This is a genomic window from Brevibacterium sp. HMSC063G07 (assembly GCF_001810665.1).
Taxonomy (GTDB): domain Bacteria; phylum Actinomycetota; class Actinomycetes; order Actinomycetales; family Brevibacteriaceae; genus Brevibacterium.
The window spans coordinates 190,607-248,277 of sequence record NZ_KV802333.1; the positions used below are offsets into that span (position 1 = coordinate 190,607).

Here is a 57,671-nt window from a genome sequence, read left to right on the forward strand (position 1 = left end):
TTCTTCCTCACAGTCAGCCAGCATACTCACCCGCGTGCGCGCACGCGGGAAAACAGCGCAAGCAGCCTGGGAGCGAATATTGGGGTGAGCCTCTGTGAGTGAATCGGATCACGTTTGGCTACAGTACGGGTATGAGCAGAGAAGAAGTTTTGGTGATGTGGGATGAATCCCTCACCGAATACAATTTCGGTCCGCACCACCCCATGCACCCGCTGCGGCTTGACTTGACGGCGAAGCTGTCGCAGGACTTCGGCCTGTTCGACGCCTCCAATATCCACATCCAGTCCGTGCCGCAGGTCGACGAGGAAGCGCTCGCCCGCCTGCACACTCAGGAATTCATCGACGCCGTCAAAGCGGCCGGGGCTTCCGCCTCGATCTCGGAAGAAGACCAGCAGACCTACGGGGTCGGCACGGAAGACGTCCCCCGCTTCGACCAGATTCACGAAGCCTCCGGCAGGCTCTTTCAGGCCAGTGTCGAAGCGGCCAGGGCAATTGCCTCCGGCCGGTACAACCGCGCGGTCAACTTCTGTGGTGGAATGCACCACGCAATGCCCGGCAAAGCTGCCGGGTTCTGCGTCTACAACGACTGCGCGGCGGCAATTCAAGAGCTTCTGGACGCCGGGTACGAGCGCGTGGTCTACCTCGACCTCGACGCCCACCACGGTGACGGCACCGAGCACTTCTTCTGGGACGACCCTCGTGTGCTCACCATCAGCCTGCACGAAAACGGCCGCTTCCTGTTCCCCGGCACCGGCTACGCATCCGAGATCGGCGGGATGAAAGCCGCAGCCAGCGCGGTCAACATCGCCCTGCCGCCGCGCACTGTGGACGCCGACTGGCTGCGTGCGCTCGACGGTGTTGTTCCCCAGGTGATCCGCGAATTCAAACCGCAGGCGATCGTCTCTCAACACGGCTGCGACGGGCACAATCTGGACCCGCTGACGCACCTGCGGCTCTCGGTTGACGCTATGCGTCGAGCCTCCGAATGGGTGCGTGACCTCGCCGAAGAGCACGCGGACGGCAAATGGCTGGCCGTCGGCGGCGGAGGCTACGCCATCATCGACGTGGTCCCGCGCGCATGGACCAATCTCGTGGCGATCGCAGGCGGCATCGAACTGAAGCCGGCAACGGAAATGCCGGACCGCTGGCGCGACTACGTCTACAGCCTCACCGGCCGCGATGCGCCCAAGCGGATGACCGACGGCACAGATGCTGAATTCCCCGCCTGGGAGCGCGGCTACGATCCCGAATCCGACCTCGACCGCACTGTCATGAGCACGCGCAAGAACATCTTCCCGTTCTACGGTTTGGACGCCTACTACGATTGAGCGCGCGGTCCACGGCGCGGGCCCTTATACCAGACCGCTGGCACCGAGTTCATATGGCCGGTTGTTGAAGTTTGGGTTTCTGCAGGGTTGCCCGTTAGGATTGAGCGGTTAAGTCAGCCCGCTGTAAGCGGGGGAATCGTCGGAATCGCGAGGGTAGAACGTGGGTTCGGTAGTCAAGAAGCGTCGTAAGCGTATGTCCAAGAAGAAGCACCGCAAGCTGCTTCGCAAGACCCGCCACCAGCGCCGCAACAAGAAGTAATCAACTCCGCACGCCCCCGTCGAAGCGATCCGGCGGGGTTTCGTGCTGAATGAACCGGTGCGGAATTCTTTCTGCACCGATGACGCGCTGTGCTCCGGGCTGGCGCCCGGGGCAGTGCGGGAAGGCTCATATGGGCGTCCAAGTTCAGTTCCTCACCCGTAGCGACTGCGGTCTGTGCGACACTGCGCGGGCAGTCGTCGACAGTGTGCTCGCTGACCTGCCAGAACAGATCGATGTGCAGCTGAGCGTGGTGGACATCGATTCCGATGCGCAGCTGCAGGCCAAATACGACTGGGATGTTCCAGTCGTTCTCATCAACGGCCGCCAGCACAGCTTCCACCGCGTGGACCCACACCGGTTCGCGCAGGCTCTGCGTGCGGCACACGAACGCGGCTGAGTGGCCGCGGCACTGTCGGTTCGGGCCGATGATCAGGGCGGTGCGGCTGACAGCCGTGGCGCCAAACGGGAATGAAACAGCGCTGGGGCGCCGTTGTGCTCACGGGAGTCCGGTGAGCTTGAAAGCAGCGATCGACGGGAGTCGTTCGCAATGAGGGAGCAAGACCATTGACACTGCTGGTTCTGGGAATATCCCATCACTCAGCACCTCTTGACGTGCTTGACGCGCTCGCTCTGGACGCTGAGCGGGCAGACCTGCTGCGCCGATCAGCGGCAGAGCGTGATTTCGTCAACAGCGCTGTTGTGCTGTCCACGTGCAACAGGCTCGAAATCATCGCCGATGTCACATCTTTCCACGGCGGACTGGCCGACCTCGGCACCGCCTTGGTCGATGTCAGCGGGATCCCGTGGTCAGAGCTCTTCTCACATATCTACGTTCACTTCGATGACAAAGTCCAGGAACACCTCTTCCTGCTGGCTTCCGGCCTTGACTCCATGGCCCTGGGGGAGACCCAGATCCTCGGCCAGCTGCGTAAGTCCCTGCACGATGGCGAACGCGGCGGTTCGGTCGGCGGCGGTCTGAGCGAAGCCCTCCAATCCGCACTGGAAGTGGGCAAGCGGGTGCATTCCGAAACCAAGCTGTCATCGGTTTCGCTTTCGCTGCTGGACACCGCCCTGGCCGAAGCCGAAGGCCACGTGGGTGACCTCACCGGAGCCAACGCGCTTGTCGTCGGCGCTGGCGCAATGTCAGGCCTCACCGTCAAAGCCCTCAAAGCCCACGGGGCTGCGCGCATACGCGTCATCAACCGCACCCTCGACAAGGCTCTGCGCCTTGCCCAGTCCGCAGGCGGGGAGGCTGTTGAACTCACGCACACCAACCTGGTGAGGGAAATCGCGCAGGCGGACCTCATTGTGTCGGTGACCGGCGCCAGGGGCATTGTGCTGGATGAGGACACCGTCATCGCCTCACTGCAGCAGGACCTCGACCAGAACCTCAACAAGTTCTTCATCGACCTGGCGCTGCCCTATGACATTGCAGTAGAAGTGGGCGAACTTCCCCACATTCGGGTGCTCAACCTCGACGGCATCAGCCGGCTCATTGCCGCCAATGAACACGCGCAGTCCGAATCCGTGCTCACCGTCATCGCCGAAGCCCGCGCTCTTATCGAGAAGGCCATGGTCGACGATGCCGCACGGCGTGCCGCTCGCAGGGTATCGCCGACAGTCACCGCCCTGCGCGAACAGGCCATTATGATCGTCGATGCCGAATTCGACCGCCTGAAGAACAAACTCGGGGCGTCTGTCAGCGACGCCGCAATAGCCGAGATCAGCAAGACACTGCACCGCACGGCAGATAAGATCATCCACACCCCGACGGTCAAGGTGAAAGAACTCGCCTCGGCCGATTCCGGAGTCGACTACGCTGCCGCGCTGAACATGCTGTTCGACCTCAGCGCCCGCACGCGGGAACCGGAAGCCGACCGCCGAGCCAGCAAAGTCGGCTCTGTCGCGCAGACAGCCGACGGCAGCAGCGGCCACATCGAAGCCGACGGCACAACACCGGTCGCCGACCACACCCTCGACGTGGTCGAGCCCGAACACTTCACGGGCCAGACCGTCCGCCTGGGCACCCGCCGCAGCCAGCTGGCACGCAGCCAGTCCACCGCGATCGCCCAGCAGCTTGCCGCGCGCACCGGCTGGCGGGTTGAGATTGTCGAAGTGGTCACGGAAGGCGACGTCAATATGACGCCGCTGGCCCGCCTGGGCGGGTCCGGCGTTTTCGTGTCCTCCGTGCGCACCGCACTGCTGACAGGCAAAGTGGATATTGCGGTGCACTCGCTCAAAGACCTGCCCACAGCCCCCGCCGCGGGAATCGAGATGGCGGCGGTTCCGCCTCGCGTGGATCCCTCTGACGTGCTGATCGCCCGCAACGGACTCAGCCTGGTCGAACTGCCGGCAGGTTCCGTCGTCGGCACCGGTTCGCCCCGCCGCGCATCCCAGCTGCGGGCAGCCCGCCCCGACATCACGGTCACGGGTGTGCGCGGGAATGTGGGAACCCGCATCGACCACGTGACAGAGGGCCGTCTTGACGGCGTCGTTCTGGCAGCCGCGGGCGTGCGCCGTCTGGGGCGTCTGGGCGAAGTCACCGACGTGCTCGATCCTTCCGTCATGCTCCCGGCCCCGGGGCAGGGAGCGCTGGCAGTGGAGTGCCGCGCACCCGATGCCGCGCACGGCGATTTCGACCAGGAGATCCGCGAAGCCCTCGAAGCTCTGCACGACCCGGCCACGAGCCTCGCCGTCTACGCCGAACGCGCAATTCTCGAACGTTCGCAGGCCGGCTGTTCAGCCCCCATCGGCGCTTTGGCCTCGATTGACGGCGCGGCGCTGACACTGGCTGCCGTCATGGCAGACGACGAAGGCAAGCTCAGCCGCCTGTCCACGATTGCCACACTGCCGGACGAAGTCACCGACAACATGGTCGAACTGTCCCGCGGAATCCAGTCGGAGTCGCGCCGGATCGCCAGAGAGCTCGGCTATCGAACAGCAGACGAACTGCTCAAAACACTCGGCGCTGTGCCCGGAACCGCCAGCGGTGCCAACGCCCCAGAAACGAATCTTGTAATGACCCCCGGAGGTGACCGTGACCAGCGGTGATTCTGTACAGAACCGCCCGCAGCGGGCCGTGCCCAAAGTGTTCTTTCTGGGTGCCGGTCCCGGCGATCCCTCCCTGTTGACCATCCGAGGTGCGGAGCTTCTGGCTTCGGCAGCCGTCGTCGTCCACGAAGATGACCTCCACCGGGATCTCCTCGACGCCTACGTGCCGGAAGACACCCTGCTGCGTCCGGTATCGGAAATGGGAGTGCAGCCGCACACCCGCGGCCGCAGGCTGGGCGAACTCGCCCAGGAGCACGGCATGGTCGTGCGCCTGGCCGCCGATGACGGGCTGCTGTTCACCTCGACCACTGCCGAGGCGCAGGTGCTGGCCGGCGGTGACGTCGGCTTTGAGATCGTCCCGGGTGTCGGGGCGGCGTCGTCTGCCGCGGCGTTCACGGGAACACCGCTGACGAACGCCAACGTCCGCTCGGTGCGCTACGTGTCCGCCACCGATATGACCCGCAGCGATGTTTCGCGCTTTGCCAACACCGGCCACGTCATCAGCGGCTCCGTGACCGACACCATCACGGCTGTCGAGGGGATGCTCGGCGACGAATGGGAGCCCGAGACCCCCGTGCTCGTCGTATCCGGTGTGTCGACCGTTCACCAGCACTCAATCGAAACCACGCTGGGTCAGCTGGTTGACCGGCTGCGCGACGACTTCGAGCCGGACACGGTGGTGCAGACGATCTTCGGAGCTGTTGTCGAGCAGCGCCGCGAGCTTTCGTGGTTCGAATCCAAGCCGCTGTTCGGCTGGCAGGTGCTCGTGCCGCGCACACGCGAACAGGGTGCCGAAACTGTCGAGGCGCTCGCGGAGTACGGTGCCGAGGGCACCGTGGTGCCCACTATTGCCATCCAACCGCCGCGCTCGCCCCGCCAGATGGAGCGGGCTATTCACGCTCTTGTCGACGGCGACTATCAGTGGCTGGGCCTGACATCGGTCAACGCGGTCAGAGCGGTCAAGATGTGGCTTGCCGATCTCGGTCTGGACGTGCGCAGCCTCGCGGGCGTCAAAGTCGCCGCCGTCGGCGACAAAACCGCTGAGGCTCTGCGCGAATGGGGCATTGAGCCAGAGCTTCTGCCCAGCGGCGAACAGTCCGCCCGAGGCATGCTCGAAGACTGGCCGGCGTTTGACGACGAAGAGGGCTTCAACCGTGTGCTCCTGCCGCGGGCAGACATCGCCACCGACGTGCTGGTGGAGGGTCTGACCGAGCGCGGCTGGAAGGTCGACGACGTCACCGCCTATCGCACTGTGCGCGCCGCTCCGCCGCCGAAGCCCATTCGCGAGTCCATCAAGGGAGGCGACTTCGACGCCGTGCTGTTCACGTCGTCGTCGACGGTTCGCAACCTGGTGGGCATTGCCGGAAAACCCCACACCTCCACCGTTATTGCAGCCATCGGGCCGGCAACGGCTCAGACGGCACAGGATCACGGCCTGCACGTCGACGTCCTGGCGGACGAAGCCAGCCTTCCGGCCCTCATCGCCGGACTGTCCGATTTCGCCCGCAAACGCCGCGACGACGCGCTGGCCGAAGGAATAGTTCCGGTCCGCCCCTCGCAGGACCGGAGGACTTCGCGAAGGAGCAGAGGCTGATGACCGACACGTCCCTCCCGTTCGGCGCGGTTCGCCCGCGTCGCCTGCGCCAGTCGGCGGCAATGCGCCGCCTGACCTCGGAGACGAAGCTGCAGCCGGAAGACCTCATCGAGGTGCTGTTCGTCAAGGAGGGGCTGGACGCTCCCGTCGAACTGACCTCGATGCCGGGCGTGCGCCAGCACACCCTGGACTCGCTGGTTGAGGCCGCACAGAAAGCGGTCGAGGCGTCGGTAGGGGGAATCATGCTCTTCGGCATCCCGCTGGAGTATGACGAGCGCGGCTCCCAGGCCGATGACCCCGACGGCATTCTCAACGTGGCCGTGCGTCGGGTGAAAGACGCTGTTGGCGATCGCACCGTCGTCATGACCGATTTGTGCCTGGACGAATTCACCAGCCACGGCCACTGCGGTGTGCTCGACGAACACGGGGATGTCGACAATGACGCAACGCTTGAGCGCTACGCCTCAATGGCCGTTGCGCAGGCGCGTGCGGGATCGGACGTTCTGGGTCTGTCGGGCATGATGGACGGCCAGGTGGGTGTTGTGCGCGAAGCCCTCGACGAAGCTGGGTTCACGAATACCGTCATCATGGCCTACACCGCCAAGTACGCCTCGGCGTTCTACGGCCCGTTCCGCGAAGCCGTGGATTCGCAGCTTTCCGGTGACCGTCGCGCCTACCAGCAGGACCCTGCCAATGCGCGCGAAGCACTGCACGAACTCCAGCTGGATCTGGCAGAAGGTGCAGACATCGTCATGGTCAAACCCGGCCTGCCCTACCTGGATGTCCTGAAAGATGTCGCAGAAGCCTCTCCGGTGCCGGTGTGGAGCTACCAGATCTCCGGTGAGTACGCCATGCTGGAATTCGCCGCGGCTGCCGGCGCGATTGACCGCAGACCCGCGGTTTTGGAATCACTTCTGGCATTCAAACGCGCAGGAGCTGACGCCGTTATGACCTATTACGCGACTCAGGCCGCTGAATGGCTCGCTGAACAATGAGCGCCGCACCCTGGCTGGATGAAACACAGCAGCGGTTCTGGAGGGCCATGCTGCAGGGCCAAACGCTTCTGCAGACAGTGCTTGACCGCGAACTGCGCGAAGTTGCAGGCATTGCGCTGGCGGACTACGAAGTTCTCGTCATCGTTTCAGAATCGCCCGGCCGCTGCAGGCGCATGGCTGAAATCGCCGAAGACATCGGCGTTTCCCGATCCCGCCTGTCGCACACCGTGGCGCGTTTGGAAAAGCGCGGCATCCTCAAGCGCAGCTCCACGGAAGGTGACGGCCGAGGTGTCAACTGCAGCATGACCGACGAAGGGTGGGGGCTGATGCAGAAGATCGCCCCCGTGCACGTCGAAGGTGTGCGCAGGCACCTGATCGACCTCATGTCTCCCGAAGAGACCCAGGTATTGGCAGACGTCTTCACCCGAGCAGCAGAACATCTGAGAAAGGCAGTGTGATGACCCAGCCCACGCAGAACTCCCAGGAACTCTTTGAGCGCGCTCTGAAGGCCATTCCCGGCGGTGTGAACTCACCGGTGCGTGCTTTCGGCGCTGTTGGCGGAACGCCGCGATTCATGCACTCCGCTGAGGGTGCGCTGCTGACCGATGTCGATGGCAACGAGTACGTTGACCTCATCGGATCCTGGGGTCCCATGATCGTCGGCCACGCACACCCGGAAGTTCTCGGCGTGGTCCAGGAGACCGCCGCCCGCGGCTTTTCGTTTGGAACGCCGTCGGTTCCGGAAGTCGAACTTGCTCAGGAGATCGCCAGCAGGGTCGCGCCGGTTGACGAGGTGAGGCTGGTCAACTCGGGCACGGAAGCCACAATGTCGGCCATTCGCCTGGCACGCGGGTACACCGGTCGGGACAAGATTGTGAAATTCGCAGGCTGCTATCACGGTCACGTTGACTCGCTGCTCGTGGCCGCAGGGTCCGGTCTTGCCACCTTCGGTCTGCCGGACACTCCCGGCGTGACGAAGGGAACCGCAGAAGACACTCTCATACTCGATTACAACGACCAGGACGGTCTGCGCCGCGCCTTTGCCGAACACGGCAGCGAAATCGCCGCGGTCATCACGGAAGCCTCCCCGGGCAATATGGGCGTCGTCCCGCCCCGTGACGGCTTCACCAACCTCATCCGCTCGCTGACCAAAGAACACGGTGGGCTCATGATCTCCGATGAGGTCATGACGGGCTTCCGCGTTTCCGAAGCAGGCTGGTACGGCTACGAAAGCCAAGCCCTGGGCTACCCGGACGGACCGGCGGACCTGTTCACATTCGGCAAAGTCATGGGCGGCGGCTTCCCGATCGCGGCCTTCGGCGGACGCCAGGAAGTCATGGACGCTCTGGCACCCAAGGGCGGGGTCTACCAGGCAGGCACCCTCTCCGGAAACCCGGTGGCCTCGGCCGCGGGTCTGCGCACCCTGCAGCTGACCCGCGAACTCGACGTCTACCCGACGATCGAGGCCGCCGCAGACGTCCTGCGCCCGGCCATCACGGAGGCTCTCAGCGCCGAAGGCGTGCCGCACACCATCCAGTCGGCGAACTCCATGTTCTCGGTGTTCTTCACCGACCGCGAAGTCCGCACTTTCGCCGATGCGCAGGCACAGAACACCGCCGCTTACTCGGCATTCTTCACCGCAATGCTCGAACAGGGCGTGCACCTGCCGCCCAGTGCCTTTGAAGTGTGGTTCCTCTCGGCAGCTCACACCGCGCAGATCCTCGACCGCGTGGTGTCCGCACTGCCTGCCGCAGCCAAGGCGGCAGCCCGGGCGACAGACGGGGAGTCGGCATGACCACCTCGCGCATCCACCTGGTCCGCCACGGTGAAGTCGACAACCCCGACGGCATTCTCTACGGGCGCCTGCCCGGATTCGGGCTGACGGCCCGGGGCCGCCAGATGGGTGAAAGGATCAGCGACTACTTCGCCGATGACCGCTTCCACGTGCGCGGCCTGGTGCGCTCGCCGCTTCTGCGCACAGCCCAGACAATTGCGCCTCTGGCACAGTCGACCGGGCTCGAACCGGTGGTTGACGAGCGTGTCATCGAAGCCGGCAATCGCTTTGAAGGACAGCAGGTCAACCGTTCGTCGGTCTTCGCACCGGCGAACCTGCCGCTGGTATGGAATCCTCTGCGCCCATCGTGGGGAGAGCCGTACATCAGCCAGGTGCGCCGCATGCAGGCTGCGATGTTCACTCTGCGCAACAGGGTTGAGGCTGTGGCGAAGGCCGAAGGGCTCAATGCGGTTGACGGCGTCATCGTCAGCCACCAGCTGCCCATCTGGATGTCCCGCATGGCAGCCGAGGGCAAGCCGCTTGCACACGATCCGCGCAATCGCGAATGCAGCCTGGGATCCGTGACCACGCTGAGCTTTGAAGGCGCCAAACTCGTCGGGGTTGACTACACCGATGTCAACGCCGACCTCCAGCCGACAAAGGCGGTGGCAGGAGCATGAGGAACGCAGCGCTTGCCGTGGCGGACAAGCGAGGCCGCGGGCGCACCCGCCGAACAGTCGGAGCTGTTCTCGCCTGCGCCCTTGGATTCGGGCTGGCCGCCTGCGGTGGAACAGAAACCGGGGGAGTGGCCGAACAGGCCGGATCCCAGCAGGGCTATGTCTCCGGTACCGGGGTGGTCACTCAGATCCCGAAGAATGAGCGCACTGAGCCGATCGACCTCGACATCACCCTTCTGGACGGGAAGAAGACCTCACTGGCGGACATCCGCAAGGACGGGACCATCACGGTCATCAACTTGTGGTACGCAGCGTGCCCGCCATGCCGCAAGGAAGCTCCCGAACTCGAAGAAGTCGCAGAGAAATACGAGGGCAAAGCTCAGCTGATCGGCGCAAACGTGCGTGATCAGGAGGCCGCGGCTCAGGCTTTTGTCGACAACTTCAATGTGTCCTATCCCGTCATGCTCGACACGGACGGCGAAATGGTCGGACTGCTGTCTGATGTTCTGCCGCCCAGGGCAACCCCGTCGACCGTCGTCCTCGACTCCGAGGGCCGGCCGGCCGCACGCGTCGTCGGTGCCGTCGAAGCTTCCACGCTCAGCGGTCTGATCGACGACGCCATGAAAGAAGACTGACGGTGTTCCCCGCCGGGACCGTGCAGGCCGCAGGGGCAGTGCAGGCCGCTGACCTCGGTTCGGCATTCGCGCAGACGGTCCTCAACGGTCCGCTGCTGCTGGCCATGGCGGTCGCGGCGATCGCCGGGCTCGTGTCGTTCCTGTCACCCTGTGTGCTGCCCCTGGTTCCCGGCTACATCGGCTATGTCACGGGGATGACCGGCACAACGGTCGAACAGGAGCGCACCTCTGCGGTACTCGGCGGGGTTGGCCTTTTCGTGTTGGGCTTTGCAGCCGTCTACGTCGCCCTGGGAGCGGCCTTCGGGGCACTCGGCAGCCTGCTCAGTGACTGGATTGGCATTGTCACCCGCGTCATGGGCATTGCAGTCATCCTTGCCGGGATCGTGTTCCTGGGCGGTATTCGGGCTTTTCAGACCAACAAGCCCATTGCAAAGAAGCCCAAAGCCGGGCTGTGGGGTGCCCCGCTGCTCGGTGCCGCTTTCGCACTGAGCTGGGCACCCTGCATCGGCCCCACCCTGGCGGCGGTGCTCGCCCTGTCAACAGGTTTCGGTGCTGACGGCGGCACCGGCCGCGGCATGCTGCTGACCTTCACCTACTGCGTGGGGCTCGGCCTGCCCTTCCTGCTTGTGGCCTATCTGCTGCACAAGGGCATGGGACGCCTGGCCTTCCTCCGCAGGCACCAGCGCGGCATTGTGATCTTCGGCGGTGTCATGCTCATCCTGCTGGGGCTGCTCATGGTCACCGGCGTATGGACGATCATCATGAACAACATGCAGAACCTCATCGGCGGATTCGAAACGGTGGTGTGATGACAGACAAACCGACGACACCAGACACGGCCGCGGCAAGCACCGCGGATCGCAAGTCGTCCCAGAAAGCGCCGGACATCGGGTTCATCGGCATGCTCCGGTGGGCCTGGCGTCAGCTGACCACCATGAAGTTCGCACTCATCCTGCTGCTGGTGTTGGCACTGGCGGCTATCCCCGGATCGCTCCTGCCGCAGCGCATTCAGGACCCGGCGAAGGTTCAGAACTTCATCATCGACAACGGTCGGACCGGTGAACTCCTCGACAAGTTCCAGATGTTCGACGTCTATTCGTCATTCTGGTTCTCCGCCGTGTACATCCTGCTGATGATTTCGCTGGTCGGCTGTGTTCTGCCGCGCACCAAACAGCACTGGAAGGCAATGCGCTCGCAGCCGCCGAAAGCCCCGCGCAGGCTCACCCGAATGCCCGGCTACCAGAGCTTCACCCACACCGCCCCGGCCGAGCAGATCCTCGAAACCGCACAGGAATACCTGAAGAAGAACGGCTACCGTACGGTGGGCCGCGGTGACCACATCGCCGCCGAACGCGGCTACCTGAGAGAAACGGGGAACCTGCTCTTCCACCTCGCCATGTTGGGCGCGACAATCGTCATGGCCATCGGCGCGATCTTCGGCTACGGTGGCCAGCGCGTGCTCGTCGAAGGGGACACGTTCACAAACTCGCTCGTGTCCTATGACTCATTTGAGCCAGGCCGCTACTTCGACGCCGACAACCTGGCAAACTTCCGCCTGCGCTTGGAGAGCTTCGACGCGAAATTCGACTCGACCAGCGAAGGCGCCCAGTTCGGCCAGCCGCGGGCATTTGACGCCGTCATCACGGAAACCACGGACGGCGTTTCGACTGAACACAACCTCAAAGTCAACGAGCCCATCCGCGTGGACGGGGCGCGCGTGTATCTGACAGGCAACGGCTACGCACCGGTCGTGACAGTGCGCGACGCACAGGGCAAGGTGACCTACTCCGGGCCTGTGGTGTTCGTGCCCGAAGACGGTGTTTACACCTCGCGCGGTGTCATCAAAGTTCCCGACACCGGCGCGGGCAATGACCAGCTGGGCTTTTCCGGCATCCTGCTTCCCACAGCGGGCGTCAATCAGCAAGGTGAGCTGTACTCGCAGTTTGCAGAGCTGCGCAACCCCGTGCTCGTCATGAACCTCTACAAGGGTGACCTGGGGCTTGATGCCGGTATTCCACAGAACGTCTACGAACTCGACACTGCGGGTATGGAAGCCGTCAACGGCGACGACGGCCAGCAGTGGATCACCCAGATGCAGCCGGGACAGACAGTGCAGCTGCCCGATGGGCTCGGCACAATCGAGTTTGAGCGGATAGCGAAGTTCGTCAGCCTCGACGTCCGCCACGACCCGGTGCAGGGACTCATGCTGGTGGTCACCACGCTGATGTTCATCGGACTGGCACTGGCCATGTTCATTCCGCGCCGCCGCATGTGGGTGCGGGTGCGTGACGGCGAAGTGGAAATCGGTGCGCTGGCCCGCAGCGAAGACCCACGCGTCAAGCAGGCGGCAGAGCGCTGTGGCGTAGAATTGAAAGACAGACTTTCGTCTGCTGATCACCAATCCGCGGAGGGATAAGTGGAAGTCAACGTCACGCTCGCCAGCTGGTCAATGCTTCTGATCTATTCGGCTGGTGCGGTCTATGCGCTCGCGTTCATCGTCTACGCTTTTGACCTTTTCGGAGGCAAGAAGAAGCGCGCCGGGAAGGCAGCTGACTCGGCTGATTCCGGTGCCTCTTCCGGTGCAGTCGCAGACGCGGCGAAAGGTGCGAAGCGCACATCGCGCACACGTACCTCGGCTGATGCTGGAGCGGCTGATGACGGCGGTGTTGTCGGCACGCTCGTGCAGGAGAACCTCGACGGTCCTGCTGACCGGGTGTACTCCAATCGCACGGCCGACGAAGCGAACGAGAAGGGCGGTCGCGGTGATGCTTCCGCTGTCGATGGCGGCAAACGTCGCGTGTTTGCCAATGTCGGCACGTCCCTGACGGTTCTGGCGCTGCTCCTGCACATCGCCTCGATCGTCACGCGCGGCATGTCGGTCATGCGCGCTCCCTGGGGCAACATGATGGAGTACGCGCTGCTTGCCAGCGCCGTTGCCGGTGCTGTCTATGTTGTGACGCTGCGCTACAAAGACGTCCGCTACCTTGGCACATTCGTCACCGGGTTCCTGTTGGTGTCAATCGGCCTTGCGACGACTGTTTTCTACACTCCTGCAGCACCGCTCGTTCCGGCACTGCAGTCGTACTGGATTCTCATTCACGTTCCGATTGCGATTCTTTCCACCGGCCTGCTGACTGTTTCAGCCGCGCTGGCCACGGTGCAGCTGCTGCAGGGTGCTCGTGAAAAGCGCGTTGCAGCCGGACGCGATGCCGGCCGGCTGTCGTTTCTGGAGCGCATGCCGCGGGCGGCATCGATTGAAGCTGTGTCCTACCGTCTGGCTGCGGTCGGCTTCATCACGTGGACTTTCACCCTGATCGCCGGAGCCATCTGGGCCGAAGTCGCCTGGGGCCGCTACTGGGGTTGGGATGCCAAAGAGATCTGGACGTTCGTCATCTGGGTTGTCTACGCTGCATACCTGCACTCGCGTGCAACCCGCGGTCTGCGCCTGACGACAATTGCCTGGCTCAACCTCATCGGCTTCATCACGATCATCTTCAACTTTACGATCGTCAACGTGTACTTCAACGGCCTGCACTCATACTCCGGGCTGTGATCAGCAGGCTGGCTCAGTCCTTGCAGCCCTGAACTCTTCGACGGGTGCATTCGCTCATGCGGATGCACCCGTTTTTTTGTGTGCGTGAGCGCGGGGAACCTATTGCATTCCGGCCTCCACCCGCTAGCCGGATCCCCACTTCAGCCAAGGGCAAGTCCAGGATCCCCGCTTCAGCCATAGAAACACCCGTCAGCCGCAAGGGCACTCCCTTCAGCAACAGACCTGCGCCTTAGCAGCTGTTGCTAAGGCGCAGAATCCGGCTATTGGGTGGGCGGGTGAAAGAGATGAGAAGCCGAGGTGCCGGTCTGGTGTGAGGGAAGTGGCGCCTTGTGATCTGGGCGGGTGAAAGACATGAGGGGCCGAGGTGCCGCTCAGCTGTCGTGGCGGGGTGAATCGTCACCCGGCTCGTCATCTGCCGAAGCAGCACTGTCTTCACCCTGCGAGTTCTTGCGCGGCTCTGATCCTGTGCCGCGCAGCTTTTCAGCCCTGCGCTGTTCTTCCTGCTGGCGCTGGAGTTCGCGCAGGCGGCGAAGTTCGATGTCGTCTGAAATCTTCTTCAGGTATTCGGGATCGTTGTCGGGTGCATTGGGCACGGACTCGCTGCCATTGGCTCCTTGCAGGGCACCTCCGCGGCCGAACAGGTACCACAGCACAATTCCCACTACCGGCAAGAAGAGAATGATCGCAGCCCAGGCCGCCTTCGGCATCATTTTGATTCGCGATGAATCGAAGGAAATGCAGTCGAAAAGGCTGTACAGGGCAAGAGCCGTGTAGATGACGATGATTGCGATGAGCATGCGGGCCATGCACTCCATCGTAGTGGTTGCCGCGGGACTACAATGAGGGGCACCATGCGTGATTTCCTTCTGTACAACGCCGCCCGGATCGGCCTGCTCGCAGCCTCAGTCGCTGTCATCTGGTACTTCAGCGGACCCAGCCTGCTGTCGACGATCGTTGCCGTGATCGTGGCGACTCTGCTCAGCTATCTGCTGCTCAACGGTATGAAGCAGAAAGCCGTCTCCTCAATGACGGAATGGACCGCCCAGCGCAGAAACCGTGCGCCCAAGGCCGGCAGCGACGAAGCGATCGAAGACGAAATCGACGAACAGCACCGCTGAACTCGACGAGCCCGTTGCGAATGCAGCGGCACCGAAGTCAGGTATGCAGCGGCACTGAAGTCCGGTGCCGCCGATGCGACCCCAGCGGCCCATCGTCAGCTTTGAGCTAGAGGGCCAGACCCAGACTCAGGAGCACCGCGTAGACGAGCGCGGCGATGCTGGTGTGCTTGATGGCGGGCACGAGCGCATGGCCTGTCTTCTGGTGGACAACAGCGCGCACGGGCTTCATTACGAGGATGATCGAACCGACTGCCAGAAGCGCACCCGAATAGCCGCTGATGATCGGCACAACCAGTAGCGGATACGGCAAAAACACCAGCGCCAGGTACACAATGCGCGAACGGCGGTCGCCCAGCAGCACAGCGAGTGTGCGTTTGCCGGCTTCGATGTCGGTCGGAATATCGCGCAGGTTGTTGACTTTGAGAACAGCGCACGCGTAGAGGCCCACGGCAACCGCTCCGGCCCATGCGGCGGGACTGAGTCGGCCTGCCATTGCGTAGGTGGTGCCGAGAGTCGCAACGAGCCCGAAGAACACGAACACGAAGACTTCGCCGAGGGCCATGTAGCCGTACGGGCGTTTGCCGCCGGTGTAGAACCAGGCGGCAAGAACTGCGGCAGCGCCCACCAAGAGCATCCACCAGGCCGCGGACATGATTGTCAGCAGGAGTCCCGCGAACCCGGCAATGCCGAAGCAGATAAAAGCCGCCCGTTTGACCTGTTCGGGTGGGATGAGGCCGCTGGCGGTCAGCCGCAGGGGGCCCACCCGGTCGTCATCGGTGCCGCGAATTCCGTCGGAGTAGTCATTGGCGTAGTTTGAGCCGATCTGCAGCGCCAATGCCACAACGAGAGCCAGCAGGCCCTTCGCCAGCAGCGCCCAACCGTTGATGTTGTCGTCGACGGACGGGTCAACTGAGCCGATCACCAGAGCGGACATGCCGCCCAGCTGGCCAAGCGCTGCACCGGCACCGAGGACAACGGGTGCGAAAGCCAAAGGCAGCGTCCGAAGCCGCGCTCCGGAAATCCACAGCTGCGTTCTACTCGCCACGTTTGTCCGTCCTCATGTCTGTTGAATCTTCTGCTGGCAAGCCGGTCGGTTCTGTCCGGGCTGCCGGTTCCGGCCCAGCTTCTGCCGAGTCCGACTGGGCCCCTTCTCGCAGCATCTGCGCTGCCAGTCGGCGTGCTGCTGCACGGTCGGGTTTGCCTATCCCCTTGGCTGGAATCGCCTCGACGGGAAGCACCCATCGGGGGATTTCGGCAGGGCCCAAAAGCCGCTTGAATCTGCTTTTGAGCTTTGGGGCCGAGTTCCGATAGTACTCGGCCCCGGGACCGCGCACTAGGAGTGCTCCCAACTGCCCCCATTCGCGGTCGTCAACGGGCACCAGGAGAACTTCATCGATCCCGTCATCGGCCAGTTCGTCAAGCAACACGGACTCGACGGCCAGGGGCGAAACATTTGTGCCGCCTGACTGGAAGACATCGTCGACTCGCCCGGTGACGGTCAGCACTCCCGCACTGTCGAAGCGCCCCGTATCAGAGGTGAGGAATGTGCGCCGCCCGCGGTTGTCGACAGAGAAACCGGGGTCTGGTTTGGGCACGATCGAGTTCGGGCCGACCTCGACATAGCCGTCTGCAATGACGGGGCCGGACAGGGACACCCGCCCGTCGTCGGCAATGCGGATATCCACCTGTGGGAATGCGCGTCCGTCGTAGACGCAGCCGCCGCCGGTCTCAGACATGCCGTAGGTGCGGACCACGCGCAGGCCCGCCTGCCGCGCAGCTGCGGCTGTGTGCGGGTGCAGTGATGCCCCGCCGACGAGCAGAGCATCGAACCTTGCTGCCTGCGAGGCTGCCCGAGGGTCGCGCAGGATGCGGGTCAGCTGGGTCGGAACCAACGAGGCGTAGGCCGGTTCCCCCCGCCCGGAACGGAAGAACTCCTCGGCTTGGGCGGCAAAGCGCTCGGCCGTGAAGTTCCCGCGGCCGTCGAAGGGCACTGTCCCAGAGCGCAGCGAACGCAGAATCACCTGGGCACCGGCAATATGATCCGGTGCTAAGCACAGGAACCAGCGGCCCGGCCCGGACAGTGCATCTTCGGTCGCGGCGGCTGAGGCGCGCAGGGCTTCAGCTGACAGTGCCACGCCTTTCGGTCTGCCGGTCGAACCGGAGGTGAAGACGACCAGCGCCGGAGGTGTGCTTGCAGAAGCCGTCCCGGTCTCAGCTGCCCCACGGTCAGGCGAGTCAGTGCTGTAAGCGGCAGCTCCGCCTCGCCAGCTGGAGAGCGGATAGGCGGTCAGATGCCGGGCGCCTCCGCCTGGCAGCACGGCGATATGCCGGCCGGCCAGCGCGTCAGCGAACACTCGGCTGGCCTCAGCCGGGGTCGGTGAGGGAAATTCGGTGGGCACGTATGTCGGATCAGCAGCAGATCAGTAGTACCAGGGGAACGGCGTCCAGTCGGGATCGCGCTTTTCCAGGAAGCTGTCGCGGCCCTCAACGGCTTCGTCCGTCATGTAGCCCAGCCGGGTGGCTTCGCCGGCAAACACCTGCTGGCCCATGAGACCGTCGTCAACCAGGTTGAAGGCGAACTTCAGCATCCGCTGGGCATTGGGGGACTTGCCCAGGATTTCGCGGGCCATCTGCAGCGCGGCTTCTTCGAGTTCAGCGTGGTCGACGACTTCGTTGACGGCACCCATGTCGGCCATGTCCTGTGCCGAATAGGTGCGGCCCAGGAAGAAGATTTCGCGGGCTTTCTTCTGCCCGACCATCTTCGCCAGATACGCCGAACCGTAGCCTGCGTCATAGGAGCCGACATCGGCATCGGTCTGTTTGAACTTGGCGTGTTCGCGGCTTGCGATCGTCATATCGCACACCACGTGCAGGGAATGTCCTCCGCCGGCGGCCCAGCCGGGCACAACCGCAATGACGATCTTCGGCATGGTGCGGATAAGCCGCTGAACTTCGAGAATGTGGAGCCTTCCGGCACGTGCCGGGTCGACTGATTCGGCGGTGTCACCGGATGCGTACTGGTAGCCGGAACGACCGCGTATACGCTGGTCACCGCCGGAGCAGAACGCCCAGCCGCCGTCTTTGGGGCTGGGGCCGTTGCCGGTCAGCAGAACCGCGCCGACATCCGAGGTCTGGCGGGCGTGATCGAGTGCGCGGTAGAGCTCATCGACCGTGTGGGGGCGGAAGGCGTTGCGCACTTCGGGCCTGTCGAAGGCGATGCGCACCGCGCCGACGTCCGCGCCGTCTTCGTCCACGGCCCGGTGGTAGGTGATGTCGGTGAAGTCAAAGCCCTGGACTTCGCGCCAGCGGCTGGGGTTGAAGATATCCGAAACGCTCATACCCCCACTCTATTAGCTGGTGCACGCCCCGCGAGTCCCGCTGCTGCACACAACAGCGTCCAGCATCCGCGCTCGCTAGGCTGAGATTATGCCGTTTTCGCTTCCTGTTTCGGATCTGCCCGCCGATCCGCGCGAGTTCTTCACGGATATTCGTGTGGTCGAACTGCCGATGACCACCCGGTTTCGCGGCATCACATCGCGGCAGGTGTGCCTGCTGCGCGGTCCGGCCGGCTGGGCGGAGTTCAGTCCGTTTCCCGAATACGGGCCCGCGGAAGCGCGCCGGTGGCTGGCGGCGGCAGTTGAGTTCTCACTCAACGCGAGCGGTCCGGCAGATCTGCTGGAATCTGGGACTTCCGCCTCGCCAGGCTTGACTGCCTCAGCTGACGAGGCGCCGCGGACATCCGCTGTATCAGGCGGCTTGGCGGGGACTCGGGTGCCGGTCAATGGGACCGTCCCGGCGGTGGGCGCTGCCGAAGTTCCAGATGTTCTCGCCCGCTTTGACGGTGTGGGGGTCTTCAAAATCAAAATCGCCGAACACGGTGCGGCCAGCAAAGACGCTGATCTGGCGCGCACAGCGGCTGTCCTGCGCGCTGCCCCAACAGCCGGGATTCGCTTGGACGCCAATGGCAAACTCAGCGTTGAAGAAGCCGTGGAGTATGCGCGGGCACTGTGCACCCTGCCTGGTTTTGCGCAGCGGCTTGAATACATCGAACAGCCGGTTGCCGGCGTTGAGGACATGGCTCGGCTGCGGCAGCGGCTGCAGGCAGACAGTGAACTGAGTGCCGTGCGGATTGCTGCGGATGAGAACATTCGCCGGTCTGACGACCCTCTGCGGGTGGCGCAGTTGGGCGCGGCCGATCACATTGTCGTAAAAGCACAGCCGCTGGGCGGGGTCGCAGCGGCAGCGCGGATTGTGGATGCCTGCGGTCTGCCTGCGACGGTGTCGAGTGCTTTGGAATCGTCCATCGGCTTGGCCGCCGGTGCGCAGCTGGCACTGGTCTTAGCACAGCGCGGCGGGCAGGCCGAACCGTGGGCAGCGGGCTTGGGCACGGCGTCGCTGTTGGCTGCCGATGTCGTAGACAAGCCGCGAAAGCCCCGCGGCGGCACAATCAGCGCAGCCCCGATGGACGTCAGCGTGCAACTGGCAGAAGCGCACCGGGCACCGGCGGATGTTGAACAGTGGTGGTTGGCCCGCCTGGCTGCCTGCTGGAAGCTTCTGCGCCAAGCACAGGTCAGCCCAGTCGGCTGAGAATGCCGCTGATGGTCTTTGCGGCGGTCTTCGGCTTTCCGCCGTGGCTGAGAACAGCCGAGACGATCGTGTTGTCTTTTGCGGCGGCGATATTGGTGATGGTCAGCTTCTGCCCGTGGAAGTCGACTTCGGCGGATGCCGACACGGCGTCGTCTGCCCCGTCGATCGTGATGTCGTCGACGGTGACAGAGGTTTCGACGGTCTGATCGGCGAATTTCACCCGAATGGTTGAGCAGTCCTGGGCCGCTTTGCGTGCGTTTTCTACTATGGGAGCCAGGTCCGTGCCCTCGGCATTGGCGGCTGCGAAGTAGGACGCCGAATCGGTTTTTGCGCTCAGCCCGGTGTCAGTGCCGAGGTCTGCGCCCTGCGTGGCGTCAAGCAGCACCCGGCAGTTTTCCGGTTCGACGGACGCGCTTTCGAGCAGCTGTGCCGGGTCCGCGTTTTCGGGGCTGACTTCGGCAGGCTCCATACCAGCCGATTCCATGGACCTGCGCAGGTCTTCTGTTGAGTGCATGCCCTCTGCTGCGCCCTGTTCGGCGCTGCTGTCCGGATCTGTCTGCTGGCCATCGGCTTGGCTGCACCCTGTCAGCGCGAGTGCGGATAGTGCCAGACCTGCTATGAGCCGCTTCATCCGGTTCCCTTCTGTTCTCAGCCGCCTCTTTTCGGCAGCGCCTTGGGCTTGCGTGAACTTTCTATGGTCGCAGATCTGTCTGAGTCTTTTCTCTGCCCCCTGATGATGACTTCGGTGACCGCCGCCTGGCCCCACGTGCGAAAGTGCTTTGTCCGACTGCCGGGCACGATGGGATCGTGTAGCGCCGCACCCATCTGACCTGTGATTGAGATGGCTCCCGAGGCGTCGGCCCGGGTTGTGTACGGGTTGACTCCCAGCGGGCTTCTGACGGTGATGGATGCTTCCGCTCCGGGCATGAACATGGCAGGTGAGGTCACTCGGAAGGTTCCGGCGCCGTTGAGGGTGAAGCCGCTGGGGCTGACGTCGCCGAAGGTGACGATTTGGGGTCGGCGCCTGGAGATCTCGACTTTCCATCCGTAGATTTCGAAGACCGGCAGGCCGCTGATGAACGTAAACGGCGACCCGTCGGCAACGCTCGTCCAGAACCGCGGGCGGGGATCGCGGGTGGGTGATGCGCTGGGACTGCGGTCGAGCCCGGCCTGCACGGCGTGGGCCAGCCACGCTTTGAGTTCGCGCTGCCAGGCAAACCAGTTGTGCATTCCGGTGTCCCGCGGTGCCCACGCGTGTTTTATGCCCAGTTCGCTCAGCCGCTGGGCAAAGCGGCCGCCGTGGTTGTGCAGGTGGGCTTCCATGATGTCAGCGCTCTCATCGGAATTCTCCGCATCGTCAGGGGTTCCAGAGCCCGCTGACAGCCAGATGTCGAGCCCGCGGAGGTTTTCTGCGAGGTCGTAGGGCGAATTCGCTTCCCACCGGGCGTCACCGTCTTTGAAAGATCCGAAGAGCGAATCCGCCGGTGCTCCCGCGCGCATTGCGAGGATCTGAAACAGCGGGGGAGCGGCCTGCGGGATGAGCGGAGACGAAAACGCGGCGGCGGCAGCGTAGAGATCGGGCCGCCAGGCGGCGTATTTCATAGCCCCGTAGCCGCCCATGGACAGCCCGGCGGCCACCCGCAGTTCGGGGCAGGTCGAATAGAGGTCGCCTATCAGCATCGGCAGTTCGCGGATGTGGAACTCCGGCCAGTCTTCGACGTCGCCGGGTGCTTTTTCGTGGCGGGAGTAGACGGCCGCCCCCGCATCGGGCATGACAACGAGGAAACGACTGCCGCGCGTGTGCAGTTCAGCCCGTCCCAGGTCCGTCCAGGATCGGAAATCGTCGCCGCCGCCGTGGAAAAGGAACAGGGGAACGGCGTGCTCCTGTGGGATGCCGGGCAAGAGGACGCGCACGCCGACGGTTCTGCCGAGAGCCGGTGAGTAGACGAAGAACTCGCGCAGGCGGCCAGAGAGTTTGCGCTTTTCGCGCACGTGGATGTGGGCGGCTTCGAAGCCGGCCGGCTCGGGGCCGAGGAACGAGGTCGATTCGCTGTAGGCCGGGTAGAGGCCTGCCGCACTGCGGCGGGCTGTGAGTGCTCGCACCGCGCGTGCTCCGACGGACATCCGCAGACTGCGCTTGACCATGGACCACCTCCGCAACACCGAGGCTACGGCGGATGCGTGAACGGGAAGTTACGCTCGGCTTGGACTGCCCTTGGAATTGGGCTGCGGGACAGCTGTCCGCCACCGGGTGCGCATTTCAGGCCTTGGCAGCCCTTTGCTTGCGGATGACGGCTTCGCGCGGCAGGAGCGTCCGGTGTTTTCCAGCCAGCAGCAGAAGCCCGATGCCTGCCAGCAGACCGAGTGCGGCGGTGATGACAGAACCCTCAAGGCCCATCGTTCCACCGGTCAGCCACGACGATCCCGACCATTCCACCTGGAACAGGCCCACCGCCTCGCCCGTGCCGGAAACCGGAGACACGAAGACGAACGCCTGCATGAAGTTCCACCCGGCGTGAATGGCTATTGCCAACCACAGACGGCGCGTCAGGAGGTAGGCTCCGCCCAACAGCAGCCCCGCTTCGATCACAATGAAGATCGCACCGGACAGCGTGGCATCGGGGTTGCCCAGGTGCACGAGGCCGAAGATCGCGCTCGTGATGAGCAGCGACGGCACCCACCCCCACCAGGCGTCGAAGATGCGCAGGAAGAACCCGCGGAACAGCAGCTCTTCCGTAAAGGCCGGGCCCAGTCCGATCCCCAGAGCGAGGACAAAAGCAGGCAGAAGCTCATCGCGGGCAGTCAGACCGGTGATTCGGAAGCCCCCGGCGAGTGCGATCACGCCGACGGAAGTCCCGAGGATGACAAAGGCGAGGGTCAGGCCCAGAAGGAACTCCGTCACCTTGTTCTTGCCCCGCAGACCGTGCCCCGGGGCACGCGCGATAAAGCGCATGATCAGCAGGTAGAGAACGAACATGGCAGCACCGCCGGCCATAAGTCCGATCCCCAGACCGTACGACTCGGCATGGCTGCCGCCTTGTCGCGCGGAGGCGGTGTCGAGAGCCCCGATTCCGGCAATCGACGCAACAACGGCGACCGTGACCAGCTGAGCGATGACAAAGGCGACTATGCCTGCAATCAGCTGCCAGATCCGGTGAGAGTCGGGACGTTTGAAGTCCGGGATCTCCGGTGTCGGCGCGTCCGAATAGGGGCTGGGAGGGTAGACCATGATCGACATTCTAGGGTCTGGTTGAATCGGGTGCGTGAACACTTCAACTGCGACAGCCCGCACTATCGCCCTGTCTCTTATTCGCCGCGGTCTTGAGCACGTTGTCATTGCCCCCGGTTCGCGTTCGGCACCGCTGACCTATGCCTTTGCGGAACTTGCCGATGCAGGTCTGGTGAATACCCACGTGCGCATTGACGAACGCGATGCGGCGTTCTTTGCGCTTGGGCTGGCAAAGGGGCTGCGTCGGACGGCCGTTGCCGATGCGTCTGTTCGGGCTTTCGGCGGTGCGGCGGCTGCGGGTGTTCGCGGTGCGGAACCCAGTGCCGTCGCGGGCGGGGTCAGTGGCAGCACCTCCCCGCAGACTCCGGGGCTGGTCGCTGTTCTCACGACTTCGGGGACAGCGGTGGCGAACCTGCACCCGGCTGTTCTGGAGGCTTCGTATTCGCAGCTCCCGCTGCTCATCCTCAGTGCTGACCGGCCCGAGCGCCTGCGCCGGACCGGGGCCAATCAGACGATCGACAGGCAGTCGCACGTGCTCGGCGATGTTCGTCTGCGCTTTGATGCGCCTGCAGAACCTGACGAGGCGTCGCTCACCGCCTCCGTACACGCTGCGGTTGCCGCTGCGGTCGGTTCGGAGGGGGCGGGTGCGGGTATGAACGCCCCGTACGCCATGAGTTCGGGGCTGCGTGGACTGTCCACACCGGGGCCGGTCCAGTTCAACGTGCAGTTCGACGGTGAGCTCACGCCGAAGCCCGAAGACATGCCCTGGAGGCCCGAGGTCGGCGAGGCCAATCGCCTTGAACACCGTCCGCACGTGCACGCGGGATTCGCGCAGGCGCTGGAAATGCTCAGCCGCCCTGGAACTGTTCTGCTGGCCGGCAGTGATTGCGACTTCGGTGCGCACCGAGCAGGGGAACTCGCCGTGGCCTTCGGAGTCCCGGTGTTTGCCGAACCGTCCTCACCGCTGTTCCACCTGTCGGTGCCCGGCCACCCGGGCGTTCTCGACGATGACCTTGCCGAATCCATCACCGGGGTTGTCCGCACCGGCAGAATCACCCAGTACCGTCAAGACCAGCGGCTGTTGGCGAACCTGCCGACGGCAGAAATCCAAACGGACCTCGACTGGGCTCCCGCAGATGAATACGGTTCGTACTTGGCTTCGGCCGGGCTCACCGGCCAGACACCAGATGCTGATGCGAAGCGGTGGGGTCGCACCGCTGCATCCGAATCGCATATTCAACGGGCTGCGGGAGTGCGCGAAACCCTGCTGGGCCGCACCACCGGCGTGATCGCAGGCCAGCCGACCGTCACCTCGGAAGTCCGCTCGCAGCACCGTGAGGCGGCCGCCCAATGGCACGAGGTGCCGCCGACCCCAGCAGAACCGCCCGCCGGAGTGTCTGCTGTCGCTGCGATTGTCGGTGCTGCCGCCGAGAACGCAGCCGAACACGGCACCGTCGCCCAGATCTTCCTCGCAAGTTCCAATGCGGGCCGCTACGCTTCTGCGCTGGCTGGGAACGAGGCTCTTGGGCGTGTGCAGATGAGCGCCAGCAGAGGGCTGGCCGGGATCGACGGGTTGATTGCCACGGCTGCCGGTATGGCGCTGACGGGACCCGTGTCGAAGCAGTGCCCGCTGCGTTTGATCATCGGGGATGTCGCAGCCCTGCACGACGTGGGAGGGCTGCTGCGCGAAGGCGGAAGCGAGAATCTGCCCGCCCTGCAGATCTTCGTCCTCAATGATGACGGCGGAGCCATCTTCGGCGGTTTGGAGCACGGCGCCGGGCACCTGAGACGTCATTTTGCGCGGTACTTCGCAACACGCCACGGGCGCAACTTCCGGGCGCTCGCCGAAGCCTACGGCTGGCCGTACCAGCAGGTGGCGGCCGAAGATCTGCTTGCTGCGGCAAAGGCCGGCAGTGCGGGGCTTTTTGAAGTCCCGCTGGTCTGAGCGTCTGGACTGAGCCCTGGCCCGGTGGGGTGGGCGTCCTCCCGCCGGGGTGCCCTGCTGGCGGCGAGCGGCGCTTACGGGCGACTGACGCCGAGCGCCTGGAGCATAGGGCCGAGCTTTGCCCACGATTCTGCAAGTTCGGACTGCGGGTCTGAATCGGGCATGATCCCGCCGCCTGCCCACAGCCGAATGCGGGTGCGCGACTCCAACTGTCCGCAGCGCAGCGCAATGCCCAGCTGGCCGTTGCCCGCACCGTCAATCCATCCGACCGGCCCTGCGTAGCGACCGCGGTCGGCCCCTTCAATGCGGGCGATTTCGCGCATCGTCTCATTGCGCGGCACGCCGCCGACAGCTGCCGTGGGGTGAATGCTCTTGGCCAGATCGATGATCGACGGGCGGTCTTTCGGTCTGCCGGACGGGGAATCGAGAGTGCCGTGAGCGTCGGTGGCCAAGTGAATGACATTGGGCAGGGTCAGCAGATAGGGCTGTTCGTCTACGTGCAGGTCACTGCTGTAGGGCCGCAGGCTCTCTTCGAGTGAGTGCGTGGCGTAGATGTGCTCCTGGGAGTCCTTAGCACCGGCAAGCTGCTGGCGGGCCTGCGCAAGTTCCGCCTGGGCGTCATCGCGCACCTGGTACGTGCCGGCGAGCACGCGGGAGCGCACAACGCCATCGTGAGCACCCACCAGAAGCTCCGGTGTTGCGCCGATCATGCCGGCCACATTGAACGTCCACGTGGCGGGGTAGTCGGCGTTGAGCGCTCCGAGCACCGCCCGAACGTCGATGTCGCGTGGCGTGTCGACTACAGCGTCGCGGGCCAGGACGATCTTCTTGAACCGGCTGCCGGGTGCCCGCATGAGTGCGACCGCGTCGGACACATTGCGGATGTGCTGCTCCTGGCTGATGCGGCCCTCGTGCAGCGAGGCACCCGCAACGGGGCTCAGCGCTGTTGATTCGAGCGTGAAGTCGTCATCGGCGCCGTCTTCGGGGCAGATGGAGGTCAGCCACACGCGTTCGTGACGGCGGCCCATGATGAAACGCGGAATGTCGATGACGGAATCCGTGTCGGAATCATCGGCAAAGGCAATTGCGGTGAAGCCCACCAGGCCCGATCCCGGCAGTCTGACCGCGTCTTCGACCTGAGCGCGCTCAGACACAGTGCGCCACTGCTGGGACAGCTGATCGAAGCGGGTGCGCCCCTCGACGGTCCCACTGCCGCTGGCGCGCAGTCGTGCTGCTCTGCCGAAGCCCACCAGACCGGAGTGCCCTCGCACCCAGCAGTTGAACGTGTCCTGGGGCAGCTGTGCCAAAAAATCCTGCACGGTTGACGGCAGACCGCCCGCAAAGGGAGCGGGAGCGTGGGGGTCGACGCCGTCGATGAACCACGAGCGCACCCGCAGGGAAACAGAATCGCTGAGCACACGGCCAGTCTAGTGAGAAGCACTGTCGTCGGCACTGGCACCGGCCCGATTGGCTCCCGGGAGGGCGGGACTGAGATTATGAGACACATGAATCGCGCTCACCTGGATAAGAACAAGGCGGATGTTGCATCGATGTTCGACGCTGTTGCCGAACGCTATGACATCACCAACGACGCCATGACCTTCGGCATTTCGCGCTGGTGGCGCGTGGAGATCACCCGATCGGTCGACCCCAAACCCGGTGAGCTCATCCTTGACTTGGCCGCGGGAACCGGTTCCAGCTCAGTGCCCTACGCACAGCGCGGAGCCACTGTCATCGCCGGTGACATCAGCGAGGGAATGCTTGAGGTGGGCCGTCGCCGCCACCCTGAAATCCAGTTCCAGTACGCAGATGCGACGGACCTTGACTTCGACGACAACACCTTTGACGTGGTCACCATCACCTATGGCTTCCGCAACGTGCAGGAACCTCAGAAGGCGCTTGCGGAAATGCTGCGTGTTCTCAAACCCGGCGGCCGACTGGTCATTGCCGAGTTCTCGACCCCGACGTTCAGCCCGTTTGCGCGGTTCTACAAGGAATACATCATGCGGGCCCTTCCTGCGGTGGCAAAAGCAGTGAGCTCGAATCCAGACGCCTACGTGTACCTGGCTGAGTCGATTCGCGCCTGGCCGGCTCAGCTTCCGCTGGCCCATATGATCCGCGATGCAGGCTTCGATCAGGTCAAGTATCGCAACCTCACCGGCGGCATCGTCGCCATTCACCACGGTCTCAAACCCGCTGGTGATGCACAGTGAAGAACGTCGATGCCGATGTCGTGATCGTCGGTGCCGGTCCCGCCGGATCTGCGGTCGCCGCCCACTTGGCACACGCCGGGCTCGATGTGGCGCTGCTGGAGAAGACGGCGTTCCCGCGCGACAAGATCTGCGGTGACGCGCTGACGCCGCGGGCGGTCAAAGAGCTCGGCCACCTGGGCTTTTCCCTGCCGGATGAGGCCGGTTGGCACCGCAATCGCGGGCTGCGCCTGATCGGCGGGGGACACCGGCTGGAAATCCCGTGGCCGGATGTGACGGGCTTTCCGTCCTATGGACTGACCCGAGCCCGTATGGACCTTGACGAACAGCTGGCCCGGCACGCCGAAAAGCAGGGTGCTGTCCTGTACCAGCAGATGTCAGCAGAAGAGCCCGTTTTCGACAAGGGTTGGATTGCGGGTATTCGCGCCGTCCCGGCAGACGTCCGGGGGCGGAAGCTGCGTTCCAACAAGGCCGGCGAAGCGGCCGAGGAAGTGTTCTTCCGTGCGCCCATCGTGATCGCGGCAGACGGGGTCAGCGCCCGCACGGCCGTGCAGATGGGGCACCGCAAGCGCGATGACCGTCCCATGGGCGTGGCAGTGCGCACCTACTACGACTCTCCGCGCCACGACGATCCGTTCATTGAGTCGTGGCTTGAGCTGCGCAGCCCCGAGGGCGAACCCATGCCCGGCTACGGGTGGCTCTTCCCCCTGGGCGACGGCACCGTCAACGTGGGACTGGGCATCCTCAACACCAGCCCGCAGTTCGGCAAGGTCAACTACCAGACGGTGCTCAAGGACTGGATCGCCGCAATGGGCGATGAGTGGGGCATCGGCGGGGCTGACGGAAGCGAGGGAATGCGCCAGCCCATCCGCTCGGCAGCCCTGCCGATGGCGTTCAACCGCACCCCGCACTTCGACCGGGGAGTCATGCTGCTGGGTGATGCTGCAGGCATGGTCAACCCGTTCAACGGTGAAGGCATCGACTACGCGTTCGAACAGGCGCGGATCGCTGCTGACATCATCAGCACCTACCGCGGGTTCCCGCAGGCTGTCTACCGGGAAAAGCTTGCTGGGTTCAGCACGGCCGTGCAGGACGAATACGGCAGCTACTTCACGCTGGGACGAGGCTTCGCCCACCTGATCGGCCAGCCCAAGGTTATGGAACTGGGACTCAAATACGGCATGGGCTCGCGATACCTGATGAATTTTGCGGTCAAACTGTTGGCTAATCTTTACGAAGACGACCCGCGGGCGCACCGCGACCTGCACGACCGGGCAGTGCACGCGCTCATCACGGCCGTACCTGCCACCTCGAATCGCTAGCAGAGTGAACGTAGACTGAGGGGTCGCAGATCCCTGCACAGCCGGACCGATTGAAAATCTGAGGAAAGAGAAGACGACGATGGCACCTTCTGGCGAGGCCAGCGCGCCCTCCGCACAGCCGGGCACCCAGCCCAAACCTGGTGCTTTCGCCGCTGTTGGCGCTGACCTGAGCGCCAACCTCGATCGTCAGCTCGAACAGGTCGAACAGCTCCTTTACGACGCGGTGCGCCAGACCGACCGCCTGGCTGACGAATCGTCCCGCTATCTTCTGTCAGCCGGCGGCAAGCGAGTGCGCCCGTCATTGGTTCTTCTGGCCGCTCAGTGGGCGGCCCAGCTGAGTCCAGAAGCGGACGCGGAAAGCTTCGATGTGGTGAAGGCAGGCGCTGTTGTCGAACTGACCCACTTGGCCACGCTCTACCACGATGACGTTATGGACGAAGCTCCCGTGCGCCGCGGCGCACCGGCTGCCCACCAGGTGTGGAACAATTCGGTGGCCATTCTCACCGGCGATGTTCTGCTTGCACGAGCGTCCAGCCTGTGTTCGGAGCTCGGTGCGCGTGCCGTTCTTCTGCAGTCGGAGACCTTCGAACGTCTGGTGCTGGGTCAGCTCAGTGAGTACACCGGCCCCGAAGACGGTGCAGACGCCGTTGAGCACCACATCCGCGTGCTGTCGGACAAGACGGGTTCGCTCATTGCCGCGTGCGGTGAGTTCGCGGTCTTGGCTGCCGGCGGTTCTGCTGAGCTCGTGGAGCCCCTGCGGCAGTACGGTGAAAACGTCGGCGTTGCGTTCCAGTTGGCCGACGACATCATCGACTTGGCCTCAGAAGAAGACGAATCCGGCAAGACACCCGGTACGGACCTGCGCGAGGGCGTGCCGACTATGCCGACGCTTCTCATTCGCCGCGAAGCTGCGGCAGGGGATGCTGAAGCGCAGCGGATCGTCGATCTGCTGGATGCTGATCTTTCATCTGACGAAGCGCTCGAAGCGGCCCGCACCGCACTCGTCGCCCATCCCGTTATGGAGGATGCTCGCGCTGAGGCTCGCCGGTGGTCGGCCCGTGCCGTAGATGCGCTGCGCGACCTCCCGGACGGGCCCATCAAGGCGGCCTTCGAACTGTTTGCCGCCGGAGTCGTCAACCGGGTCGGCTGAACCACCCCGTCCAGGGCCCCACCAGAGCTCGGGCACACCGAAGCTTCAGCCGGCTTCAGGGCCACCGGCAGTGTTTGGGGTGTTCTGTACAGCGCGCTTTGCACGGCGGGCGCGGTTGCCTGCGCGAATCGAATCAGCGCCGATGAGTGCGACTGTGACCCAGATGATGATGAATCCCCACCACTGCCCCCGGGACATGTGCTCGCCGAAGATCAGCAGCGCGGTGAGGAACTGGATGGTCGGGGTGATGTACTGCATCATGCCCACCCAGCTCAGCGGGATCCGTCGCGTGGCAGCGGAGAACAGCAGCAGCGGGATGGCGGTGATCGGCCCCATGAGCAGAAGCAGGACAGTGTGCCAGGAGCCTTCTGTGGTGAACGTGCCCAGACCGTTGGCTTCCACGACAGCGAGGATGACGATGCTGGGCAGCGTGAGGATGAAGGACTCTATTGTCAGCCCCTCCAGCGCGCCGACGCGGGAGCCGACCTTGGACTTGACAAGGCCGTAGAGGCCGAAGCTGATGGCCACCGCCAGACCCAGCCAGGGCACGATGCCCTCAGAGATTGTGATGACGAGAACCGAGACGAGCCCCAGTCCCATTGCGGTCCACTGCAGGGGCCGCAGGCGCTCGCGCAGGAAGATGATGCCAAGCGCCACTGTGATCAGCGGGTTGATGTAGTAGCCGAGCGCGACCTCGGTCACGCGGCCGGCCTGTACGCCGAGGATGAACACCAACCAGTTGATGCCCACAAAAAGCGAGGCGGCGGCCAGGGTGCCGAAGATCTTCGGTTTGCGCGCAAGGTCCCACGTGCGCTTGAGGCCGCGCGCGAAAGCCAGCAGCAGTGCGCAGAAGACCAAGCACCAAATGATTCGGTGGGCGAGGATTTCGAAGGCGCCGGCCGGGGCGGCTGCCGCAAAGATGAGCGGCATGCTGCCCCAGAACAGATAGCCGCCGATTCCCAAGATCAGCCCGTCGCGGCGGCGACGGGCTTCATCTGCGGGAAGAGCGGCAGCTGGAGTGGCTGAGCTGCTGGCGGGCGTCGTTGCGGCCGCTTGAAGTGGTGCGGATTCTGAGTCATCGGTCACATTGGCGAGTGTAGACCCGCTTGCGGAGAGGAAAGCAACTATTCGCCAATAGAGCACAGCTTCATTTCCAAAATCGCGGTGCGTACAATTGACGGTCGGATATAGGGAAAGGTGATACTTTGAGTCGTCCTCTGCGCTTGGCCATTGTCGGTGCTGGTCCGGCGGGTATCTACGCCGCTGATCTCATGACCAAAGAAGAACGTGACTTCGACGTGAGCATCGATCTTTTCGAGCGCCTGCCGGCGCCCTTCGGTCTGGTCCGCTACGGTGTAGCGCCCGACCACCCGCGCATCAAAGGCATCACGAACGCACTCATTCGCGTGATGGATCGCCATCAGCTGCGTCTGTTCGGCAATGTGGACTACGGCACGGACATCACGCTAGAAGAACTGCAGGACCATTACGACGCGGTCATCTTCTCCACCGGCTGCTTCATCGACACGAAGTTGCCGATCCCCGGTGTTGAGCTTCCGCGCTCCTACGGTGCTGCCGAGTTCGTCAACTGGTACGACTCACACCCTGACGTTTCGCAGGAATGGCCGCTGGAAGCCGAAAAGGTCGCCGTCATCGGCAACGGCAATGTCGCTCTCGACGTTGCGCGCATCCTCGCAAAGCAGGCTGATGATCTGCTCTCGACGGAAATTCCCGACCATGTGTACGAAGGCTTGAAGAAGAGCGCCGTCACCGATGTGCACATCTTCGGCCGCCGCGGTCCCGCTCAGGCGAAGTTCACCCCCTTGGAGATCCGCGAACTCGGTCAGGCAGCCGATGTCGACATTGTGGTCTACCCGGAGGACTTCGAATTCGACGAAGGCTCAATGGAGGCCATCCGCACCTCCAATCAGGTTAAACAGGTAACCAAAACCCTTACCGATTTCACACTGCGCGAAGACACCGGAGCCAAACGCCGCCTGCACCTGCACTTTTTGGAAGCACCGGTTGAAATCCTCGGCGACGAAGAGACAGGTGTGACGGCACTGCGCACGGAGCGCCAGGAACTCGACGGCACCGGTGGAGTCAACGGCACCGGCAAGACCACCGACTGGCCGATGGACGCCGTGTACCGCGCGGTCGGCTACTTCGGCACGAAGCTGCCCGGCCTGCCGTTTGATGACAAGCGCGGCGTCATCACGAACATCGAAGGCCGTGTCATCGACGGCGAATCGGTCGATGTCGCCCAGGCCGAAGATCACATTCCCGGTGTGTACACCACCGGCTGGATCAAACGCGGTCCCGTTGGTCTGATCGGCCACACGAAGGGCGATGCGCTGGAAACCATCGGCCACATCATCGAAGACTACGAAGCCGGGCGTCTGCCCCAGCCTGCCAAGCCGGAAGAAGACGCCATCGTCGACCTGCTGGCTGGCAAGGGCATCGACTACATCGACTGGGAGGGCTACCACCGCATTGAGGCTGCCGAAAAGGCTGCCGGTGAACCGCACGGCCGTGAGCGCATCAAGCTGGCCACACGGCAGGCAATGGTCGATGCGGCTATGAAGATGGCCTAGTTCAGACGAGATCTCCTGAACACAGAGGGCGAGGCGGAACTCCGCCTCGCCCTTTCTGGTCCGCTTGTCGGTGGCGCAGCCTGCGCTCATCCGAGCCCGTCAGCGGTAGTTGACGAACTGCAGGTCGACGTCGAGGTCTTTGCCCTTGAGCAGAGCGATCACCGCCTGCAGGTCGTCGCGCTTCTTCGAAGACACGCGCAGCTCGTCGCCCTGGATCTGCGGTTTGACGCCCTTGGGGCCCTCATCGCGGATGATCTTGGAGATCTCCTTGGCGGTCTTCTGCTCGATGCCCTCTTTGATTGCGGCTTCGATCCGGTACTCCTTGCCGGATGCGAAGGGTTCGCCCGCGTCGAGTGACTTCAGGGAAATTCCGCGGCGGACCAGCTTGGACTGGAAGACGTCGAGGACTGCGAGCACGCGCTCTTCCGAATTGGCCTTCATGAGCACCTTTTCGCCAGACCACTCAATCGAAGGGTCAACGCCCTTGAAGTCATAGCGGGAGTGGATTTCCTTTGCCGCCTGGTTCAGGGCGTTGTCCGCTTCCTGTTTGTCGACCTTGCTGACAATGTCAAAGCTTGAATCAGCCATGTGTGCCTCCTTGTTCGTCAACCAGTCGACCACAGTCTAAGTGTTAGGAGTCTGTGACGACGGGCTTCTTGGCGCCGGGTGCGAGTGTCATGGCAATCGTGATCGACACGACTGCACCGGCGGTGAGGATGCCCACCAGCACGAACACCTGGAAGAGCCCGGCCTCGTAGGGAGAAGACCCGCCGAACAGCGCGCCGACAAATGCGCCGGGCAGAGTGACAAGCCCCGTGGTTCGGGTGGTGTCGGTTGTCGGGACGATGGCGGAGTAGACGGCGGACCGGGCCAGGGGGCTGGTTGCCTGCCGAGGTGTCGCCCCCAGGGCGAGCCAGCCCTCGACTTCCGGCCAGCGATCGTGCAGCAGTTCGTTCAGCCTGCGCACCGTCAGCGTGGACAGGGTCATGCAGTTTCCGATGATGATCCCGCCGAGCGCCAAAAGGTACGACGGTGAGAACTCCAGGCCGCGCAGACCGAAGATCGTCACAAGAGTCACACCGGTCCCTAAGAACATGCCCAGGCCGATGACCGCGGCGGTTCTGCCGGTTCCCGTGGACCGGCCGAGTGCGCGAGCGCGCTTGAAGGCGGTCCACCAGGCAACCGAGAACATGAGCACCAGGAATGCCGCGACCCAGCCGGCTGAAGAAATGGCCCCCGTGAGAACGAAGGCGAGTACGGCCAGCTGGAGGGTGCCTCGGGCGACTGCGTACACCGGCGCCCAGGGCGCACGGATTCGGGCAGTCAGCAGAAGAACGGTCAGAACCGTCAGCAGCGCGATCAGGGCGGGGGCAGAAGACAGAAAATCAGCGGGCGCGGGCACACCGGGCAGTGTAGTCGGCAGATGCGTCGTAGAAGAGGATTTCGCTTTTCATTCTCGAACGTCTATAGTGTTACGAGTGCTCAGCCAAAAACGGAGCACAAACCCGGCAGATTGCCCGAGCGGCCAAAGGGATCTGACTGTAAATCAGACGGCATTGCCTTCGAAGGTTCGAATCCTTCATCTGCCACAGCCAAAGGCTCCGACCATGTGGTCGGAGCCTTTTGTGTACCCCCAGTTTCTGCGGCCGCGCACGGCTGTGGTCCAAATCATGGTCGCATGCACGCGAATTCAGGCAGAGGAATATTATTCACGTGAGACAGTGACAAGGTCCGGCCCGTTCGGGGTCCGATGCGAGGGGAGAAGCCGCGTGCCACTGGAAACCATTGACGACCTGCAGGAAAAGGTCATAGCCCGCAATCCAGCCGAACCCGAATTCCATCAGGCAGTCCGCGAAGTTCTCAGCTCACTGCGCGCGCTGGGCAATCGCCACCCGGAATACGCTGACGCGCGGATCGTCGCACAGATGTGCGAACCGGAACGCCAGCTGATCTTCCGCGTCCCGTGGGTCGATGACAAGGGGCAAGTGCAGGTCAACCGCGGTTTTCGCGTTGAATTCAATTCGGCTCTCGGTCCCTACAAGGGCGGGCTTCGCTTCCACCCGTCGGTCAACCTCGGCATCATCAAGTTCTTGGGATTTGAGCAGATCTTCAAGAACTCCCTGACGGGCCTGCCGATTGGCGGCGGCAAGGGCGGGGCTGATTTTGACCCGCACGGCAAATCTGACGACGAAGTGATGCGCTTCTGCCAGTCGTTTATGACTGAGCTCTACCGATATCTGGGCGAGTACACCGACGTCCCGGCCGGTGACATTGGTGTTGGATCGCGTGAGATCGGCTACCTGTTCGGCCAGTACAAGCGGATCACCAACCGCTACGAGTCCGGTGTTCTCACCGGCAAAGGGCTCTCCTGGGGCGGTTCGCTCGTCCGCACGGAGGCCACCGGCTACGGCTGTGCGATCTTCGCCGGGGAAATGCTTGCCAGCACCGGCGGTTCCTTTGACGGTGCGAAGGTCGGAGTTTCCGGGTCGGGCAATGTTGCGATCTTTGCAATCGAAAAGGTGCACCAGCTCGGTGGTCTGGCTGTGACTGCCAGTGACTCCGGCGGCTACGTCTATGATCCCGACGGCATTGACCTCGATCTGCTCAAGCAGATCAAACTCGAAGAGCGCGGCCGCATCAGCGAATACGCTGATCGCCGGGGCGGAAACGTGAAGTACGTCAAAAAAGGCTGCGTGTGGGAAGTCCCTGTCGACATTGCCCTGCCGTGCGCCACGCAGAACGAACTCGACGGCGCTTCTGCCGCGCAGCTGGTGAAAAACGGAGTGCGGGCTGTTGCCGAAGGCGCGAACATGCCGTGCACACATGACGCAGTGGGCGTGTTCGCAGATGCCGGCGTGCCCTTCGGCCCCGGCAAGGCGGCTAATGCCGGCGGTGTTGCCACCTCTGCACTGGAAATGCAGCAGAACGCTGAGCGTGACTCGTGGACGTTCGAATACACGGAGGAGCGCCTGACGCAGATCATGAAGAACATCCACGAAACGTGCCTGGCAACCGCCGATAAATACAACCACCCTGGCAACTACGCGATGGGTGCGAACATTGCAGGCTTCCGCAAAGTCGCCGACGCAATGCTGGCCTTCGGGGTGGTGTGATGTTCACGCAGTTCCTTCGGGAGCGGGGTATTGACAGGGTCCCCGGCCGAGGCGGCAAGCCGTGGGCAATTGCCCACAGGGGGTATTCCTCCGCGGCACCTGAGAACACGATGGCGGCACTCGATGCGGCTCGTGCGCTGGAAGCCGATTTCATTGAGATCGATGTGCACCTGAGTGCTGATGGCACTCCGCTGGTTCTGCACGACCCGACTCTCAATCGCACAACGGACGCATCCGGTGCGGTTGCGAGTCTGTCGGACGAACAGATTTCTTTGGCCGATGCCGGGTCATGGCTTGGGCCGGGATTTGCCGGACAGCGGATTCCGCATTTGGATGCCGTTCTGTACAGCATGTCGTTTCGCGGCGGCTGGCTGCTGCTGGAGCTGAAGGGCGATTGGGAAGCCGGGGGAGTTGCTGCGGTTGTCGACCTCATTGCGCAGCACGGAATGGCTGACCGGGTGGTCCTCCAGAGCTTTTCGCAGCACACCCTGCACAACTGCCAGGCGGTTGCCGGGCACATTCCGCGAATCCTCCTGCGGATGGTGCCCAAAGAGGGCGATGTCGAATTGGTCCAGCGGCTTGAGGGAATCGGCTATGCGCCGTCCTTCCGCGGCTTCAAATCCCGCCGCGAACTGGTTGAGGAGATCAGCGAACTTGACCTGTGCGTCAACGTCCACACCGTTGACACCCCCGAAGGCTGGGATGCGCTTCTGTCAGCTGGCGTCAGCGGGATCATCACGAATCAGCTGGGTCGCCTACAGGGCTATCTGACAGCGAAGTTCGATGTTTGAGATGCGGGCTCAACAGCTGTGATGAAGGTCTCTGCGTGATCCCTCCGTGCGGATTTTGCATTCGCCAATCGGGTGTGTAGAGTTAAGTCTCGTTGCCCCAATAGCTCAGTCGGCAGAGCGTTTCCATGGTAAGGAAAAGGTCAAGGGTTCGATTCCCTTTTGGGGCTCTGGTGTAGTCACCGCGCTGCACTGTGGCGGGGTAGCTCAGGTGGTTAGAGCGCACGACTCATAATCGTGAGGTCGCGGGATCGAGCCCCGCTCCCGCTACTTGTCAAGGCTTCCAACAGTCCTCTGTTGGAAGCCTTTTTCTATGCCCGAATGCGTGGCGCCGCCGCCCGGTGGTGGTGTCGAGAGAGCGCTCGCCAACCGCCTAGACTTGATCCCTGAACGAGGAGGAAACTATGGCAGTCAACACGCAGCTGCAGGGGGCTGAATACCGCCTTCCGCAGCCGTACTTGGTTTCGCGCGAAGCGATCGCCGAATTCTCGCGCGCAACAGGAGCGCAGCACCCGGCCCACACAGATGCGCAAGCGGCTCGCGCGGCCGGATACGCCGATCTTGTCGCCCCGCCGACCTTCGCGGTGATTCCCGCCCAGCGCAGTGAACAGCGCTACATCTTCGATGAGAACTCCGGCATCGACTTCTCTCGGGTGGTCCACGGCGGAGAGCAGTTCACCTACAGCCGACCGATTGTCGCCGGTGATGAACTCGACTGTGTTACCCACATCGACGGTCTGCGCGAAGCCGGGGGCCACGCCATGATCACCACCCGAACCGAACTCACCGCAGGCGGCGATCACGTTGCCACCGTGACTTCGACCATTGTTGTGCGAGGAGGCGACGATGACTGACACCTCGAAATCTCCCGTGCTGACAGAACTTGAAGTCGGCCAGGAAGTGATCAGCCGCACCATCCCGATTTCGCGGGCGGACCTGGTCCGCTACGCGGGGGCTTCCGGTGACTACAACACGATTCACTGGAACGAGCGCTTTGCGCAGGAAGTCGGCCTGCCGAACGTCATTGCCCACGGCATGCTCACAATGGCCCTGGCCGTTGGCCCCGTCACGCAGTGGGCTGGTGACCCCGGCGCCGTGATCGACTACCGCACGCGGTTCACAAAGCCCGTTGTGGTGCCCGATGCTGAAAGCGGATCCCCCGAACAGCCCACGGTTGAACTGGCAGTCACTGCGGCTGTTGGGGCGATTGACGAAGAAAGCCGCACCGTGAGGCTTGACGTCGACGTCACAGCAGAAGGGATCAAGGTTCTTGGCCGCACCCAGGTGAAGGTGCGTCTGGCATGAGCGCACCGGTCAGCCTCGCCGAATACACAACCCTGCGAATCGGCGGCCCAGCGGCAAACACGGAAGTCCTCACAACCGAAAACGAACTCGTCGCATTTGCAGACGAATTTCGCCTCCAGGAAGGTCCGGCGCTCCTGATCGGCGGAGGTTCCAACCTCGTGTTGGCTGATGACGGCTTTGCCGGGCCCGTGGGCATTATCCGCACAGAGGGCGTTCAGCTCGAAAGGGGCCGCGGCGCGGCGCGGGTGACGGCCCACGCGGGCGAAGACTGGGACAGCTTCGTCGCTTGGACCATCGAGCAGGGTCTCACCGGCCTTGAGCCGCTGTCGGGAATCCCCGGCTCCGTGGGCGCTACGCCGATTCAGAACGTCGGAGCCTATGGCGCCGAGGTGGCCTCCACCATCGAATCGGTGTTTCTGTTCGACCGTGAATTCGGCCGCACCCACATTGTGCGCAAAGCAGAACTTGAGTTCGGCTACCGAACCTCGGTCCTCAAGCGCACAGCGCAGCACCACGGTCAGCCGCGCTACGTGGTCCTCTCGGTCACCTTCAGCCTGCCCAAAGCCGGCGATGCGGGTTCGGCAGTGCCCATCAAGTACGCGCAGCTGGCCAACGCGCTCGGCGTGGAAGTCGGAGGCACCGCCAGCCCGACTGCAGTGCGCGAAGCCGTGCTCGAACTGCGTCGATCCAAGGGGATGGTCCTCGATCCCAGCGACCACGACACCTGGTCGGCCGGGTCCTTTTTCACCAACCCGATCCTCGATGTTGAGCAGGTGCCCCTTCCCGAAGGCGCACCGCGCTATGCCGTCGTCGACCCGAGCACGGGCAGAGACGACCCTTCGGCAGTCAAAACCTCCGCCGCGTGGCTCATTGAGCAGGCCGGTTTTGCCAAGGGCTTCAAGCTCGACGGTTCAAATGCCGCGCTGTCTGGCAAACACACGCTGGCGTTGACCAACAGGGGCGGTGCTCAGGCACAGGAAATCATCGAACTGGCACGGCACATTCGCGATGGCGTGCAGAGCAGATTCGGCATAACTCTGGTCCCAGAGCCGAACCTCGTGGGCCTGGAACTCTAGGCGCGCACGCGTTCAGTTCGACGCGAGCACACCGAGCGGCTAATATGTTGTGTCGGTGACGCCCCGTTTCGTCAGTCGCAGCATTGCGGCTATGATGATCCGGTGCTCGCTTAGGGGTGTGGCGCAATTGGTAGCGCAACGGTCTCCAAAACCGTAGGTTGCAGGTTCGAGTCCTGTCACCCCTGCTCTATTCCCGGCACAGCCGGGGAAGCCCGAAGGTTGGGAACGCAGACGGAAGAATGAGGACGAGTGGCTGAATCGCAGGCAAGCTCTGAAAGAGCGCGGAAGAAGCGCGGTTTCTTCGGCGCGATCATTCAGTTCCTTCGCGAAGTCGTCGACCAGCTGAAGAAAGTCGTCACTCCCAGCCGCAAGGAGCTGATCAACTACACCCTCGTCGTTCTGGGCTTCGTCGCCGTCATGATGGTGCTCGTGACCATCCTCGACTTCGTGTTCGGCAAACTTGCCGGATTCATCTTTGCGGGCTCACCGCTGTGGCCGCTCTGGTAGCACCCGGGCACAGCAGGCCAACTGAACCTGACCCGCGCCGCCGACTGCGAAAACAAAGGAGAATCGGTGTCTGAGAACACTCCGGAAAACGTCGAAGCCGAACAGGCAGAGAACTTCGACCCCACAACGGGCGAAATTGCCGACGGCGCGGACGCTGCAGACCAGCAGTCTGCACCGGAAGTCGACCCGTTCGAAGAATTCAAGTCGGACCTTCGCATGAAGGACGGCGACTGGTACGTCATCCACTCCTACGCGGGCTACGAAAACCGCGTCAAGGTCAACCTGGAAAACCGTGCGGTATCGCTCAACGCCGAAGATGAAATCTTCGAAATCCAGGTGCCGATGGAAGAAGTCGTCGAAATCAAGAACGGCCAGCGCAAGACCGTGCGCCGCGTCCGCGTGCCCGGCTACGTGCTGGTGCGCATGGAGCTCACCGATGAATCGTGGGGCGTCGTCCGCCACACCCCGGGTGTCACGGGTTTTGTCGGCAACGCCTACGACCCCATCCCGCTGAGCATTGACGAAGTTGCGGGCATGCTCGCGCCGGTTTTCGAAGAACAGCAGGCCGAAGCTGCGAAGATCGCAGGCGAACAGGCCGCCGCGGATGGCGTGCCCATCGAAACCGAATTCGAAATCGGAGAATCCGTCATGGTCAAGGAGGGCTCTTTTGAAGGCCAGCCTGCCACCATTCAGGAAATTCGTCCCGAGCAGCAGAAGCTCACAGTGCTTCTGTCGATCTTCGAACGTGATGTCCCCGTGGAACTCGGATTCAACCAGGTTTCCAAAATCTGATACTGCGCTTACGCTCAAAGCGGGTGCCGGGCTGTTCGCCGGGCACCCGCTTCTGTGTTCCCTGGAGTCCGCATTTAACAAAAGTGCGCGACCGTGGAATAATGTTGTGGTTTGGACTCCGTCCGCCCTCATCGGAGCGGACAACCGCGTCCAAAGCCCACGGCCCTTCTGACCGTGGGAACACCTACCAGATTAAGGACCAACATGGCACCCAAGAAAAAGGCTGTCGGTCTGATCAAGCTGCAGATCCAGGCGGGCGCTGCTAACCCGGCACCCCCGGTCGGTCCTGCCCTTGGTCAGCACGGCGTGAACATCATGGAATTCTGCAAGGCCTACAACGCGGCCACAGAATCCATGCGCGGCAACATCGTTCCGGTTGAAATCACTGTCTACGAAGACCGCTCGTTCGACTTCATCACCAAGACCCCGCCGGCTGCTCAGCTGATCAAGAAGGCAGCTGGACTGAAGTCGGGTTCGGCAACCCCGCACACCGTCAAGGTCGGTCACCTGACCGCTGACCAGGTGCGCGAAATCGCCGAAACCAAGATGCCTGACCTCAACGCGAACGACATCGACGCCGCCTCCAAGATCGTGGCCGGCACCGCTCGTTCCATGGGCATCACCACCGACATCAAGGCCTGATCAGGCACACCCAAACGTGGTAGGGCCGGCGCGGCCCGCACCACAACTGCAAGGAGATAGCAGATGGCAAAGCGCTCAAAGGCCTACAGGGCCGCGGCCGAAAAAATCGCGGCTGACACTCACTACACCCCGGACCAGGCAGTAGCCCTGGCCAAGGAAACCGCCGTTTCGAAGTTCGACTCGACCGTCGAAGTTGCATTCCGTCTGGGCGTCGACCCCCGCAAGGCCGACCAGATGGTGCGCGGCACCGTGAACCTCCCGCACGGCACCGGTAAGACCGCTACGGTCCTGGTGTTCGCAGCCGGAGACCGTGCTGAAGCTGCCCGTGAAGCAGGTGCTGACTACGTCGGCTCCGATGACCTGCTGGAAAAGGTGGCCGGAGGCTTCACTGACTTCGACGCTGCTGTTGCAACCCCGGACATGATGGGCAAGGTCGGCCGTCTGGGTAAGGTTCTGGGTCCCCGCGGACTCATGCCGAACCCCAAGACCGGCACCGTCACCATGGACGTCGCGAAGGCTGTCCAGGACATCAAGGGCGGCAAGATCGAGTTCCGTGTTGACAAGCACGCGAACCTGCACTTCATCATCGGCAAGGCTTCGTTCTCGGAAGACCAGCTGCGCGAAAACTTCGCCGCCGCTGTCGAAGAGATCGCACGCCTCAAGCCGTCCTCGTCCAAGGGTCGCTACGTCAGCAAGGCAACGATCACCACGACCAACGGTCCGGCGATTCCGCTGGACGTTGCGTCCCTGCGCTGATCCTGCGGCCTCACCGGCCGGGAAACCGCAGCTGAGCATCAGGCCCGGGCGCTGAGTACAGTGCCCGGGCGACCACGAGCGGAGCTCGTCTTTCCAACGGGGAGGCGAGCTCCGCCTCGTAGGGGCATGATTTGCGTTTCCCTGCAGAACTGCCCTACAATTGATTCTGCCCAAGACCGTCGGTCTCGGAAACCGCTGCGCGAGCAGCAGTGTCCGACGAAGACTCTCAGCGAGAGTGACCCGCGCAGGTGAGAACAAAGCTGAAAGCGCACATTGTGTGCCCTCAGCCGAACGCCAAGCGTTCCGCACCTGCCTGCGGAGCGCTTTTTGTTTTGGGCAAACCAACAGATGTATTGAAAGGAATACCATGGCGAGGCTTGACAAGGCAGCCGCGGTAAAGGAGATCAAAAACCGTTTTGACAACTCCTCCGCTGCAGTGCTGACCGAGTACCGTGGTCTCACAGTGGGCGAAATGCAGCAGCTGCGTCGTTCGCTGGGCGAGAACACCACCTACGCCGTGGTAAAGAACACGCTGACGGCCATCGCGGCTAAGGAAGCTGGAATCGACGCGTTTGAAGGTCTGCTTAACGGCCCGACCGCCATCGCGTTCATCGAAGGCGAACCTGTTGACGCTGCGAAGGCCCTGCGGGACTTTGCCAAGGCGAATCCCAAGCTGGTCATCAAGGGCGGTTACTTCGACGGTGCTGCTCTTACAGCTGAGGATGTTTCGAAGCTGGCGGAACTCGAATCTCGCGAGGTGCTGCTTGCCAAGGCAGCCGGCGCTATGAAGGGCAGCCTCTACAAGGCCGCCTACACGTTCACTGCACCCGCCGTCAAGGCGGTTCGCACCGTGGACGCTCTGCGCGCCAAGCAGGAATCGGAAGCCGCCTGAGCTTCATAACCACAAACCGGTTTTCCTACAGCCGAACAGCTGTAGACCCATTAATGGAAGGACTTTGCCACCATGGCTAAGCTCACCCCCGAAGAGCTCATTGAAGCTTTCAAGGAACTGACCCTCATCGAACTCAACGACTTCGTCAAGAAGTTCGAAGAAGAATTCGAAGTTGAAGCAGCTGCTCCGGTCGCTGCTGTTGCCGCTCCGGCTGCTGGCGGCGGCGACGCCGGCGGCGCTGCTGAAGAGCAGAGCGAATTCGACGTTGTCCTCGAATCCGCTGGCGACAAGAAGGTTCCGGTTATTAAGGAAGTCCGCGCTCTGACTTCGCTGGGCCTGAAGGAAGCCAAGGATCTCGTTGACTCGGCTCCCAAGCCGATCCTCGAAGGCGCTTCGAAGGAAGACGCTGAAAAGGCTAAGGAACAGCTCGAAGCTGCAGGCGCCACCGTCTCGCTCAAGTGATCATCGGTCACTGACTGTTCTACGACAGAACCCCCGGGAATTTCCCGGGGGTTCTGCTGTTGTTCGGCCCTTTGATTGACGAGGCGCCTTGTTTGACGAGGCGCCGCTCACCTTCTTTGCGAAAGCGCAGCCACGGATATGGGCACCGCGTGCTGCACGGGCGGCTATTCTTTCGCCAGTGCTTCTTGGGCTTCCTCGTAGCGCTGGCGGGCCAAGCGGGCTTCTTCCTGAGCCTTGGCGGCCTTTTCTTCGGCAGCGGCGAGGTCTTCCTTGGCTGTTGCGAGCAGTTCGTCGGCCTTGGTTGGCGCACTGTCGGATGTCTTGCTGCCTGCATCACCCGGCACGAAGAGGATGATGGAGGACAGCGCGATCAGGGCCATCACGAGTGTGGCGCCCAGGCCGAGCATGGCGGCTTCGCGGACTGCCGTGTTGTCTTGACGGCCCGTGAATTCAATGGCGCTGCCCAGCAGCGTGGAATCCGAGGTGGACAGGACGGTGTAGATGGTCGTCGGGATAGCGGCGCCGAAGGCGGCGCCAAGAGACGAAGCCATCTTGTACACACCAGAGCCTGCGCCGGCCTTGTCATCTGGCAGGGCACTCAGTGCTGCGTCGGTGGAAGGGGTGGCGTAGAAGGCCAGACCCAGGCCGAACAGGCTGAAGGCGATAATCGCCAGGACGAGGTAGGTCTGCGTCATCACGTTGGTGCCCATGAGCAGAATGATTGCGGCGATGACGATCATCGCGCCCCACATCATCGGCTTTTTAGCACCGAACCTCTGCAGCAGCTTCTCGCCGACGCGAATGAAGGCGATGATGAAGATCGCGTAGCCCAGTGTGTAGTACCCGGCTGTAGCCGCGTCCATTCCGGCTGCGTCCTGTAGCACCCAGAGGGTGACCGGGATAAGACCGGCGGTTGCATTGATCATGAGGTTGGAGATGGTCGCCCCTGTGAACACCGGGTTCTTGAACAGGGAGAAGTCCACCAGGGGCGCTTCACTCTTGTTTTCCACCCGAATGAACAGGGTCAATGCGATGATGGAAACAGCCAGGAGCGTCCATGTGATCCAGTTGGTCCAGCCGATGGTGGAACCCTGCGTGACGACCAGCAGGAGAGTCAGTACGAACGTTGCCAGGGTGAAGATGCCGGGCACGTCCGTCTTTGCGCCTGCGTCCTTTGCCGGAGCATCCTCGGGAATCTGACGCATAAGCAGAATGGAAACTACGGAGATCAGCGCGCAGATGATGAAGATCGAACGCCATCCGAGTGCCTTGGAAGCCATGAAGCCGCCGAAGATAGCGGCCAGACCAGAGCCGCCCCACGAGCCGATGGACCACATGGATACGGCTCGCTGTCGTGCGGCTCCCTGCCAGTAGGTCTTGAGAAGTGCCATCGTGGCGGGCATGATGCAGGCTGCGGAAAGGCCCTGCAGGATGCGGCCGATGATCAGCATGACGTTGCCGACGCCGCCGGTGATGGCCAAACCGACCAGAAGGGAGCCGATGATTCCCAGGATGTTGCCGATTGTGGTCATCCGCACGCGGCCGATGCGGTCGGCAAAACCGCCGGCGACCACGATGAACATCCCGGAGAACAGGGCGGACAGGGAGATGGCGATGTTCATGACCGTCGCGGGCGTGTTGATGTCCTGGCCCATCGCCGGGCCGATGTTCAGTGTGGTCTGTGCGAAGAGCCAGAAGGTGATGACGGCAAGTACGATGCCCAAGAGGGCGGAGTCATTGCCTTTGAATTCTTTAGCCATTTCGACCGATTGTCTTGTAGTGGTCATGGCTTCATCCTTATTTGGTCAACCAGGCGGAAGCGGCAACAACGACTGCTTCTGCGCCGCGGTCGAGGGTGGGTTGGAGGTCGGGGGCGAAAGCCGGATTGTGGTTGCCGACTGCTCTGCTCATATCCGCAAAGCCGCCGAGGCCCCAGTAGGTGTAAGGCACGCTGAGTTCGTCCGGAATGATTGAGAAGTCCTCTGAAGCTGGCACCGGGTCCAGGTCGCAGGCTTCTTCGCCGAAGTACGCGTCGAATGCCTTGCGGACGGTGTCTGTGGCATCCCCGTCGTTGTCGGTGAGGGGGTAGCGGTCGTAGTACGTGAATTCGGGTTCTTGGGGGCTGCGGGCAGCAGTGCACTCTGCTCGCACAATGCGCTCGATAGCCTCTTTCAGGTGTGCGCTGACATCGCTGCTGTAGGCGCGGGTGTTGATAAGCAGTTCGGCGGAATCGGTGATGATGTTGGACTTAGTGCCCGCGTGGATGGCTCCGACGGTCACCACTGCGGTTTCCTTGGCGGCGACTTCACGCGAGACGATGGTCTGAAGGCGCATCACGATGGTGGATGCCAAAACAACGGGATCGACGCCCAGTTCCGGCATGGAGCCGTGGGAGCCTTTGCCGTGCACGGTGACTTTGACTGAGAAAGCAGAAGAAAGCACCGGGCCGCGGCGAGTGCCCACGAAACCGCAAGGAAGGCTTGCCAGCACGTGCTGGCCGAGATAGACATCGGGCCGGGGCATTGCCTTCTTCAGGTCTGCTGCAAGCATTGCCCGTGCGCCTTCGGCGGTTTCTTCAGCGGGTTGGAAGACGCCGATGAATGTGCCGGACCACTGGTTCTTGTTGTCGTTGAAGGCCTGCAGTGCCGTCAGCAGCGACATGATGTGGAAGTCGTGGCCGCAAGCGTGGGCGACGGGGACTTCCGCACCGGTCTTTTGGTCAACCTGCGTTGCTGTGGAGGCGTAGTCTTTGCCCGAGACTTCCTTGACCGGAAGCGCGTCTATGTCTGCGCGCATAGCCACGACGGGCCCGTCGCCGTTTTCAATGATGGCAAGCACACCGGTGTCTCCGATGCGGTGCGTGGAGATTTCTGAGGCTTCGAGCTCTTGCACGATCCGGTCTGCGGTGCCGTGCTCCTGCATGGAGAGCTCAGGGTGTTGGTGGAAGTATTTGTACAGTTCTTCGCGTTCAGATCGGGTAGACGCGAGGCCACCCAAAATCTTTCTGACGCTGTCAGTTGTGGTGGACATACTTCAATTATAGGCGGGCGTTAAGGCTACTGCCAGAGAATTCTCAGGAATCTACTTTCGCAGAAGCAGGCGTTCAGGTTCCGAATCTGGGGGGCGATCGTTGGGGTGCCCGGGCTGAGGCGCACTCAGCGCTTGTGTTTCACGAGGTGCCGCTCACCTGATTCGCTTAGCTTCGCCGATCCCCGTGGTGGGAAGGTACATGAACGGCTGTGCCTGGCGGGTGCTCACTTCGGCATCACCCCCTTCTGGGTCTGCCAGCTGTGCGGCGACTGCCGCGATGTCGTCTGCCTGGGTTTGGACGAATGCCCTGTCGACGGGTTGGCCGTGGCCGGGGCAGAAGACGCTGAGCCCATCGATGGTCAGGATCTCGCGCAGCGACTGCGCCCATGCGCTGGGCAGTGCGTCGTCACCGAACTGGGGCGGAGCACCCTCTTCGATGAGGTCTCCGACGATGAGCGCATCTGCCACCTGCAGAACGAGGTCGCTTTCCGTGTGTCCGCAGTATTCGTGCACTGTCACCTCGGTGCCGCCGAGGTCAATGGTGTCGCCACGGCCTATGATTCGCGTGGTTTTGACGACGAGTTCGGTCGGATCGGCTGGAAGCTCGGGTTCGTCGGCCGCGGGAACTTCCGCCAGCTGAAGCCATGCACTTGCAGCCTGGTCTTGAGCAAAGCGTTCTGAAGCGAAGAAGTCTTCAATTCCCTCGCTGCGCAGGTGGGCATTTCCGAAGAAGTGGTCCCAGTGGTCGTGCGTGTTGACTACGGCAATCGGCAGGCCGGTGATTCCACGCACGGCGGTGAGGATGCGCTGTGATTGCCTGGGCCCCGAGCCGGTGTCCACCAGCAGCGCCTTGTCTGTGCCGACGACGAGGTAGCTGTTGAGCGCGGCTGGGTCAGTTGTAATGACATAGATGCCGGTCTGCTGCGCTGAGCTGTCTGTCAAAGGCCCTCCTGTGGTTCTTGAAGTCTACTGGCCGGGATGGTCAGCGCGGGGATCGCGGCTGAAACCGGGTCCGGGCGGGGGAGCGGTGTCGGACATTCCGGGCTGTGAGGGCCGAGGTGCCGGTCCGGGTGGGAACGGTCCGGGTGGTTTCGGGAGTCCCGGCGGTCCATGCTGCTGTCGGCGAGGCGCTGGTGGGTAGGGCGAAATCTGCTGGCTCTGTGGCTGGAGCGGGTGTGGCGCATGCCGAGGGCCTGCTGGGCCGCTGGGGTGTGGGCGGGCCGCACCGCCTGGCACGCCCTGCGGGGGTTTGGGTTTCTTTGGTCGAAGCAGCATCCACACGACAACACCGATGAGCATGAGCGCCAAAAGCACGAGAGCCAACCAGACAAGACTGCGCAGCCCCCAGAAAACAGCGAAAGCGCACGCAATGAGTCCCCACCACAGTGCATATTGGCGTGACGTCAGTGCGCCGATGGCGAGCAGAACCGCGTGGTCTGCCAAGAACAGCACCGTCAGCCAGCCGGGCCCAGTTGCTGCGGCGACTATCCCGGCCGCCGTCAGGATCATCCAGGCAACCAGAATCCGCACGTCGAACACCGTGAACGATTGGCTTGCCGATGGGGGTGACCAAGGGGTGTTTCGGGCTCGGCGGGCCAGCACGAGGCCCCATGTGACTGCAACTGCTGTGGGTACGTGCCACAGGACGACGAAGGGGCTGTCGATGAAGCCGTCGATTGCCAGCATGACTGCGACAGCTCCGAGATACGAAGCATCTTCCCGGCACCCGAGTCTGTGGCTTGGATTCCTGAGGAATCGCGCGGCGCCGAACACCATGAGCGCCAAAATCGCGAATGTCAGTCCCGCAGCTGCACGCTTGGGGTTTTCGAGCCATCCGCGGTCGACCGTCACGAACATCTGCGCGAACAGGGCCATGAGCAGTGCCAGACCGGCCGTGATGAGAGAAGCGAGAATCTTGCGGTTGAAAAGAATGAGAACCCAGTGGCCGGCGTAGGACACCGCCCACACACCCCAAGATGCGAGCAGCATTCCCAGAGAGAAGCTCTTGGTCAGTTCGCCGAATACTGAGAAGAGGCCCATGAAGAGTGTGAGCCCCGCTGCCGGCTGGAGCCATTGAATCGACAGGCTCACACTCATCCAGGCGATTGCGACCGCGGTCAGGGCGAACGCTGTCGCAATCACTGCAGCTGGAACACCGAGAAACCGTGTTGTCTGAACAGCCCAGAGCCCGCAGGTGAAGATCAAGACCGGAACTGCGAACAGGCGGAGTCTCCCAGGTTCGGCGGGGTGCTTTCGGCGAAGATAGGAGACCGCCCCCTGAGTTCCCGCCGCTGCAGCCAGCGCCGCGACACCTGCGGTGATCATGACGATGGAAGCGCTGAGAACTCGACCGTCAGTGCCGAAGAACGTGTGCCGGAAGACTCCGGAGGCAGCAGCAGTCGCCCATACGATTGACATGGCGTATGCCGCTTGTGCCCGCCGAGCTCGCCCCTTCAGCCGCAAACGGTGCGACACTGCCCAAAGGACAGCTGATCCGATCCCGGCCAGTGGGATGAAGACAGCCGCGCTGTAGTTCACTCCTGCAGAGCGGCTGATGATGAAGCCCAGTGCTGCGGAAGCGCCGAAGGCGGCGCACAGTGCTGCAAGGGACATGACAGCAGAGCGGAAGAGGAAAGCAGCCCCGGCAAAGATTGCGGCAGCTGCCGCGGAAGCTGCAAAGAAGATCCACAACCACAGCGTGGAATTGTCTGCCCACACGAGAAACGTAAACGGCAGGCCGCCGGCAATGCTGATGACTGTCGTGCAGACCGTGGATGTCGATCGCAGCTGTCGGCGCTGCCTGCCCGCTTCGGTCCGCGAAGCAAAAGACAGTGCGCCGTGTCCGACGACCATGACAGTGCTCATAACAAGCAGCACCGCGCTTGAGGTCCACGGCGGTGTGAGATCTGACAAGCCGGCGGCCAGGATTGGCGCCGATGCCAGCGACAGTGCCGATGCCGCCTGGAGGAAAACAGAGTCCGATTGCCAGGCAGACCATGCACACACGAGCCCGGCCAGAAACAGGATGACTCCAGCGGCAAGCAGCGACGGGGCCATCGCGTTGAATGACGCTTCGCTCTGCTGTGTGGACGAGGAAACTGCTCCGAGGCGCGACGTCACACGCAAAGCCAGTATCGACACCGTGAGAATCGCGGTGGAAATGTACAGCGCAATGAGCAGCGTCAGCTGTCTGCCCCGGCGGGCGAACAACGGCAGAACAGCTGTCAGGATGAGGATTTGGATGAATCCGGCAGCGATCCCAGCGGTTGAGACAGTCACCGAGCACGTGGGCACAAAGCCGCCAGCTGTCGGTTCGGGGCTGGCTGTGGTCCGGCATATGGAGCCCGTCAGAGTTGTGATGCCGATTGTGCTGGCAAGCACCGCCGCGCCCAGGGCGTAGGTCCAGCTGCGGCACGTGCCCAACACGATGTAGAACACCGTGAGAACCAGCCAGAAAACGCCCTTCGCCCACGGTGAATCGTCAGGCAGGGTGATGAGCGCGCAGACACCCGACGCCGGAGCGATGATCTGCCCCAGCAGGGAGAAAGGCCGCGCCCAGTGAACCTGCTGGCCCCGGGCTGCGGAGAGAAAAGAGCGAAACCCGGCGGCGCCTCGTGAGTGATAGGGCCGGGCAGCGGCCGCCGGGCCTTCGAGCACGCGGCCGACCACTATGAACAGCATCGACACGATCACCAAGCCGACCCCGTAGTAGGCAAAGGACGGCCCGCCGAAGTTGATGGCGGACAGCACCGTCGAGCCGAGGAAAAGCAGGCCGAACCACGTGACGAACTCTGAGCGCAGCAGGGCAGCCGCAAGGGCACAGCTGACCAGCCCGAACGCCGAGGCGGCAAGCCACGCAGTCTTCGCGCCGGTGATGCCAAGACCCCCGAGGGCGGCTCCCGAAACCGGAAGGAGGACGAGGCCGACCGCCGTCAGGGCAACGCCGACCGGCTTGAGGCGGGAGGACAGCAGCGAAATAAGCAGACCGGTGCCGTAGGTGATGATCCCGGTGCTGATGACGGCTGCCCCGCGCAGGAGCGCGTGTTCGGCGATGCCTACGAAGATGAATGCCGCGATCACAAGGAAGGTGGCCGCAACACCCAGCAGGATGTTCGCGTAGACGGCGGTGTCGCTGTTCATTCCGGCTGGAGCAGGGCTGGGGGCAGTCGGGCGCGGGGGATACGGCCCGTGCCCAGGACCGTGGTGAGCAGCCGCGGTCCGCAGTTGACCAAGTTCGGCAGGCGGGAAGGGCGGCACATTGGGCCCGGCGGCCTGGCGGGCAGGCATGGTCCCGGGCGGGGTCTGCGGGGAGCGGACGGTCTGTTGGGCGCCCGCGTGGGTCAGGGCAAGCCCAATGAGGCTGTAGATGAGCGCGGCGAGTGTCGCCAAGAACAGCAGCGGAACCGAGCCGAGTGTCGCGAGCATAAGCGGCAGGTTGAACATCTGGGCCTCCCAATAGATAGGCCCAGATTAACGTGAAGCCCCTCACAGTTGACTACCGGAAATACGCCGCAATCCAATATGTTGGACAGTGACTATAGGTCACAGGTGCTGGCGAGAAGTGGGGGAGTGCGGCACCTGGCAGGCCCGAATGGGTGGGCGCACAGGGCACATGCAGAAGCGCCCTGCCCGTCGCGACATTCGTCGGACGGTGCAGAGCGCAAAATGAGCGGAGAGGGAAAACCCTACCACACGGGGCCTTGCCGCGGCAGGACCAATCGGCTATCCTGAATGTTTGTGTTGCAGTGGGTTTGCTGTGCCTTCATATAGCGGTGGGCATCAAACTAGCACACCTCGGCCGAATCCGTTCTAATGTCAGCGGATCGAGTGTCGCTACAGCGGCCTGATCGGCCCGCGGGTGTCCAACGCTGCAGTGCACGAGTGATGACCACAACGTGGAAGGAACCCATTGGCCGCCGCCAACGAAAACATCAGGACCGCTAACCCGCCTCAGCGCATTTCCTTCGCGAAGATCCACGAACCTCTCGAAGTTCCCAACCTCCTGGGACTGCAGACCGACAGCTTCGACTGGCTGATCGGCTCGGAAGCCTGGCAGGAGCGAGTTGCGGAAGCAATCGAGAACGGCGACACCTCCGTTCCGGAAACCTCGGGACTCGAAGACATCTTCGAAGAGATCTCTCCCATCGAAGACTTCTCGGGCTCCATGTCGCTGTCGTTCCGCGACCACCGCTTTGAACCGCCCAAGTACTCAATCGACGAGTGCAAGGAGCGCGACATCACCTATTCGGCGCCGCTGTTCGTCACCGCCGAATTCATGAACACCTCCACCATGGAGATCAAGAGCCAGACGGTGTTCATGGGCGACTTCCCGCTCATGACCCCCAAGGGCACCTTCATCATCAACGGAACCGAGCGCGTTGTCGTTTCGCAGCTCGTGCGCTCGCCCGGCGCCTACTTCGAGTCCGCTCCGGACAAGACCTCCGACAAGGACATCTTCACCGCGAAGATCATCCCGTCGCGCGGTGCCTGGATCGAATTCGAAGTCGACAAGCGCGACCAGGTCGGCGTCCGCCTCGACCGCAAACGCAAGCAGTCGGTCACAGTTCTGCTCAAGGCACTCGGCTGGACCTCGTCGGAAATCCTCGAACGCTACGGCGAATTCGAATCGATCCGCGAAACCCTGGCCAAGGACACCGTCGAAACGCGCGAAGAAGCGCTCATCGACATCTACCGCAAGCTGCGCCCGTCCGAACCGGCGACCGTCGAGGCCGCAGAGAACCTTCTGCAGAACCTCTACTTCAACCCCAAGCGCTACGACCTTGCCAAGGTCGGCCGCTACAAGGTCAACCGCAAGCTCGGACTCGATGAAGACGTCACGCAGGGCGTGCTCACCACCGAAGACATCGCGGCGGCCATCCACTACATCGTCGCGCTGCACGCCGGTCACGAAACGCTCAAGGGCGTTCGTGACGGTGAAAGCGCCGACATCCCGGTGGCGCTGGACGACATCGACCACTTCGGCAACCGCCGCATCCGCGCGGTCGGAGAACTGATCGAAGGCCAGGTTCGCACCGGTCTGTCGCGCATGGAGCGCGTGGTCCGCGAACGCATGACCACCCAGGACGTCGAAGCGATCACCCCGCAGACGCTCATCAACATCCGACCCGTCGTGGCAGCCATCAAGGAGTTCTTCGGAACTTCGCAGCTGTCGCAGTTCATGGATCAGAACAACCCGCTGGCCGGCCTTACCCACAAGCGCCGCCTGTCGGCGTTGGGCCCCGGCGGTCTGTCCCGCGACCGTGCGGGCATGGAAGTCCGCGACGTCCACCCGTCGCACTACGGACGCATGTGCCCCATCGAAACGCCCGAAGGCCCCAACATCGGTCTGATCGGCTCGCTGGCCTCCTATGCGCGCATCAACCCGTTCGGCTTCATCGAAACCCCGTACCGCATCGTCGAAAACGGTGTTGTCACCGACAAGACGCGCTACCTGACGGCCGACGATGAACTCCCGTACAACATCGCCCAGGCCAACGCGCCGCTGACCGAAGACCAGCGCTTCGCGGAAGACTTCGTCCTGTCCCGCCCCAAGGGCGGTTCAGGCGAAGCCGAACTGCTGCCGAAGGAAGAAATCGACTTCATGGACGTCTCCGCACGTCAGATGGTGTCGGTCGGCACGGCTCTCATTCCCTTCCTCGAACACGACGACGCCAACCGTGCGCTCATGGGTGCCAACATGCAGCGTCAGGCCGTCCCTCTGGTTCGTTCGGAAGCACCGCTGGTCGGCACCGGCATGGAGTACCGTTCGGCAATCGACGCCGGCGACGTCATCACGGCAGACAAGTCCGGTGTGGTCACCGAAGTCTCGGCTGACTACGTCACCGTCATGAACGACGACGACACCCAGACCATCTACCGAGCAGAGAAGTTCCGCCGTTCCAACCACGGCACCTCGTACAACCAGAGGATCATCGTCTCCGAGGGCGACCGTGTCGAAGCCGGCGCGGTGCTGGCTGACGGCCCGTCCACCCAGAACGGCGAAATGGCGCTCGGCAAGAACCTCCTCGTCGCGTTCATGTCGTGGGAAGGCTATAACTTCGAAGACGCCATCATCCTGTCCCAGCGCATGGTCCAGGACGACGTGCTGTCCTCAATCCACATTGAGGAATACGAAGTCGACGCCCGCGACACCAAGCTCGGCGCCGAAGAGATCACCCGCGACATCCCGAATATCGCGCAGGAAGCACTGGCCGACCTCGACGACCGCGGCATCATCCGCATCGGCGCCGAAGTCACCGACGGCGACATCCTGGTCGGCAAGGTCACGCCGAAGGGCGAAACCGAACTCACGCCCGAAGAGCGCCTGCTGCGCGCCATCTTCGGCGAGAAGTCCCGCGAAGTCCGCGACACCTCGCTCAAGGTGCCCCACGGCGAAACCGGAACCGTGATCGCCGTCAAGGTCTTCGACCGCGAAGAAGACGACGAGCTCACCCCCGGTGTGAACCAGCTGGTGCGCGTCTACGTGGCCCAGCGCCGCAAGATCACCGTCGGCGACAAGATGGCCGGGCGCCACGGCAACAAGGGCGTCATCTCGACCATCCTGCCGGTTGAAGACATGCCGTTCATGGAAGACGGAACCCCCGTCGACATCATCCTCAACCCGCACGGTGTGCCCCGCCGAATGAACATCGGCCAGGTCTTCGAAACCCACCTCGGCTGGGCAGCCAAACAGGGCTGGAAGATCGAGGGCAGCCCCGAATGGGTGCAGGAGCTCAAAGACGCAGGCTTCGACCTCGAAGCCGAACCCGGCACCAACGTCGCAACCCCGGTGTTCGACGGAGCGCACGAACCCGAACTGCGCGGCCTGCTCGACAGCACCCGCCTCAACCGCGACGGTGAGCGCCTGATCGACGGATCCGGCAAGGCCCGTCTGTTCGACGGCCGCTCCGGCGAACCGTTCCCGTACCCGATCTCGGTGGGCTACATGTACATGCTCAAGCTGCACCACCTGGTCGATGACAAGATCCACGCCCGCTCCACCGGTCCGTACTCGATGATCACCCAGCAGCCGCTGGGCGGTAAGGCGCAGTTCGGCGGCCAGCGCTTCGGCGAAATGGAAGTGTGGGCCCTCGAAGCCTACGGTGCGGCCTACACGCTGCAGGAACTCCTGACAACCAAGTCAGACGACGTTCCAGGCCGCGTCAAGGTGTATGAGGCAATCGTCAAGGGCGAGAACCTGCCCGACCCGGGCATCCCCGAGTCGTTCAAGGTCCTCATCAAGGAAATGCAGTCGCTGTGCCTTGACATCGAAGTTCTGTCGGCAGACGGCCACGCCGTCGAAATGCGCGAAGACGACGAAATGTACCGGGCCGCTGAAGAGCTCGGCATCAACCTCTCGCGCGACGAAGCCCAGACAGTCGACGAAGTCTGACAGCCAGCCAGCCCGAATTTTTACTGACCTTCTGAAGGTCACCAAGGAAGAGGATTTACGTGCCTGACGTTAATTTCTTTGATGAACTGCGCATCGGCCTGGCCACGGCTGATGAGGTTCGCCAGTGGTCGCACGGCGAAGTCAAAAAGCCCGAAACCATCAACTACCGCACGCTTAAGCCAGAGAAGGACGGTCTGTTCTGCGAGCGGATCTTCGGTCCCACCCGCGACTGGGAATGCGCCTGCGGTAAGTACAAGCGCGTTCGCTTCAAGGGCATCATCTGTGAGCGCTGCGGTGTGGAAGTCACCCGCGCCAAGGTGCGCCGTGAGCGCATGGGCCACATTGAGCTCGCCGCGCCCGTCACCCACATCTGGTACTTCAAGGGTGTGCCCAGCCGCCTGGGCTACCTGCTGGACCTGGCGCCGAAGGACCTCGAAAAGGTCATCTACTTCGCGGCCTACATGATCACGTCGGTCGATGAAGACTCGCGCCACCGGGACATGCCCACCCTGCAGAACCAGGTGGACATTGAGAAGAAGCAGATCGAAGACCGCATGAGCGCGGACCTCGATCGCCGCACCAAGAAGCTCGAAGACGACCTCAAGGAACTCGAAGCCGACGGTGCAACCGCTGCGGCTAAGAGCAAGGTCGAAAAGCAGGCCAATAAGGAGCTCGGCAACATCCGCCGCAACTCCGAACGCCAGCTCGACCGCCTGGAGCAGGTGTGGGACCGCTTCAAGAACCTCAAGGTCGCAGACCTCGAAGGCGACGAAAGCCTGTACCGCGACATGGTCGCCCGCTTCGGCATCTACTTCGAAGGCTCCATGGGGGCGGCTGCCATCCAGCAGCGTCTCAAGGACTTCGACCTCGAATCCGAAGCCGAAATGCTGCGCGAACTCATTCGCACCGGCAAGGGCCAGCGCAAGACCCGCGCGCTCAAGCGCCTCAAGGTCGTCAACGCATTCATGACCACGGACAACAAGCCCGAGGGCATGGTGCTCGACGCGATCCCGGTCATCCCGCCGGAACTGCGCCCCATGGTGCAGCTCGACGGTGGCCGCTTCGCAACCAGCGACCTCAACGACCTCTACCGTCGTGTCATCAACCGCAACAACCGCCTCAAGCGCCTGCTTGACCTCGGTGCACCCGAAATCATCGTCAACAACGAAAAGCGGATGCTCCAGGAAGCTGTTGACTCGCTGTTCGACAACGGTCGCCGCGGCCGCCCCGTCACCGGACCGGGCAACCGTCCGCTTAAGTCTCTGTCCGACATGCTCAAGGGCAAGCAGGGACGTTTCCGTCAGAACCTTCTGGGCAAGCGCGTCGACTACTCCGGCCGTTCGGTCATTGTTGTCGGCCCCACGCTGAAGCTGCACGAATGCGGTCTGCCCAAGACCATGGCGCTGGAACTGTTCAAGCCGTTCGTGATGAAGCGCCTGGTTGACCTCAACCACGCGCAGAACATCAAGTCCGCCAAGCGCATGGTCGAACGTCAGCACCCGCAGGTGTGGGACGTGCTCGAAGAAGTCATTCAGGAGCACCCCGTCCTTCTCAACCGCGCACCCACCCTGCACCGTCTGGGCATTCAGGCCTTCGAACCGCAGCTGGTCGAAGGCAAGGCAATTCAGATCCACCCGCTGGTCTGCACCGCCTTCAACGCCGACTTCGACGGTGACCAGATGGCAGTCCACCTGCCGCTGTCAGCTGAAGCACAGGCCGAAGCACGCCTGCTGATGCTGTCGGCAAACAACATCCTCAAGCCCTCGGACGGCAAGCCCGTGACCATGCCCACGCAGGACATGATCATCGGCATCTTCCACCTGACCTCCGAACGCGAAGACGTTCCCGGCATCGGCCGCGAATTCGGTTCGGTGGCCGAAGCCATCATGGCCTACGACCGCGGCGAACTCGACCTCGGCGCAAAGGTGAAGATCCGCCTGAGCAACATCGTTCCCCATCGAAAGATGGAACTGCCGGAAGGATGGGAAGCAGGCGACACCCTCGTCCTGGAGACCACGCTGGGCCGTGCGCTGTTCAACCGGTCGCTGCCGGAGGACTACCCGTACGTCAACGAGACCATCGGCAAAAAGCAGCTGTCGAAGATCGTCAACCGCCTTGCAGACAACTACCCGCGTGTAGAAGTCGCCCAGGCGCTCGACAACTTCAAGGAAACCGGCTTCTACCAGGCAACCCGCTCAGGTCTGACCGTCGCAATGAGCGACATCGTGTCCCCGGAATCCAAGGAACAGTCGCTCAACGAAGCCGAAGAACTCGTCGACAAGGTAGAAGAACAGTACGCCTTCGGTGCGCTCACCGACGACGAGCGCCGTACCGAACTGGTCAAGATCTGGTCGGACACCACCGACAAGATCGCCGAGGCAATGCAGAAGAACTTCACGTCGGAGAACTCGATTCTGCGCCTGGTCGAATCCGGTGCTTCCGGTAACTGGACGCAGGTTCGCCAGCTTGCCGCTATGCGCGGTCTGGTGACGAACCCCAAGGGTGAGATCATCCCGCGCCCGATCAAGTCGAACTACCGTGAAGGCCTGTCCGTCCTCGAGTACTTCATCGCATCGCACGGTGCTCGTAAGGGCCTGGCAGACACCGCTCTGCGTACGGCAGACTCCGGATACCTCACGCGTCGTCTGGTGGATGTTTCGCAGGATGTGATCATCCGTACCGAAACCACCGACTCGAAGCGCGGAATCACGCTTCCCGTCGCCCAGGAAGATGCCAACGGCAAGCTTGTCGTGCACGAATGGGCCGAAACCTCGGTTATGGGCCGCCTCACCGCTGTCGACGTCACCGACGCCGACGGCAACGTCGTGGTGCCCGCCAAGACCGACATTTCGGTCGATGTGCTCGACCAGCTGGTCGCAGCCGGTATCCGCGAAGTCAAGGTCCTGTCGGTCCTCACCGCAGACTCCGACGCGCAGATCTCGGCTGAGCACTACGGCCGGTCCATGGCAACCGGCAAGCTTGTCGACATCGGCGAAGCAGTCGGCACCGTGGCTGCACAGTCGATTGGTGAACCCGGTACGCAGCTGACCATGCGCACGTTCCACACCGGTGGTGTTGCTGCCGGAGGCGGCGGTGACATCACGCAGGGTCTGCCGCGTGTCACCGAGCTCTTCGAAGCACGGACGCCCAAGGGCTACGCGCCGATTTCGGAAGCCGCCGGCAAGGTCAAGATCGACGACAGCCGCAAGACGCGCTACGTCATCGTGATCCCCGCGGACGGCTCCGACGAAATCGAGCACGCAGTCGGCCGCCGCGCAAAGCTTCTGGTTGAAGACGGTCAGAACATCGAAGCCGGAACCCAGCTGGTCGAAGGTGCTATCGATCCCAAGCAGGTGCTGCGCATCCGCGGTCGTCGCGACGCCGAAAAGTTCCTTGTCGACGAAGTCCAGAAGGTCTACCGTTCGCAGGGTGTCGGCATTCACGACAAGCACATCGAAGTCATCGTGCGTCAGATGCTTCGCCGCGTGACGGTCATCGAATCCGGTGACACCAACCTGTTGCCGGGTGAACTAGTTGACCGCGGCCGCTACCAGGACGAAAACAAGCGCGTCGTCGCTGAAGGCGGCCAGCCGGCTTCCGCACGTGACGAACTCATGGGCATTACGAAGGCATCGCTGGCCACCGAATCGTGGCTGTCGGCCGCATCGTTCCAGGAGACCACGCGCGTCCTGACCGAAGCGGCAATGGAAGGCAAGTCCGACCTGCTGCTGGGCCTGAAGGAGAACGTCATCCTCGGTAAACTCATCCCGGCCGGTACCGGTATGCACCGCTACCGCAACCTGGTTGTCGAACCGACTGACGAAGCCAAGCAGGAAATGTTCTCGAACACCTACGGCGACTTCTACCCGGCATTCGCCGGCGAAGGCTCGACCAT

The 57,671-nt window shown here is 63.0% G+C and carries 49 protein-coding genes and 4 tRNA genes (2 of these 53 running past the window's edge); 37 read left to right on the forward strand and 16 right to left on the reverse strand.

Annotated elements, in window-relative coordinates:
- On the reverse strand, positions 1–11 hold the start of the coding sequence (locus HMPREF2757_RS03285; RefSeq protein ID WP_083304069.1) for a TrkH family potassium uptake protein. Its footprint begins 1,396 nt before the window's first position; only the first 11 of its 1,407 coding nucleotides appear in the window; it begins with the start codon at positions 9–11; the stop codon falls past the left edge of the window.
- A 120-nt stretch (positions 12–131) separates the two neighbouring features.
- Here HMPREF2757_RS03285 and HMPREF2757_RS03290 point away from each other — a divergent pair, with 120 nt between their 5' ends.
- The 13 genes from HMPREF2757_RS03290 to ccsB all read left to right on the forward strand — a co-directional run bounded on the left by HMPREF2757_RS03290 (position 132) and on the right by ccsB (position 13,866).
- Positions 132–1,328 carry an acetoin utilization protein AcuC gene (locus HMPREF2757_RS03290; RefSeq protein WP_070573344.1) on the forward strand — a complete coding sequence of 399 codons (1,197 nt, stop codon included), beginning with the start codon at positions 132–134 and terminating at the stop codon, positions 1,326–1,328.
- Between the two features lie 160 nt (positions 1,329–1,488).
- The gene (locus HMPREF2757_RS11350; RefSeq protein WP_019174583.1) at positions 1,489–1,587 is read left to right on the forward strand and encodes a 30S ribosomal protein bS22; all 99 of its coding nucleotides are present in this window, start codon (positions 1,489–1,491) and stop codon (positions 1,585–1,587) included.
- Between the two features lie 130 nt (positions 1,588–1,717).
- Positions 1,718–1,984, forward strand: coding sequence for a glutaredoxin family protein (locus HMPREF2757_RS03295; RefSeq protein WP_070573346.1), 267 nt, complete (start codon positions 1,718–1,720; stop codon positions 1,982–1,984).
- Between the two features lie 167 nt (positions 1,985–2,151).
- On the forward strand, positions 2,152–4,638 hold the full coding sequence (hemA, locus tag HMPREF2757_RS03300) for a glutamyl-tRNA reductase (RefSeq protein WP_083304071.1): 2,487 nt from the start codon (positions 2,152–2,154) through the stop codon (positions 4,636–4,638).
- Positions 4,619–6,232 carry a bifunctional uroporphyrinogen-III C-methyltransferase/uroporphyrinogen-III synthase gene (locus HMPREF2757_RS03305; protein WP_083304072.1) on the forward strand — a complete coding sequence of 538 codons (1,614 nt, stop codon included), beginning with the start codon at positions 4,619–4,621 and terminating at the stop codon, positions 6,230–6,232. Before hemA ends, HMPREF2757_RS03305 begins: the two co-directional genes overlap by 20 nt.
- Positions 6,232–7,227: a porphobilinogen synthase gene (hemB, locus tag HMPREF2757_RS03310; protein ID WP_070573348.1), complete on the forward strand. Its 996-nt coding sequence runs from the start codon at positions 6,232–6,234 to the stop codon at positions 7,225–7,227. Before HMPREF2757_RS03305 ends, hemB begins: the two co-directional genes overlap by 1 nt.
- A complete protein-coding gene (locus HMPREF2757_RS03315) occupies positions 7,224–7,685 on the forward strand; it encodes a MarR family winged helix-turn-helix transcriptional regulator (RefSeq protein WP_070573349.1) in 462 nt (153 codons plus the stop codon). Before hemB ends, HMPREF2757_RS03315 begins: the two co-directional genes overlap by 4 nt.
- Positions 7,685–9,022: a glutamate-1-semialdehyde 2,1-aminomutase gene (gene hemL, locus HMPREF2757_RS03320; RefSeq protein WP_070573350.1), complete on the forward strand. Its 1,338-nt coding sequence runs from the start codon at positions 7,685–7,687 to the stop codon at positions 9,020–9,022. The genes HMPREF2757_RS03315 and hemL overlap by 1 nt, the downstream gene beginning before the upstream one ends.
- Positions 9,019–9,681, forward strand: a complete 663-nt coding sequence (locus HMPREF2757_RS03325; RefSeq protein ID WP_070573352.1) for a histidine phosphatase family protein — start codon at positions 9,019–9,021, stop codon at positions 9,679–9,681. Before hemL ends, HMPREF2757_RS03325 begins: the two co-directional genes overlap by 4 nt.
- Positions 9,678–10,313: a TlpA family protein disulfide reductase gene (locus HMPREF2757_RS03330; RefSeq protein ID WP_070573354.1), complete on the forward strand. Its 636-nt coding sequence runs from the start codon at positions 9,678–9,680 to the stop codon at positions 10,311–10,313. The genes HMPREF2757_RS03325 and HMPREF2757_RS03330 overlap by 4 nt, the downstream gene beginning before the upstream one ends.
- Positions 10,314–10,315: 2 nt before the next feature.
- Positions 10,316–11,122 carry a cytochrome c biogenesis CcdA family protein gene (locus tag HMPREF2757_RS03335; protein WP_070573356.1) on the forward strand — a complete coding sequence of 269 codons (807 nt, stop codon included), beginning with the start codon at positions 10,316–10,318 and terminating at the stop codon, positions 11,120–11,122.
- Positions 11,122–12,729, forward strand: a complete 1,608-nt coding sequence (locus HMPREF2757_RS03340; RefSeq protein WP_070573358.1) for a cytochrome c biogenesis protein ResB — start codon at positions 11,122–11,124, stop codon at positions 12,727–12,729. The genes HMPREF2757_RS03335 and HMPREF2757_RS03340 overlap by 1 nt, the downstream gene beginning before the upstream one ends.
- Entirely contained in the window at positions 12,730–13,866 is a 1,137-nt protein-coding gene (gene ccsB / locus HMPREF2757_RS03345; protein WP_083304073.1) for a c-type cytochrome biogenesis protein CcsB, read from the forward strand. It abuts the gene before it with no gap.
- 371 nt (positions 13,867–14,237) lie between these two features.
- Here ccsB and HMPREF2757_RS03350 read toward each other — a convergent pair whose 3' ends face one another.
- Complete coding sequence (locus tag HMPREF2757_RS03350) at positions 14,238–14,672, reverse strand: PLD nuclease N-terminal domain-containing protein (RefSeq protein WP_070573360.1); 435 nt, start codon at positions 14,670–14,672, stop codon at positions 14,238–14,240.
- A gap of 45 nt (positions 14,673–14,717) precedes the next feature.
- On the opposite strand from HMPREF2757_RS03350, the gene HMPREF2757_RS03355 reads away from it, so the two are divergent.
- Positions 14,718–14,984, forward strand: a complete 267-nt coding sequence (locus HMPREF2757_RS03355) for a DUF4229 domain-containing protein (RefSeq protein ID WP_070573362.1) — start codon at positions 14,718–14,720, stop codon at positions 14,982–14,984.
- A gap of 106 nt (positions 14,985–15,090) precedes the next feature.
- Here the strand turns inward: HMPREF2757_RS03355 and HMPREF2757_RS03360 are convergent, their stop codons facing one another.
- From HMPREF2757_RS03360 to HMPREF2757_RS03370, 3 genes are read right to left on the reverse strand one after another with little or no spacing between them, the layout of a single operon-like run.
- The gene (locus tag HMPREF2757_RS03360) at positions 15,091–16,029 is read right to left on the reverse strand and encodes a 1,4-dihydroxy-2-naphthoate polyprenyltransferase (protein WP_070573364.1); all 939 of its coding nucleotides are present in this window, start codon (positions 16,027–16,029) and stop codon (positions 15,091–15,093) included.
- Positions 16,019–17,383, reverse strand: coding sequence for an AMP-binding protein (locus tag HMPREF2757_RS03365; RefSeq protein ID WP_083304076.1), 1,365 nt, complete (start codon positions 17,381–17,383; stop codon positions 16,019–16,021). The genes HMPREF2757_RS03360 and HMPREF2757_RS03365 overlap by 11 nt, the downstream gene beginning before the upstream one ends.
- Before the next feature lie 21 nt (positions 17,384–17,404).
- On the reverse strand, positions 17,405–18,322 hold the full coding sequence (locus tag HMPREF2757_RS03370; protein WP_070573367.1) for a 1,4-dihydroxy-2-naphthoyl-CoA synthase: 918 nt from the start codon (positions 18,320–18,322) through the stop codon (positions 17,405–17,407).
- Positions 18,323–18,410: 88 nt separating this feature from the next.
- Between HMPREF2757_RS03370 and HMPREF2757_RS03375 the strand changes: the two genes are divergently transcribed.
- On the forward strand, positions 18,411–19,571 hold the full coding sequence (locus HMPREF2757_RS03375; RefSeq protein ID WP_070573369.1) for an o-succinylbenzoate synthase: 1,161 nt from the start codon (positions 18,411–18,413) through the stop codon (positions 19,569–19,571).
- Here HMPREF2757_RS03375 and HMPREF2757_RS03380 read toward each other — a convergent pair.
- The 3 genes from HMPREF2757_RS03380 to HMPREF2757_RS03390 all read right to left on the reverse strand — a co-directional run bounded on the left by HMPREF2757_RS03380 (position 19,555) and on the right by HMPREF2757_RS03390 (position 22,800).
- Entirely contained in the window at positions 19,555–20,202 is a 648-nt protein-coding gene (locus tag HMPREF2757_RS03380; protein ID WP_070573371.1) for a hypothetical protein, read from the reverse strand. The two genes, HMPREF2757_RS03375 and HMPREF2757_RS03380, sit on opposite strands and share 17 nt — an antisense overlap.
- Positions 20,203–20,219: 17 nt before the next feature.
- Positions 20,220–21,716, reverse strand: coding sequence for an alpha/beta hydrolase (locus HMPREF2757_RS03385; RefSeq protein ID WP_070573373.1), 1,497 nt, complete (start codon positions 21,714–21,716; stop codon positions 20,220–20,222).
- A 115-nt stretch (positions 21,717–21,831) separates the two neighbouring features.
- Positions 21,832–22,800, reverse strand: a complete 969-nt coding sequence (locus HMPREF2757_RS03390; protein WP_176745875.1) for a CPBP family intramembrane glutamic endopeptidase — start codon at positions 22,798–22,800, stop codon at positions 21,832–21,834.
- A 34-nt stretch (positions 22,801–22,834) separates the two neighbouring features.
- On the opposite strand from HMPREF2757_RS03390, the gene HMPREF2757_RS11855 reads away from it, so the two are divergent.
- Positions 22,835–24,745, forward strand: a complete 1,911-nt coding sequence (locus tag HMPREF2757_RS11855) for a thiamine pyrophosphate-binding protein (RefSeq protein WP_070573379.1) — start codon at positions 22,835–22,837, stop codon at positions 24,743–24,745.
- A 74-nt stretch (positions 24,746–24,819) separates the two neighbouring features.
- Here HMPREF2757_RS11855 and HMPREF2757_RS03400 read toward each other — a convergent pair whose 3' ends face one another.
- Positions 24,820–26,163, reverse strand: a complete 1,344-nt coding sequence (locus tag HMPREF2757_RS03400; RefSeq protein WP_070573381.1) for an isochorismate synthase — start codon at positions 26,161–26,163, stop codon at positions 24,820–24,822.
- An 87-nt stretch (positions 26,164–26,250) separates the two neighbouring features.
- Here HMPREF2757_RS03400 and HMPREF2757_RS03405 point away from each other — a divergent pair, with 87 nt between their 5' ends.
- The 3 genes from HMPREF2757_RS03405 (at position 26,251) to HMPREF2757_RS03415 (ending at position 29,427) form a co-directional block, all read left to right on the forward strand.
- Positions 26,251–26,958 (forward strand): demethylmenaquinone methyltransferase, encoded by a 708-nt coding sequence (locus tag HMPREF2757_RS03405; RefSeq protein ID WP_070573382.1) that lies wholly within the window; start codon positions 26,251–26,253, stop codon positions 26,956–26,958.
- Entirely contained in the window at positions 26,955–28,277 is a 1,323-nt protein-coding gene (locus tag HMPREF2757_RS03410) for a geranylgeranyl reductase family protein (protein ID WP_070573384.1), read from the forward strand. The genes HMPREF2757_RS03405 and HMPREF2757_RS03410 overlap by 4 nt, the downstream gene beginning before the upstream one ends.
- 79 nt (positions 28,278–28,356) lie before the next feature.
- The gene (locus HMPREF2757_RS03415) at positions 28,357–29,427 is read left to right on the forward strand and encodes a polyprenyl synthetase family protein (protein ID WP_070573385.1); all 1,071 of its coding nucleotides are present in this window, start codon (positions 28,357–28,359) and stop codon (positions 29,425–29,427) included.
- 45 nt (positions 29,428–29,472) lie between these two features.
- Here the strand turns inward: HMPREF2757_RS03415 and rarD are convergent, their stop codons facing one another.
- The gene (gene rarD, locus HMPREF2757_RS03420) at positions 29,473–30,513 is read right to left on the reverse strand and encodes an EamA family transporter RarD (RefSeq protein ID WP_070573507.1); all 1,041 of its coding nucleotides are present in this window, start codon (positions 30,511–30,513) and stop codon (positions 29,473–29,475) included.
- 119 nt (positions 30,514–30,632) lie between these two features.
- On the opposite strand from rarD, the gene HMPREF2757_RS03425 reads away from it, so the two are divergent.
- Positions 30,633–32,021, forward strand: a complete 1,389-nt coding sequence (locus HMPREF2757_RS03425; RefSeq protein WP_256278258.1) for an FAD-dependent oxidoreductase — start codon at positions 30,633–30,635, stop codon at positions 32,019–32,021.
- Positions 32,022–32,120: 99 nt separating this feature from the next.
- Here HMPREF2757_RS03425 and HMPREF2757_RS03430 read toward each other — a convergent pair whose 3' ends face one another.
- Positions 32,121–32,609 carry a YajQ family cyclic di-GMP-binding protein gene (locus HMPREF2757_RS03430; RefSeq protein WP_070573511.1) on the reverse strand — a complete coding sequence of 163 codons (489 nt, stop codon included), beginning with the start codon at positions 32,607–32,609 and terminating at the stop codon, positions 32,121–32,123.
- A gap of 43 nt (positions 32,610–32,652) precedes the next feature.
- Positions 32,653–33,423, reverse strand: coding sequence for an ABC transporter permease (locus HMPREF2757_RS03435; RefSeq protein WP_070573389.1), 771 nt, complete (start codon positions 33,421–33,423; stop codon positions 32,653–32,655).
- Between the two features lie 105 nt (positions 33,424–33,528).
- On the opposite strand from HMPREF2757_RS03435, the gene HMPREF2757_RS03440 reads away from it, so the two are divergent.
- From HMPREF2757_RS03440 to rplL, 15 genes are all read left to right on the forward strand, one after another.
- A tRNA-Tyr gene (locus HMPREF2757_RS03440) sits at positions 33,529–33,610 on the forward strand.
- 186 nt (positions 33,611–33,796) lie between these two features.
- Complete coding sequence (gene gdhA, locus HMPREF2757_RS03445; RefSeq protein ID WP_083304083.1) at positions 33,797–35,134, forward strand: NADP-specific glutamate dehydrogenase; 1,338 nt, start codon at positions 33,797–33,799, stop codon at positions 35,132–35,134.
- The gene (locus HMPREF2757_RS03450) at positions 35,134–35,925 is read left to right on the forward strand and encodes a glycerophosphodiester phosphodiesterase (RefSeq protein WP_176745876.1); all 792 of its coding nucleotides are present in this window, start codon (positions 35,134–35,136) and stop codon (positions 35,923–35,925) included. The genes gdhA and HMPREF2757_RS03450 overlap by 1 nt, the downstream gene beginning before the upstream one ends.
- Positions 35,926–36,019: 94 nt before the next feature.
- Positions 36,020–36,092: transfer RNA gene (locus tag HMPREF2757_RS03455), tRNA-Thr, on the forward strand.
- 26 nt (positions 36,093–36,118) lie between these two features.
- Positions 36,119–36,192 (forward strand) — tRNA-Met (locus HMPREF2757_RS03460).
- 134 nt (positions 36,193–36,326) lie between these two features.
- Positions 36,327–36,776 carry an FAS1-like dehydratase domain-containing protein gene (locus HMPREF2757_RS03465; RefSeq protein ID WP_070573394.1) on the forward strand — a complete coding sequence of 150 codons (450 nt, stop codon included), beginning with the start codon at positions 36,327–36,329 and terminating at the stop codon, positions 36,774–36,776.
- Complete coding sequence (locus tag HMPREF2757_RS03470; RefSeq protein WP_070573397.1) at positions 36,769–37,227, forward strand: MaoC family dehydratase; 459 nt, start codon at positions 36,769–36,771, stop codon at positions 37,225–37,227. Before HMPREF2757_RS03465 ends, HMPREF2757_RS03470 begins: the two co-directional genes overlap by 8 nt.
- A complete protein-coding gene (locus tag HMPREF2757_RS03475) occupies positions 37,224–38,303 on the forward strand; it encodes a UDP-N-acetylmuramate dehydrogenase (RefSeq protein ID WP_070573399.1) in 1,080 nt (359 codons plus the stop codon). Before HMPREF2757_RS03470 ends, HMPREF2757_RS03475 begins: the two co-directional genes overlap by 4 nt.
- A 112-nt stretch (positions 38,304–38,415) precedes the next feature.
- Positions 38,416–38,488, forward strand: a tRNA-Trp gene (locus HMPREF2757_RS03480).
- A gap of 64 nt (positions 38,489–38,552) precedes the next feature.
- Positions 38,553–38,810, forward strand: a complete 258-nt coding sequence (secE, locus tag HMPREF2757_RS03485; RefSeq protein WP_070573401.1) for a preprotein translocase subunit SecE — start codon at positions 38,553–38,555, stop codon at positions 38,808–38,810.
- Positions 38,811–38,876: 66 nt separating this feature from the next.
- Positions 38,877–39,602, forward strand: a complete 726-nt coding sequence (gene nusG, locus HMPREF2757_RS03490; protein WP_070573403.1) for a transcription termination/antitermination protein NusG — start codon at positions 38,877–38,879, stop codon at positions 39,600–39,602.
- Between the two features lie 204 nt (positions 39,603–39,806).
- A complete protein-coding gene (gene rplK / locus HMPREF2757_RS03495) occupies positions 39,807–40,244 on the forward strand; it encodes a 50S ribosomal protein L11 (protein WP_019174620.1) in 438 nt (145 codons plus the stop codon).
- Positions 40,245–40,307: 63 nt separating this feature from the next.
- A complete protein-coding gene (gene rplA, locus HMPREF2757_RS03500; RefSeq protein ID WP_070573405.1) occupies positions 40,308–41,000 on the forward strand; it encodes a 50S ribosomal protein L1 in 693 nt (230 codons plus the stop codon).
- 367 nt (positions 41,001–41,367) lie between these two features.
- Positions 41,368–41,892, forward strand: a complete 525-nt coding sequence (rplJ, locus tag HMPREF2757_RS03505; protein WP_070573406.1) for a 50S ribosomal protein L10 — start codon at positions 41,368–41,370, stop codon at positions 41,890–41,892.
- Positions 41,893–41,964: 72 nt separating this feature from the next.
- The gene (gene rplL, locus HMPREF2757_RS03510; protein WP_070573410.1) at positions 41,965–42,354 is read left to right on the forward strand and encodes a 50S ribosomal protein L7/L12; all 390 of its coding nucleotides are present in this window, start codon (positions 41,965–41,967) and stop codon (positions 42,352–42,354) included.
- A gap of 164 nt (positions 42,355–42,518) precedes the next feature.
- Here rplL and HMPREF2757_RS03515 read toward each other — a convergent pair whose 3' ends face one another.
- The 4 genes from HMPREF2757_RS03515 to HMPREF2757_RS03530 form a co-directional block, all read right to left on the reverse strand.
- Positions 42,519–44,141 (reverse strand): MFS transporter, encoded by a 1,623-nt coding sequence (locus tag HMPREF2757_RS03515; protein WP_070573412.1) that lies wholly within the window; start codon positions 44,139–44,141, stop codon positions 42,519–42,521.
- Positions 44,142–44,151: 10 nt separating this feature from the next.
- A complete protein-coding gene (locus HMPREF2757_RS03520) occupies positions 44,152–45,384 on the reverse strand; it encodes an amidohydrolase (RefSeq protein ID WP_070573414.1) in 1,233 nt (410 codons plus the stop codon).
- 153 nt (positions 45,385–45,537) lie between these two features.
- Entirely contained in the window at positions 45,538–46,326 is a 789-nt protein-coding gene (locus HMPREF2757_RS03525) for an MBL fold metallo-hydrolase (RefSeq protein WP_070573416.1), read from the reverse strand.
- A gap of 24 nt (positions 46,327–46,350) precedes the next feature.
- Positions 46,351–49,827, reverse strand: a complete 3,477-nt coding sequence (locus tag HMPREF2757_RS03530; RefSeq protein ID WP_070573418.1) for a proline-rich domain-containing protein — start codon at positions 49,825–49,827, stop codon at positions 46,351–46,353.
- A 466-nt stretch (positions 49,828–50,293) separates the two neighbouring features.
- On the opposite strand from HMPREF2757_RS03530, the gene rpoB reads away from it, so the two are divergent.
- Together rpoB and HMPREF2757_RS03540 are read left to right on the forward strand one after the other, a co-directional pair.
- Positions 50,294–53,776, forward strand: a complete 3,483-nt coding sequence (gene rpoB / locus HMPREF2757_RS03535; protein ID WP_070573420.1) for a DNA-directed RNA polymerase subunit beta — start codon at positions 50,294–50,296, stop codon at positions 53,774–53,776.
- 59 nt (positions 53,777–53,835) lie between these two features.
- Positions 53,836–57,671, forward strand: partial view of a DNA-directed RNA polymerase subunit beta' gene (locus tag HMPREF2757_RS03540; RefSeq protein ID WP_070573422.1) — the 5' portion only. Its footprint extends 43 nt past the window's final position; 3,836 of the gene's 3,879 nt are visible here — the first part of the coding sequence; the start codon lies at positions 53,836–53,838; its stop codon lies off the right edge, out of view.

Excerpts from the sequence above, each read along its gene's own strand:
- HMPREF2757_RS03370 (WP_070573367.1), bottom strand. The coding sequence starts at position 18,322 with ATGAGCGTTTCGGATATCTTCAACCCCAGCCGCTGGCGCGAAGTCCAG.
- rplJ (WP_070573406.1), top strand. The coding sequence starts at position 41,368 with ATGGCGAGGCTTGACAAGGCAGCCGCGGTAAAGGAGATCAAAAACCGT.
- hemB (WP_070573348.1), top strand. The coding sequence starts at position 6,232 with ATGACCGACACGTCCCTCCCGTTCGGCGCGGTTCGCCCGCGTCGCCTG.
- HMPREF2757_RS03295 (WP_070573346.1), top strand. The coding sequence starts at position 1,718 with ATGGGCGTCCAAGTTCAGTTCCTCACCCGTAGCGACTGCGGTCTGTGC.
- HMPREF2757_RS03315 (WP_070573349.1), top strand. The coding sequence starts at position 7,224 with ATGAGCGCCGCACCCTGGCTGGATGAAACACAGCAGCGGTTCTGGAGG.
- HMPREF2757_RS03475 (WP_070573399.1), top strand. The coding sequence starts at position 37,224 with ATGAGCGCACCGGTCAGCCTCGCCGAATACACAACCCTGCGAATCGGC.
- HMPREF2757_RS03470 (WP_070573397.1), top strand. The coding sequence starts at position 36,769 with ATGACTGACACCTCGAAATCTCCCGTGCTGACAGAACTTGAAGTCGGC.
- HMPREF2757_RS03520 (WP_070573414.1), bottom strand. The coding sequence starts at position 45,384 with ATGTCCACCACAACTGACAGCGTCAGAAAGATTTTGGGTGGCCTCGCG.
- HMPREF2757_RS03465 (WP_070573394.1), top strand. The coding sequence starts at position 36,327 with ATGGCAGTCAACACGCAGCTGCAGGGGGCTGAATACCGCCTTCCGCAG.
- HMPREF2757_RS03350 (WP_070573360.1), bottom strand. The coding sequence starts at position 14,672 with ATGGCCCGCATGCTCATCGCAATCATCGTCATCTACACGGCTCTTGCC.
- HMPREF2757_RS03325 (WP_070573352.1), top strand. The coding sequence starts at position 9,019 with ATGACCACCTCGCGCATCCACCTGGTCCGCCACGGTGAAGTCGACAAC.
- hemL (WP_070573350.1), top strand. The coding sequence starts at position 7,685 with ATGACCCAGCCCACGCAGAACTCCCAGGAACTCTTTGAGCGCGCTCTG.
- HMPREF2757_RS03355 (WP_070573362.1), top strand. The coding sequence starts at position 14,718 with ATGCGTGATTTCCTTCTGTACAACGCCGCCCGGATCGGCCTGCTCGCA.
- HMPREF2757_RS03380 (WP_070573371.1), bottom strand. The coding sequence starts at position 20,202 with ATGAAGCGGCTCATAGCAGGTCTGGCACTATCCGCACTCGCGCTGACA.
- HMPREF2757_RS03405 (WP_070573382.1), top strand. The coding sequence starts at position 26,251 with ATGAATCGCGCTCACCTGGATAAGAACAAGGCGGATGTTGCATCGATG.
- HMPREF2757_RS03375 (WP_070573369.1), top strand. The coding sequence starts at position 18,411 with ATGCCGTTTTCGCTTCCTGTTTCGGATCTGCCCGCCGATCCGCGCGAG.
- HMPREF2757_RS03390 (WP_176745875.1), bottom strand. The coding sequence starts at position 22,800 with ATGGTCTACCCTCCCAGCCCCTATTCGGACGCGCCGACACCGGAGATC.
- HMPREF2757_RS03330 (WP_070573354.1), top strand. The coding sequence starts at position 9,678 with ATGAGGAACGCAGCGCTTGCCGTGGCGGACAAGCGAGGCCGCGGGCGC.
- HMPREF2757_RS03385 (WP_070573373.1), bottom strand. The coding sequence starts at position 21,716 with ATGGTCAAGCGCAGTCTGCGGATGTCCGTCGGAGCACGCGCGGTGCGA.
- HMPREF2757_RS03290 (WP_070573344.1), top strand. The coding sequence starts at position 132 with ATGAGCAGAGAAGAAGTTTTGGTGATGTGGGATGAATCCCTCACCGAA.
- HMPREF2757_RS03530 (WP_070573418.1), bottom strand. The coding sequence starts at position 49,827 with ATGTTCAACCTGCCGCTTATGCTCGCGACACTCGGCTCGGTTCCGCTG.
- HMPREF2757_RS03430 (WP_070573511.1), bottom strand. The coding sequence starts at position 32,609 with ATGGCTGATTCAAGCTTTGACATTGTCAGCAAGGTCGACAAACAGGAA.
- HMPREF2757_RS03515 (WP_070573412.1), bottom strand. The coding sequence starts at position 44,141 with ATGACCACTACAAGACAATCGGTCGAAATGGCTAAAGAATTCAAAGGC.
- HMPREF2757_RS03450 (WP_176745876.1), top strand. The coding sequence starts at position 35,134 with ATGTTCACGCAGTTCCTTCGGGAGCGGGGTATTGACAGGGTCCCCGGC.
- rplK (WP_019174620.1), top strand. The coding sequence starts at position 39,807 with ATGGCACCCAAGAAAAAGGCTGTCGGTCTGATCAAGCTGCAGATCCAG.
- rplA (WP_070573405.1), top strand. The coding sequence starts at position 40,308 with ATGGCAAAGCGCTCAAAGGCCTACAGGGCCGCGGCCGAAAAAATCGCG.
- rplL (WP_070573410.1), top strand. The coding sequence starts at position 41,965 with ATGGCTAAGCTCACCCCCGAAGAGCTCATTGAAGCTTTCAAGGAACTG.
- HMPREF2757_RS03415 (WP_070573385.1), top strand. The coding sequence starts at position 28,357 with ATGGCACCTTCTGGCGAGGCCAGCGCGCCCTCCGCACAGCCGGGCACC.
- HMPREF2757_RS03340 (WP_070573358.1), top strand. The coding sequence starts at position 11,122 with ATGACAGACAAACCGACGACACCAGACACGGCCGCGGCAAGCACCGCG.